The sequence below is a fragment of the Moritella sp. PE36 genome (assembly GCF_000170855.1).
Taxonomy (GTDB): domain Bacteria; phylum Pseudomonadota; class Gammaproteobacteria; order Enterobacterales; family Moritellaceae; genus Moritella.
Genome location: NZ_ABCQ01000017.1, coordinates 1 through 57,671, shown reverse-complemented (window position 1 = coordinate 57,671; position 57,671 = coordinate 1). Strand labels below are relative to the sequence as shown.

Here is a 57,671-nt window from a genome sequence, read left to right as displayed (position 1 = left end):
AAATATTGGCTAATAAAGCTCTCGTCTTTAAAGTTTTGCATTGCAAAATGTAATGTGTCTAACCAATCACTACCCGCGATATCAGGGAACCAAGCCTTGTCTTCTTCGGTTGGGTGCTCGCATATACGCCGGATATCAATAAACATCGAAAAACCAAGAGCATAGGGGTTCATACCTGAGTAATGAGGACTATTATAGGCCGGTTGTGCGATAACGTTAGTATGATTATGTAAAATCTCTAACATAAACTTATCGGACACTATCCCTTCGTCATACATATGGTTAGTCATCGTATAATGCCAAAATGTTGCCCAACCTTCATTCATTACTTGAGTTTGTTTTTGTGGATAAAAATACTGGCTTATTTTACGGACAATACGAATTATTTCTCGTTGCCATGATTGTAACAGTGGTGCGTTTTTCTCAACAAAATAAAGAATGTTCTCTTGTGGTTCGGCGGGATAATTAGGCTCAACAGGTTCTTCTTTTTGGTTGTATTGGGGCAGGGTACGCCACAATTCGTTCACCTGAGTTTGTAAATAATCAGTACGCTCTTGCTGACGGCGCTTTTCTTCACTTAACGACGGCTCACTAGGGCGCTTATATCGATCAACACCATAATTCATTAATGCATGACAAGAATCGACGATATTCTCAACGGCATCAATACCATATTTTTGTTCACAATCAGCAATATAGTTCTTTGAAAATACCAGGTAATCAATAATGGAATCAGCATCTGTCCATGTTTTAAATAGGTAATTATTTTTAAAAAAAGAATTATGGCCATAGCAGGCATGCGCGATAACTAAGGCCTGCATTGGGATGGTATTTTCTTCCATCAGGTAGGCGATACAAGGATTTGAGTTAATCACAATTTCATAGGCTAACCCCATTTGACCACGTTTATAGCTCTGCTCTGTTTGAATAAATTTCTTACCAAAGCTCCAATGGTTATAACCAATCGGCATCCCGACAGAAGAATAAGCATCCATCATTTGCTCGGTGGTGATGACTTCAATTTGATTGGGGTAAGTATCAAGTCGATAGTATTCAGCAATACGTTTGATTTCGACATGGTATTCTTCAAGTAATGGAAAGTTCCAATCAGGACCATCGTCGAGCTGCTTCACTTTATCTCTTAACATATAGACTCCCTAAGCGACCTGTTTCTTAAATAATTCACGGAATACAGGATAAATATCTTCGAGTTGGCGGATATGTTGTAAGGCAAATTGTGAGTATTCTTCCGCTACTTTTTCATATTCTCGCCATAATGTTTGATGTGCACGACTCGTTATTTCTATATAACTGAAATAACGTACTCGCGGCATGATTTTATCAAGTAAAATCTTACGACATAAAGGAGAATCATCAGCCCAATTATCGCCATCAGAAGCTTGTGCAGCGTAAATATTCCATTCGTTAGCCGGAAATTTATCGGTGACAATTTTATCCATCAACTTTAATGCCGACGATACAATCGTGCCGCCTGTTTCTTGCGAGTAAAAGAATTCATGTTCATCGACTTCTTTTGCTTGTGTATGGTGGCGTATATAAACCACCTCAATCGTTTTATAAGTACGTGTTAAAAATAAATACAGTAAGATATAGAAACGCTTAGCCATGTCTTTGGTTGGCTGGTCCATAGAACCTGATACATCCATGAGACAGAACATGACGGCTTGGCTATTCGGTACCGCATATTGCTCAAAATTGTTATAGCGTAAATCAAATGTATCGATGAACGGAACTTTACTGATCCGCTCTTTAAGCGCTGCAATTTCATTTTTTAATTCGTCAACAAACTGGCCTTCAATTTCCCCCTGATTAGTTAACTCATCAACTTGCTGTTGCAATGCTTTTACTTTTCTTTTTTTACTCCCCGTTAAAGCGGTACGTCTTGCTAACGAGTTTTTCAATGATTTCACAAGCGCGATGTTACCTGGGGTACCACTTGATGTATAACCTGCGCGATGGGTTTTCATTTCAACAATACTGTTAAGTTGATTTTCTTGTAAGTTAGGCAATTCTAGGTCTTCAAATAACAAATCAAGATATTCGTCTTTTGAAATCTGAAAACTAAAATCATCATTACCTTCACCGCTGTCACTGGCTTCACCATCTCCGGCACCAGAACCGCTTCCGGGAGGTGGACGTTTGATTTTATCACCAGTAATAAACTGGTCGTTACCTGGATGTACTATGGTACGTTCACCGCCTTTACCTTGATGGAATATAGGCTCGGAGATGTCACGAGTTGGAATGCTGACACTTTCTCCAGATGTAATATCCTGGATACTGCGATTATTTACAGCATCAGATACCGCCTTTTTTATTTGTGAGTTATAGCGACGCATAAAGCGTTGCCGATTAACGGTACTTTTATTTTTTCCGTTTAATCTGCGATCAATAAAGTGTGCCATCTCATCCCCTTAAACGAATACCGTTATGATGATTTACGTACACGTAAATACCATTCTGACAACAATCTCACTTGTTTTTTGGTGTAGCCCTTCTCCATCATGCGGTCAACAAAGTTTTCATGTTTTTGCTGTTCGTCAGTGGATGTCTTACCGTTAAATGAAATAACAGGTAACAACTCTTCGGTATTGGAGAACATTTTCTTTTCGATCACAACACGGAGTTTTTCATAACTAACCCAAGCAGGGTTTTTACCGCTGTTATTGGCTCTGGCACGCAAAACGAAGTTAACGATTTCATTACGGAAATCTTTAGGGTTGCTTATGCCCGCTGGTTTTTCTATTTTTTCTAGATCATTATTTAATGCTTCGCGATCAAATAATTGGCCTGTTTCAGGGTCTCGATATTCCTGGTCTTGGATCCAGAAATCGGCATATATCACATAGCGGTCGAAAATGTTTTGGCCATATTCAGAATAAGATTCTAAGTAAGCTGTTTGAATTTCTTTGCCGATAAACTCAACATATTTCGGGATTAAATAACCTTTCAAGAACTCTAAATATCGATCTGCAATATCTTGCGGGAATTGTTCACGTTCAATCTGCTGTTCGAGTACATAAAAAAGGTGTACAGGGTTAGCGGCAACTTCCACATGATCAAAGTTGAATACTTTAGATAAGATCTTATAAGCAAAACGGGTAGAAAGGCCTGACATACCTTCGTCTACACCAGCGTAATCCCGGTATTCTTGATATGACTTGGCTTTCGGATCGGTATCTTTTAAGGTCTCGCCATCGTAAACGCGCATTTTCGAGTAGATTGATGAGTTTTCAGGGTCTTTAAGTCGAGATAGCACGGTGAATTGAGCAAGCGCATCGAGAGTCCCAGGCGCACATTTGGCGTTATGTAATGCACTGTTTTCGAGTAATTTACGATAAATAGATTGTTCTTCACTGATACGTAAACAGTAAGGGACTTTAACTATGTATACCCGATCTAAAAAGGCTTCGTTATTTTTGTTATTACGGAATGTTTGCCACTCGGATTCATTAGAGTGAGCAAGAATAATGCCTTCGAAAGGCAGCGCTGATAGACCTTCGGTACTGTTATAGTTACCTTCTTGCGTTGCCGTAAGTAGGGGGTGCAGCACTTTAATCGGTGCTTTAAACATCTCTACGAACTCCATAATGCCTTGATTCGCTTTACACAATGCCCCTGAATAGCTGTAAGCATCCGGATCATCTTGTGAGAAATGTTCTAACTGACGAATATCAACTTTACCGACTAACGATGATATATCTTGGTTATTTTCATCCCCTGGTTCTGTTTTAGCAATGGCAATCTGGTGAAGTATAGATGGGTGTACTTTTTCAACTTTAAACTTGCTGATATCACCACAAAATTCTTTTAAACGTTTAGCGGCCCAAGGAGACATCACATGACCAAGGCAGCGGGTTGGGATACCGTATTCATTACGTAAGATATTGGCATCTTCATTGACATCAAACAAGCTAAATGGATGGTCGTTTACGGGGGATCCTTTTATGCGGTAAATGGGGATATTCTGCATTAAGTCTTTCAATTTTTCGGCTAGGGATGATTTACCACCACCGACAGGGCCGAGTAAATATAAGATCTGTTTCTTTTCTTCTAAACCTTGCGCTGAGTGTTTTAGATACGCAACAATCTGCTCGATAGCATCTTCCATGCCGTAAAAGTCTGCAAAAGCAGGGTAGCGTGCCACAACTCTGTTGGAAAATAATCGGCTTAGGCGAGAATCGGTCGCGGTATCAACCATTTCAGGTTCACCGATTGCGTTTAATAATCGTTCAGCTGCAGATGCATATACGCTTTTGTCGTCACGACATAAATTCAAGAATTCTTGAATTGTATATTCTTCTTCACGACTTTCTTCGTATCTTTGCTGATAATGTTCAAAAATACCCATTAGTAACCCCCAAATGTAATTACTTGCATCCGCAAACATTAGCATCTACAAGTCTGAACTATTTCTCATTGCTAGTTTAAATTTAGACTTTGATTTTAAAATTGCGCAATTAAATTGCGGTTTTATAAGCGTTTTATTATTTTATAATTGTGGTGGTAATATTATATTTTAATGATAAGTGTGCGTGCGTCAGTGAATGCGGAGTAATTAGAGTTGTTTTGTGGGTCTTTGTATTGTTAAATGTTGATTTTTCGATATATAAATAAAGTATAGCCTAATCGAAATGTGAATAAACATTATTTAGGATTGATATTTGTTAATGGTGGTATTGCTATGTATTTATCATGGCATTGCGATATTGGATATGACTTTAGTAGAAGATTTACGCTAAATGGATTTTAACGTAAATCTATATGGATGAGGTTTTATGCTGTTATTTTTTCATGTAGCAATTTATTTAACATTCTCATTGTGGCTTGCACACCTGCAAATACTTGGTTAGAGCTAACGCCACGGGTGCGGAAGGTTTTATTATCTTGCTGCCAAGTGATAAAGCTTTCTGTTAATGCACTGGTTTTACCACCTGGTGGAATACGCACTTGGTAGTTTTCTAAGCTAGGGTAGTCAAAGCCAACCTTTTGCATAATCGCTTGTATCGCCATACTGAAGGCATCAAATCCGCCATTACCTGAGCCAGCAGATTTATACATTTCATCACCAATGCGAGCACGGATACTTGCCGTTGAGTCAACATTTAACCCTGATGTTATCGAACAGTCGAGCAGTTCAATGTGCGAGTAATCTTTGCTTTCCAAGAGGTCTGCAATAATAAAGGGCAAATCCTCTGGTGTGATAGTGGATTTTTGATCGCCGAGTGTCACAATTCGTTGGAGTAACTTGGTTTTTTGTTCCGCACTCAAATCAATGTTTAAATCTTCTAAATTCTTCTCAAGCGATGCTTTGCCACTCATTTTACCGAGTGCGTAGGTACGTGTACGTTCAAATCGTTCAGGGCCTAATACCGTTTGATATAATCCGCCTTTGTTATCGCCATCAGCATGAATACCACTGGTTTGTGTAAACACGTCAGCACCGATGATTGGCGCGTTTGCCGATGTGATCTTACCTGAGAAGTTTTCAATCATTTGGCTAATCTGATGAATGCGTTGTTCATTGATTGATGATTCGATACCGAGTTTATCTTTCAATACCACCGCAACTTCGGCCAGAGACGCATTACCAGCGCGTTCACCTAAGCAGTTTACTGTGCAATGGATAGCGCTAATGCCGACTTTGGCAGCGGTAAGCGCATTCGCTGTTGCCAAGCCATAATCATTGTGTGGATGAAAATCAAATTTCAGCTGGGGGAAACGCCTGATCATGTCAGATAGGCTAGTGTGAACCTCGTCTGGAGACATAATCCCAAGCGTATCAGGCAGCATGTAATGTTGGATAGGTAAATCCGATAGCTCACTGACCATGTTATAAACGTATTCAGGGTTATCACTGTAACCGTTAGACCAATCTTCAAGGTAAATATTTACCGATAATCCTTGTTCTATTGCGTAATAAATCGTTTCCCTGACATCGGCAATATGTTGAGAAGGGGTTTTTCTGAGCTGTTCGGTACAGTGTTTTTCACTGCCTTTGGTGAGTAAGTTTATCACTTTGGCACCGCTGGATGTTATCCAGTCAACGCTTTTGGTATGATCGACAAAACCCAGTATCTCGATTCGGTCTGCAACTTGTTCTTGTTCTGCCCACTGCATTAATGAGGATACGGCCTGTTTTTCGCCAAGAGAAACGCGTGCAGATGCAACTTCAATTCGGTCAACATTAAGGGATTGGAGTAGGGCTTTGGCAATACTAACTTTTTCGTCGGGGGTGAAGGAGACCCCTTGGGTTTGCTCTCCATCACGAAGAGTTGTGTCCATTAATTGGACTTGAGGGCGCATGATTTCCATATTTGCTACCTGCTTCAAATTGTAGGGAAGGAGCGGATAGAAGATGACTACCCGCTTTTAAACTGTATCTTAGTGTACTTTGCGATAGCGTTTTGTATTGCTACCACAGAGCTTCGATTTATTGAGATTGAGCTATACCGAAAAGTTAGCTTGCTTCCGTCCATAACCATGGAAACTGTTGCTTATTTTTAGTTTCGAATTCAGTGATTTTAGCTTCATGTTTCAATGTCCATGAAATATCATCAGCGCCTTCAATAAGGCTTTGCTTACGGAATTCGTCCACTTCAATGTTAATAACAATACCACCCGGTGTTGTTACTGTTTGTGCAGGTAGGTCAACAGTAAACTCGATACCTTCATTTGCCTCAATTTCAGACATTAACGCTGCGAGTTCTGCTTTGCTTACACGGATTGGTAAAATACCGTTTTTAAAGCAATTTGAGTAAAAAATATCAGCATAGCTAGTTGAAATAATGGTATTGAAACCAAAATCTTCAATTGCCCACGGCGCATGCTCACGTGATGAACCACAGCCGAAGTTATCGCCAGCAACTAAAATTTTAGCGCCTTTGAATGCCGGTTTGTTTAATTCAAATTTAGGATTTTCTGAACCATCATCAAGAAAACGCCAATCATGAAATAAGTGAATACCAAAGCCGGTACGTTCAACTTTTTTCAAGAATTGTTTTGGGATGATTTGATCTGTATCTACGTTACTACGATTCATTAATGCAGCAACACTAGTATGATTTTTATATGCTTTCATTTTAATTCCTTGATCACTAATGTGCTAAATTTTATGCCCAGTTACGGATGTCAACAAAATGGCCTTCAATCGCTGCCGCTGCAGCCATTGCTGGTGATACTAGATGAGTACGTCCACCTTTACCTTGACGACCTTCGAAGTTACGGTTTGACGTAGATGCACTACGTTGACCTTCACCTAGTTGATCACCATTCATTGCTAGACACATAGAACAACCTGGTTCACGCCATTCCCAACCCGCAGCAACTAAGATCTTATCTAGACCTTCTTTTTCTGCTTGTTCTTTCACTAAATATGAACCAGGAACTGCGATAGCTTGTACTGAAGCGCTTACCTTTTTACCTGCTGTTAATTCAGCTATGGCACGGAAATCTTCAATACGACCGTTAGTACAAGAACCAACGAACACAAGATCAATATTAATATCTGTGATTGCGGCACCGGCTTCAATGTCCATGTAGGCAAGGGCACCTTTACATGCCGACGCTTTAATTTCATCACTGAAATCACTTGGTGAAGGTACCGTTGCGTTAACTGCTACAACTTGCTCTGGTGAAGTACCCCAAGTAACTTGTGGTGCAATATCTTCCGCTTTAAGCTCGACGATAGTATCAAATACAGCGCCGTCATCAGTTGGCAGTGATTTCCAGTATGCGAGTGCAGCAGGCCAGTGATCACCTTTTGGTGCGAATTCTTTACCTTCAAGGTAAGCATATGTCGTTTCATCTGGTGCAATAAGGCCAGCACGTGCGCCACCTTCAATCGCCATATTACATAAGGTCATACGACCTTCCATTGTCAGGTCTCGGATGGCAGAACCTGCAAATTCGATGACATGGCCAGTACCGCCAGCAGTACCAATTTTACCGATAACAGCAAGGGCAATATCTTTTGCTGTTGAATATTTAGATAATTTACCTTCTACACTTATTAGCATAGTTTTTGATTTTTGTTGTTGTAGCGTCTGAGTTGCCATGACATGTTCAACTTCAGAAGTACCGATACCGAATGCTAACGCACCGAATGCACCGTGTGTTGCTGTATGTGAATCACCACACACTGCTGTCATACCTGGGTGAATGAAACCATGTTCAGGTACAACAATATGAATAACGCCGTTATTAACGCTCTGCATATCGTAAATAAGCAGGTCGTGTTCACTACAGTTATTTGCCATCGTATCAATTTGTTTCGCGGCAATTGGATCTTTAATCGGTAAATGACGGTCAACAGTCGGTACACAGTGATCCATTGTTGCCAAGATACTATGACGATTACGGATCGGACGGTGTTGAACTCTTAAGCCTTCAAATGCTTGTGGACTTGTTACTTCATGCATCAAGTGACGATCGATGTAGAGTAGCGGGGTGCCATTCTTAGGTTCGTGAACTAAGTGTGAATCCCAAATTTTTTCATACATTGTCTTTTTCATTGCTTCCCTTCCCATCAAGCGAGATATTTATACTTTCTTATCCTTCGATACTATGACAATTATGCGATCGTCTTCAAGAACATAATTTCATTAACCGTTGTAATTACAAATCTTGAGGGTTGTGTAATCCCGTCGATTGTCATTGTGTAGGGTTATAATACTACCTAATTAAAATTAACTGGTTTTATATGTTGTTAATTTTGGTTTTTATGGAGTTATTTGTTTTTTACATTATGTTTTGTTTTTTTACTTTTCAGCTTTTCAATGCTGGAAATAAAGTAATTTTAGCCATTTTAAGGTCTTGATGGTAGAAATAACCATATAACCTATGCTTAAGAGAAGTCATAGCCATGTATTATTTTAGATAGATCAACGTATTAAAGGGGTGAGGGAATGAATTCTTTAAAAGTATCTGATTATATGCAGTTACGGCCAATTAAGTTAACCGCAGATATGCCGGTGGCCACCGCTGTAGACCGATTACTAAAATCAGGTCATATCGGTGCTCCTGTGGTAGATGATAGTGATACGCTTATTGGCTGGATATCTGAGCAGGATTGCTTAGCATCATTACTGGAATCGAGTTATTACTGTGAAGAGGTCGCGATAGTTGAAGATCTGATGAGATCGGATGTACTCACGGTTCGGGTTGAAGACGGTATTATTGAATTAGCACAACAAATGTTAGAAGTTAAACCTAAGGTATATCCAGTGATTGACGAAGAGGGTTTATTAGTGGGGATCATTTCTCGTCGAGATGTACTTAAAGCAATGGATAAACAACAACAAGCTTGTTATAAAAATGCCGCTAATATTTAGTTAATTTCAATGTTAAAAAAGGCTACAAGATTTGTAGCCTTTAAACTAGTTACCAACAATATGAACTAACTATGCAATAGCTGCATCGTTTGTTTTGTTCTCGTGGAATCGTTTTTCACCGAAATACGCGTAAGTTAAGCAAATGATAGACGCGAAGCAAGAGGCGACGAGTACCATGAAACCGCCATCCCAACCGAAATGGTCCACGGTATAACCCAGCACTGCGTTTGCAGCTACCGCACCACCTAGGTAGCCGAATAGACCTGTTAGGCCCGCTGCTGTGCCTGCAGCTTTTTTAGGTGCAAGCTCGAGTGCATATAGACCAATTAACATGACAGGGCCGTAAATTAGGAATCCAATCGCAATGAGTGCGGCCATATCAATGGCAGGGTTTCCTGGTGGGTTAAACCAGTAAACAAGCACCGCAATAGTGACTAGAGCCATAAATAGTATTCCCGCTGGCGCACGACGTCCTTTAAATAATTTATCTGAGATCCAACCACAAAGTAGGGTGCCTGGAATACCCGCCCATTCATACAAGAAATAAGCCCAAGAAGAACCATCGACAGTGAAACCTTTTGCTTCTTTTAGATAAACAGGGGCCCAATCTAAAACACCGTAACGGATCAAGTAAACAAAGGCGTTAGCAATCGCGATAGACCATAACAGTTTATTATTAAGAACATATTTGAAGAAAATCTCTTTTGCCGTCATTTCTTGTTCATGATCTTTGCTGTAATCATCTGGGTAATCATCTTTATATTCTTCGATTGGTGGTAACCCACAAGATTGCGGCGTATCACGCACCGTGAACCAGACAAAGATGGCCACGAGTACAGCAAAGAAAGCTGGAACATAAAATGCCGAATGCCAATCGTCATTAAATGCCCATAAGCCAAGCAAGAACATAGGGCCGATTAAACCACCACCGACGTTATGCGCAACATTCCAAACGGAAACTAATTCACCCCGTTCTTTTTTAGACCACCAGTGAACCATGGTTCTGCCACAAGCTGGCCAGCCCATACCTTGAAACCAACCATTTAAAAATAGTAAAACGAACATCGCAGTAATACTGCTGGTGGCCCAAGGCATATAGCCAAAAGTAAACATGATCGCGGCGGACATTAATAACCCAGCGGTTAAGAAATAGCGTGGATTAGAGCGATCGGAAACACTACCCATCAGGAACTTAGATAGGCCGTACGAAATAGAGACTGCAGAGAGAGCAACACCAAGATCGCCACGGCTAAAACCTTGTTCAATCAAGTATGGCATGGCCAAACTGAAATTTTTACGAACTAGGTAATAACCTGCGTAGCCAACGAAAATACCAAAGAATAACTGCCATCTTAAATATTTATAGGTGGAGTCAACCTGGTCTGCGGGTAAACGAGCAATGTGCTCTTTCGGTTTGAAAATACCAAACATTTATAACCTCGAGTTTTAACGTGTTAATGGTTTTAAATAACCATTTTATAGGGTGTGATGTTCGTTCGAGCGAAAATCGAGTGAATTCTATTTTCTTTCGCGTATTATTTATGTGATTCAGATCGAATAAATATCTGTTAAAAATCAATCAGCTAAGATATGTGAATAAACATATATAAATTAGTTAATCGGCATTGCGTCTGTAAATAAATCGTGACAGCGTGTAAAGCCATGTGGTGGCTACTCACTTGGTGGTATTTCAATGGTTGAAAGGTATTGTCATGTCAAATAGTGTAAATAATTTGTTCCATGTGTAATTAAATTTATATTTGCTTGGTGTCGAGCTAATAGCCTAAAAAATGTGCCATAACGATTACCAATGGGGGTTATAGTGATGTGACTGATGTGCTTTTCATTTGAAATTAAATAATCATTTGAAATTCCCCAAAGACTGGCATAGTATTTCGCCTTTAAACTAGAGTTAATGGGCGCTTTCTAACTATTATGCAGAGTATCTTCAAATCCCTGACCGCTGAATTATCTAATTGTATGCATTTCGATCGTTTTCGTTTTAAACGTCGTTTGCAAGCTGCACAAAAATTACCGTCTGAAAAACAACAAAAAACAGTTGAAAAAATACAGCTAGATATTGCTGCATCTTCGAATCTGCGTCAGTCGCGTATTGATAATTTACCGGTTGTTTCATATCCAGAATCTCTGCCTATTAGTCAAAAACGTGACGATATCGCTAACGCTATTTTAAATAACCAAGTGGTTATTATTGCGGGTGAAACGGGCTCAGGTAAAACCACTCAGATCCCTAAAATATGTCTCGAGCTTGGCTTAGGCATTGATGGCATGATTGGCCATACTCAGCCAAGACGACTTGCCGCACGTACCGTGGCGAACCGTATTGCCGAAGAGCTAGATTCAGAGCTTGGTGAGCACGTTGGTTATAAGATCCGTTTTAACGATAATGTCAGTAAGAACAGTTACATTAAATTGATGACGGACGGTATTTTACTGGCGGAGATCCAACAAGATCGCTTCTTAAGTAAATATGACGTGATCATTATTGATGAAGCCCATGAACGTAGTTTAAATATTGATTTCATTCTCGGTTATTTAAAGCAGCTACTTAACCGTCGCCCTGATTTAAAAGTGATTATTACTTCTGCGACAATCGATCCAGAACGTTTCTCTAAGCACTTTAATAACGCGCCAATGATTGAAGTGTCTGGTCGTACTTATCCTGTTGAAGTGCGCTACAACGCGTTAGCAGAACAAGAAGACGGGCATGAGCGTGATCAAATTCAAGGCATTGTTGATGCGGTCGATGAACTGCAGAGCGAAGGCCTTGGGGATATTCTGGTATTCCTTAACGGTGAGCGTGAGATCCGTGATACTGCGGATGCGTTAAACAAATTAAAACTTCGAGATACCGAAGTGCTACCTCTGTATGCACGTTTGACCAATGCTGAGCAAAACCGTATTTTTCAAAGTCATGTTGGTCGTCGTATTGTGTTATCGACTAACGTAGCGGAAACGTCATTAACGGTACCAGGTATCAAATATGTCATTGATCCGGGCACTGCACGTATCAGTCGCTATAGTTTCCGTACTAAGGTGCAACGCCTGCCAATTGAGGCGATATCACAAGCCAGTGCAAATCAGCGTATGGGCCGTTGTGGCCGTGTTAGCGCAGGTATTTGTATTCGACTCTATAGTGAAGATGATTTTAATAATCGTCCCGAATTCACGGATCCTGAAATTACCCGTACTAACCTCGCCTCGGTTATTTTAAAAATGCATGCATTGGGGTTAGGGGATGTTGCTAACTTCCCCTTTGTACAGCCGCCAGATAGCCGTAACATTACCGACGGCTTAAAACTGCTCGAAGAACTCGGTGCGATTGATACCAGTAACGCTGACCATAATAAACGCCTCACATCTGTCGGTGTATCATTGGCGAAGTTGCCGATTGATCCACGTCTGGCGCGTATGGTCATGGAAGCAAATACCAATGGTTGTTTGAATGAAGTAATGGTGATTACTGCAGCACTGTCGATTCAAGATCCACGTGAACGACCAATAGAAAAACAGCAAGCGGCTGATGAACAGCATCGTCGTTTTTACGATAAAGAATCAGACTTTATTACGTTTGTTAATTTATGGAATTACGTCAAGCAACAACAAGATGAGTTATCGTCATCGCAGTTCCGTCGTTTATGTAAGAAAGATTATCTTGCGTATATGCGAGTACGTGAATGGCAGGATATTTACAGTCAATTATCACAAGTAGTGAAAGAGTTAGGTTTTACCGTAAACCCTGTCGCAGTGAATGAAGAGGGTGAAGTAAGTAACAGCGATAATATTCATAAAGCCTTATTATCAGGCATGTTAAGCCACATTGGCTTTAAAGATAAAGACCAAGATTATTTAGGTGCGCGTAACAGTAAATTTAATATCTTCCCAGGTTCTGGCTTATTTAAGAAACAGCCTAAATGGGTGATGGTTGCAGAACTGGTGGAAACATCACGTTTATTTGGCCGTATTGCGGCGAAGATCCAACCAGAATGGATTGAACCGCTTGCGACACATTTAAACAAATCAAGTTACAGTGAACCGCATTGGGAAAAACGCCGAGCTGCGGTTGTTGCTGCAGAAAAAGTAACCTTATATGGTTTAGTCATTGTTGCTAAACGCATGGTGAACTACAGTCAAATTGACCCTGCATTATGTCGTGAAATATTTATTCGTAGTGGGTTAGTTGAAGGTGAGTTTAATACTAAACATGCGTTCTTTAAGCACAATATGGCGGAAGTAGAGCGTATTCATGCATTAGAACATAAATCTCGTCGTCGTGATATTTTGGTTAGTGACGATGATTTATTTGGTTTTTATGCTGATATTATTCCTGAACACGTTTGCTCTGGTCGTCACTTTGATAGCTGGTGGAAGAACGAGATCAAGCAAACACCGGATTTGTTAACGCTCACCCAAGCTCGTTTGATGAAGCATAATGCCGAAGCAATTACTGCACATAGCTATCCAGAATTTTGGAGTCAAAACAGCTTTAAATTTAAATTGGAATACAATTTTGAACCGGGTACCGTTGAAGATGGTATCACGGTGATTATTCCATTAGCGATCCTCAATCAAGTTAATGAACAAGGCTTTGATTGGCTGATCCCTGCTTTACGTGAAGAATTAATCATTACCATGATTAAGGCGTTGCCAAAAACACTACGCCGTAATTTTGTACCTGCGCCAAATTATGCAGGCGCAGCACTGGAGAATATGGACCCTAGCCAAGGTGAATTAGCCGCAAGTCTGAATAAACAGTTATTGCGCATGACGGGTGTCCGTTTAGAGCAAGATGTATGGGAGCTCTTAACGCTACCAACTCACCTTAAAATGCATTTCAAGATTGTAGATGAAAATCTAAAACAAATTTGTGTTGGTGATGATCTCGGTGCGTTAAAGCAAAAACTACAAGGTAATATCCAAAAAACGTTAGTCAAAGTAGCCGATAAAGGCATTGAGAAAAAGGACCTTATTACCTGGGATTTCGGCAACTTACCCACTGAATTCAAGCAAAAACATGGTGGTTATGAAGTTAAAGCTTATCCGGCATTAGTTGATAACAAAAATTCGGTTGAAATTAAGTTGTTCGATCATCAAGAAGATGCAGCTGTCGCTGCAAAAGCTGGTTTGCGTCGTTTGATTTTACTTAATGTACCGTCACCGATTAAATACCTTGAACAGAAACTACCAAACAAAGCGAAACTTGGACTGTATTTCAACCCGTTTGGTAAAGTAACTGACTTGATCCACGATTGTATTTCTTGTGCTGTTGATAACATAATCGAAAAACAGCCTGCACCGAGTGATGCTGACAGCTTTGAAGTATTAAAAGAATTGGTTCGTGCCAATATTGCTGATGAAACGGTTGAAGTCGCTAAGCAGGTTGAGAAGATACTCACTGCTGCGCATCAAGTGCATAAGCAGATTAAAGGTAAAGTTTCTCTTGATATGATCGTGGCGAATGGTGATATCAAAGCGCAACTAGGAAAGCTTATTTACAGTGGTTTTGTGACCAATACAGGTGTTAAGAAATTAGCGGATGTACAACGTTACATTGCAGCGATTGAGCATAGATTGAATAAACTAAAGATTGATCCTATCCGTGATCGTGGTCATTCGGTTGAAGTGCAACCGTTATTGGAAAAGTATGTTCAGTTAACAAAGATGCCACGATTAACACTTGCGCAGCAAAGTGAGTTATTAAAACTGCGTTGGATGTTGGAAGAGTTGCGAGTATCGTTATTTGCTCAACAATTAGGGACCAGTTATCCGGTGTCGATTAAACGCGTTAAGATCGCATTTGCAGAGTTTAAAGCGAGTTTGTAGTCTGACTTAATGCTATTTAGTACCGGTAAGTTATAACAAAAAAGGGAAGCCATATCGGCTTCCCTTTTTCGTTATATTACCCACTGATCTCGCCCGTTATGTTTGGCTTGGTATAGTTTCTCGTCTGCTTCGAGCATTAAACTTTTTACGGTGACGTTTCTGTCTGGAATCATACTTACCACACCAAAACTCATTGTGACAATGGCATGTTTGTGCAGCCCTGCATGGTGAATCTCTAATGAACGAACTGCATTAACAAGTTTATCAGCAACTAACTTAGCACCTGCTGTGTCGGTATTGGGTAATACCATACAAAATTCTTCGCCGCCATAGCGTGCAGCCAGCTCTGCAGGCCGACGCAAAGAATTATCAAGTGTGGATGCAACTGCTTTCAAGCATTCATCGCCTTGGATATGGCCGTAGTGATCGTTGTACTTTTTAAAGAAATCTATATCTGCAATGATGAAGGTAAGTGGTTGTGCATGGCGTTGTGCGCGTGCGAGTTCTTTGGCTATGGTGATGTCTAAATGTCGGCGGTTGGCAATACCGGTTAAGCCATCAAGAGTTGCCAGACGGCCTAACTCTTCATTGGCTAACTCTAAATCGTTTTTGGTTTTTAATAGTTGTGTACGCATTACTGCAATACGTTCCATCGCTGTCATTTTAGCAATCAGGATTGTTTTTTGAATTGGTTTTGGTAAGTAATCATCACCACCGGCTTCAATACCAATCATGATATCTTCAGGGGCGGTTTTGCCACTAAGAAAAATAATAGGCACCCAATCGGTGAATTCTTGTCTGATTTTTCTCGCAACTTCGTAGCCGTTAATTCCATTCATGACAACACCTAATAACACAATATCAGGGTTGCATTCTGCAAATAAAGTAATACCGGTTTCACCGTTCCCAGCGTCGAAGACTTCGTGATTGAGATGCTGTAGATAAGAGCGAATAATTACACGTTCAATTTTAGAGTCATCAATTATGAGGATCTTCATCGGCAGTCCTTGCTCTTTTAGTCGTTATCCAATATAAGGATCTAATAACTAAATATAGCAAGTATTTGTTTAATTAGTGTAATTTCTTGTTGCTCTGTATCACACACTCAGTGTTATAGGCTTTCATGGTGGCTTTAACTTGGAATATTTCATCCGTGGTTAACTCGTCATCCCAAGTTACGATTGTTGAAATAGTTGGGCTCTGGGCTGCTTTTAGCAATGTATGAAATTTATTATTGATCTTAGCTTTGTGGATGATTAATGCACTATCGGCACTAATTCCATGTTGTGATAACAGTGCCGCTGTGATTGTCATCGGTGGTGCAATAATTGCGGTCCATTGACCATGGTTGTCTTCTACTATTTCTTTATTTACATCCATAACATCAGAGTCGTGTGTAGTTGTGTTTGCGTTATACATAATAGATTTAGTTTGCATGGTCATTTGCCTGTTTGCATATCCAGTGGTTATACATACAGTAGTATTTTAAAGAGATGTTTGCAAGTATTTATTACTTTTTAAATTATAAAATATAAGGTGTTGGTTATTTTTTTTGTTAATTATCAGAGTGTTATTTTTTATTTTTGTGGTTTGATGATCTGTCGAGTGTAGAGGCTTTGTATCATAAAAGTAACGATTTTGTCTTTAGTCGTGGGATATACAGTATTTATTTGCCCAGTACCTTGTTTTAATAAATGATAATTCCGAGTTCACAGTTTAGATTTTTATATAAGTTGCTGCTCACAGTGTTTTAAATAAATTTATAATAAGACAAGAAAAATCTTGGATAACTTGGTCCTGTAAACAATATCCGTTAGCGTAAATAATGAATTAGCCCAGTTGTTAATGGGAACGAATAGTGTCGGTTATGTTGTACGTGCTAATACATTATAAGTGATTGCAAGGAGCACATTATGCCAGATAGCATTAAAGATACCGTGGTAAAGCAGGAAAATTTAGATCCACAAATATCAAAAATTATAGATTCAGTATTGAAAATTAATGAGCCAACTGAGTATAACGATTATGAAATTGTCGCTAAGGTGCTATTTCAAGCGTTGAATTTCTTTCCTCCTCTCTATACCCAATCTATATTTGGACCAATTCGAACTTGGATCCCACCACATAAAAAAGACTCAGAGTTTAACATTATTGATTTTTGGCGACCGATAAGGACAGCTAACTACTTAGTCGATACCTTGGTTCCGGCGTTCTCGCATGCCCCTGGACCTTGGGCTCGTACCTTACTGCCACCCGTTGTTCAGAATTTATTTTGGCGTCCAAGTAATTATTTTCAGCAAGCCGACCCGCTAGTGAGCGTCACCTCATTTATTAATGAGCAGTGGATCTATGTCAATGGTATCGCCACCAATGAAGATGTCGCGATGATGAATTCTGAGTTACTGAGTCAGCTATTCAAACGACCGTTAACTGTGGTGCATAACCAAACTGATTCGACTATTTTAGACCTGATGCAGTGTGTGACGGGTAAAGTATTTAAAACCAACCCGAACCTAAATGACGAGCAGTCGATGACGGAACCAGCGGTTAAGGCCACTGTTGCGGTGTTGGACGCGCTGAAAGATCCAACTAAAGATAGAGTTGTGCTGTTATGTCATTCTCAAGGCACTATTATTACCGCCAACGTATTACGGGCGCTACAGAAAAGTGTTAGTCAAATTAAAGCAGTGCATCAAGCTCCAGAACTAAAATTAACACTGCAGCTAAACCATTTGGAGCGCTTGGCATTTGAGCTCTTTTGGATGGAAGCCATTGTTACTTTTAGCGATGCTGAACTGGATTCTTATTTGGTTAGTATGATGAAAAAACTGGAGGTTTACACTTTTGCTAATTGTGCCGACAAGATGAATTATGTTTGCCATTCCACCAATAATAAAGGCGAGCTGATTGGTTTACCCTACATTGAAAACTTCGCTAATCAATTCGACTTGGTTGCGAGATTAGGGGTGCTATCACCATTGCGAGAGGAGGGTAACATTATTGAGATTGATGGTGCCGTATACGAAAAACAAGGCGGACATGCGTGGGGGCATTTACTCAATCAGCATTACTTATTTGGTATGGCTGAATACCTTCAAGATAGTGACAAAATAACGAATCCTTATGCGCTGCAAGCAGGAGAAACGGCCGCTGTATTGCCTCGATTGTATCGTTATTATGACGGTGCGCGCCCCGATGCCTATTATGAGTGACACCAATCACTTATTTAATGCAATTGGTATAACAGGCGAGACCTGTATCATTAATATCGATTCATGATAATAAGTTATGGAGCCCTGTCGATATAGGGCTTCATTGTTTTCGTTATTTGTAATTGTGTTGTAATTTAATTTTCTCGGCAACAATTTCAGCCCAGCGTTGGTAAATGATGGGCCCCGGGTGAAAACCATCTTTAGCCATATCTTTAGCATTTAATTCAGAATTGAAATCAATTAATTGGCAATCACTTTGGCTTTCAATTAGGGTCGCTAGTTTACGATTAAACTGAGCTGCTCTTGCGCCTAAATAACGTCGTAATGGTTGTGGTAGTGCTGAGAATTGTCCCATTGGTGGAACTTGTGTGATAAGAATTTGTTGGCAATTAAATTGTTTACGTAATAGCGTTATTAAATTTTGTTGTTGTGTTAGCCAAGTGGCGGCCGGTAACGACCCTGTCACATCATTAACGCCTAATGAGGTGACGATAATATCGAAAGTTTGTTTAGGTTGCTCTGATATCATTTGCAGACTGTCTAATGTGGTATAACCTGATTTCGCCAATAATTGCCATTCAACTTGGTAACAGTCAGCTAATGCAGAAACTAAGTTTCCCGTTAACGCTTGTGCTTGATTATCGACGCCAACGCCCGCTGCAGCAGAATCTCCAACAATGAGTAGTCTTATTTTTTGTCCTTCGCCTGTTTTCCCAGAGCGTTCTCCGGCAGCCTCTGGCAGTTTTGGTGTGACTTTTTTTACATAGCGCCCTTGTGCAATGATGATCGGTGCATACACAGCTTTAGTAAATAATTTATTTAATGACTTGAACATGTAACCTCCTTGTTTTTATTAGTATAGCAATACTGAAATGATGAATTTGAGCGCTTATACCCAAAGCCATAAATAACCCTAAATTAGTAATACTGATATAAAAGATAAATACCGAGCTATATTTACACTTAGGTTGTTTTATGATTAATTGGAGTGAGTTATGTCAAATCATCATACGTACAAAAAAATTGAAATGGTTGGTTCATCGAAAACAAGTATTGAAGAAGCGATTCAGAATGCGCTTGCAGAGTGTAATAAAACGGTAAAAAATATGGATTGGTTTGAAGTGATTGAAACGCGCGGACACATTGTTGATGGTGCGGTTGGACACTTTCAAGTGACACTGAAAATAGGTTTCCGTATCGGAGAGAGTTAAATTATAAGGAAGTAAACGATGAAGAAAATAACTGGGGGCTGCTTATGTGGCTCGGTGACATTTGAAGTGAGCAATGATTTTAGCCAATTTCATTTGTGTCATTGTCAGCAGTGCCAAAAGATCACCGGCTCTGCGCATGCATCTAATTTATTCTGCAAATCCAGCCACATTACGTGGTTGGCAGGCACAGATAAAACCAAGCGTTTTGATTATCCTGACCGTCATTTCGCGCGCGTGTTTTGCACCGAATGTGGCACTGGATTACCGTATTTAGTCAATAAAGGTAAAACCTTAATCGTCCCTGCGGGTTCATTGGATCTAGACGAAGAGACGGTGCTTAACGTTGCACCGCAAGACAATATATTTTGGCATGAACGGGCGGCTTGGTATGATGCGGCTTTAGCTGCTCCGACGTTTGCAGGATTTCCAAAGTAAGAATTAACAAGTTATAACCGATAAATTATCCGTTATAACTTGTTACTTACCTATTTATTATCTATCTAGCCAGAAGCCTGATCACTTAGTGTTAATATCTGTATTCACTTCAACATTATCAACAACATGGTTATCACCTAAGTCCTGTGGTAATACTAAATTAAGAATAATAGCCACAATACCGCATAGACTCACACCTTGAAGGCTGAAATCGCCGATACCAAATGCCATACCACCAATACCGAATACTAATGTCACCGCAACAATGATTAAGTTACGAGATTTGTGTAGATCGACACGATTAGTAATAAGGGTATTAAGGCCTACGGTTGCGATTGTACCGAACAGTAAGATCATGATGCCACCCATCACTGGTACTGGGAAGGTTTGCAGTAACGCCCCGAGTTTACCCACAAAAGCCAACACAATGGCGATCACGGCTGCCCATGTCATGATGGCAGGGTTGAATGCTTTGGTTAGTATCACTGCACCTGTTACTTCACTGTAGGTGGTATTGGGTGGCGCACCAAACATAGACGCAGCCATTGTCGCCATTCCATCACCAGCAAGGGTACGATGTAAACCTGGTTTTTTAAGGTAGTCTTTACCTGTCGCATTAGAGATAGCGAGAATGTCACCAACATGTTCAATCGCAGGGGCTAACGCAACTGGGATCATAAACAATATCGCATTGATGTTAAATTCTGGGTAAGTAAAGTTTGGCAGTGCTAACCAGCTTGCTTGAGCAACAGGCGTAAAATCAATAATGCCATAAGCTAAACTTGCTATGTAGCCAGCCACAATACCGGCCATAATTGGCATAAGTTTAAGCAAACCTTTACCAAAAACACTTACCGCAATAGTGGTGAATAATGAGATAGCCGCAATGATAATGGCAACTTCATTATCAATTAATTGTATTGATCCGTCGCCGGTTTTGCCCATTGCCATATTCACTGCAACAGGGGATAAGCCTAGACCAATTACCATGATCACAGGGCCGACAACGACTGGTGGCAGTAATTTATGAATGATACTAACACCGCGGAATTTAATCACGACTGACAATAATACATAAGTAAAACCGGCCGCCATTAAACCACCCATCGTGCTGGCAATACCCCAAGTTTGCACGCCGAACATGATCGGGGCAATAAAAGCAAAAGAGGAAGCAAGAAAGACAGGGACAGAACGTTTAGTAATAATTTGAAAAACCAAGGTACCAAGACCAGCACCGAAAAGAGCGACATTTGGATCCAAGCCAGTAAGCAGTGGAACCAGTACGAGGGCACCAAATGCGACAAAAAGCATTTGTAGACCGAGCAAAACTTGCATTGTTTTTTCTCCATTTTTGAACAAACCGCTGGAAGGTAGCACAAAAGGTTTAATATTAATATTAAAAATAGATAAACCTCTACTTTTTAGGTAGTAAGTCAAATTAGACATTGTTACGTGATTGGTTATCGCTATAGGTGTGCTTGTTTAAAACCAAAATCGTGGCATTATATTGATTCGTATCATTTGTTTAACGCTATGTTCCATATATGCTGATAATATTCGTATTTAAAGGTCTAACCCCATGATCACCGACAGTCATATCATTGATATAGTATCAACTCATCACTTGTTTTCGGCACTCACTGACGCTGAATTTAAGCAATTATTTGCTACAGCAAAAACATTTAAAGTTGAGCCACTAGAGAACGTATTTCACCAAGGTGATGAAGCCAATCGATTTTACCTCGTGCTACGCGGACACCTTAAACTCTACCGTACTAGCCCAAGTGGCCAAGAGAAAGTGGTTGAAGTAATGCGCCAAGGTAATACCTTTGCGGAAGCATTAATGTTTAACAATAAGCCGTTTTACCCGGTTGCAGCACAGGCTGTATCGGAAAGTGAACTGATTTCGATTGATAATGAAACATACTTAAAGATACTCAAAATTAATCCTGAAGCTGGCATCGCAATTATGGCGAATATGAGTATTCGTTTACACCATGATTTGAATGAAATTGAGATGCTGTCGGTTGAAAATGCTAAAAACCGCTTGCTATTATTCCTATTAAAAAACCTACAAGATAACAACGGTAATGAAGGTATTATTGAGCTGGATATACCAAAACGTACGCTCGCATCGTTATTGTCCATTCAACCCGAAACGTTCTCTCGTTTGCTTAAAAAAATGACCAAAGAAGGTTTAATAGAAGAGCGAAAAGGGCTTATTCGCATTATGGATATTGACGCGTTATATGCGGCGTCGGATATACCGGTACAATCAGTGACGGGTAATATTCCTACGCAATTCGTACCGGGTGAGTAAGTTGTGAGTAATACTGTACAGGTGATCTCGTTTAGCCATTTAGCGTTTGCATTTATTCCAGTGTTAGTGGCGTTGGCGATCTTACTGCAATGGCGATTACCGATTAAAAATGGTTTGTATGCCTTATCTCGTATGTTGATCCAGCTGTTATTAATCGGTTATTTTTTATCTTATATCTTTGAGTCACATAGTGCAGGCATTGTCGTTGGTGTACTGTTAATTATGGTGATTGCTTCCAGTTGGATTGCCTTAGGTGCGGTGCCTGACCAGCGCTGGAAAATGTATAAATATGCGTTAGCCGCGGTGATCTCAGGCGGTGGTTTTACCTTGTTTATTATGAGCGCGGGTGTACTTGGTTTAGACCCTTGGTATAACCCCCAATATATGGTGCCACTCGCGGGAATGGCATTTGCGAATGCAATGAACAGTGTCAGCTTATCCGCAGAGCGTTTACATGCCGAAATGCGGCGAGGTGAAGATTATCTTATCGCACGTCGTATTGCGCTAAGAGCATCGTTAATTCCGATCATCAATGCATTGTTTGCTGTCGGGTTAGTGTCTTTGCCTGGCATGATGACGGGGCAGATCCTCTCTGGGGTGTCGCCGTTTATTGCTGTGCGTTATCAGATAATGATCATGTGCATGATGTTCGGTTCATCGGTGATATCCGCTGCATTTTTCTTGTCGTTGATAAAACCTTTGATGTTGACTAAACCTGTTATGCTGAATAAAGATTAAGTTGTACAATACTTACCATTAATGATTATAACCACGTTGTAAAATACAGTAGAGGCTTCAATGAAAATAGTTAAATTATGGTATGTACTTTCTATGCTTATTTTCGGAGTGGTTAATAGCGTGCATGCGACATCATCGGTATGGAAGGTGAGTAACGGCAAATCAAGTTTATATCTGGGTGGGACTGTGCATGTCTTAATGGCCGATGATTATCCGTTACCAGCCGAGTTTGACCAAGCATATGCATTGGCTGATACCTTGGTATTTGAAACTGATATGGCTAAATTAGAAAGCCCTCAATTCCAGCAAACTATGCTACGCCAGCTTAGTTATTCTGAAGGCCAAAATTTAACGCAACACTTAACGCCTGAAACATATAAACTTTTAACTGCATATTGTGAGTCTCGCGGTATTGGTATGCAGGTTATTAATAACTTTAAACCGAGCATGATCTCGTTAATGCTAACCATGATTGAATTACAGCGTCTCAATTTCACTGGTATGGGTGTTGATAAGTACTATAACGATAAGGCCATCGCAGATGCTAAATCCTTAGGTAAGTTAGAAACCGTTGAGGAACAGCTGGCGTTTATTGCCAGTATGGGTAAAGGCAAAGAGGATGCCTTGATCCGCTACAGTTTAGAAGATTTGAAAACACTGCCAACATTTATGCAAGAAATGAAAGTGGCATGGCGTAATGGTGATCCGCAAGCATTGGTTGATCTTGCTATCACGCCTTTGGTTAAAGATTTCCCCGACATCTATCAATCACTATTAGTACAACGTAATAATAACTGGCTACCCCAAATTGAAGCGATGTTTAGTAATCAGCAGACGGAATTAATCCTGGTTGGAACGCTACATTTGGTTGGTAAAGATGGTTTGTTACAGCGACTAGAAGCGGCTGGGTATAAGATCTCGCAGTTATAATCGATAAAAATCTCGGTGAAAGCCAAAAATTGGCATTGGTTTTTAGGAAGGTGTAGATAGTTAGGATATGATACTTGTTAACTCATTATTATGTTTGAAGACAATCTATGCTGAATATTTTTCGTTCTAAACCGCTCATTGACGACGCCAGTTGTGAGTGGATGTTTGACACTTTTGAGTGGGCGTTAACACATTTCGACCAACAAGAATTTTTTCAGCGCAGTCAGTTGATCCAACCAACGAATGATTTCTTTCCCGGTAATATCGACAGCCGTCACGGCATGGCAGAAACCATTTTTAATCACGTAGTTAAATATGCAGGATTAAGCCATTGGCCGCTACAGTTGCAAGCACCGCAGAATTTCAGTAGTCAGCCGCCTGCATTGCTCGATTTATCTGCCATTCAACGAAATTCATCTGTGTCCAACACTTTGCCTGCATTAATCGCACCTCAGCCTTTAGCCATGACTTACAATCCACAGCAGGCATCAAAACCGGGTGATCTAGCCTCGAGTTATGCGCATCATTTAGCCCAACATATCGTGGCCCAATTACAACAATTACCACCAGGTGGTGCTGATTATTTTAATGCAAGCACCGAGATAGTAGCTGTTTTTATGGGTTTTGGGGTAATGATGGCAAACTCAGCTTATACTTTTAGGGGCGGTTGTGGCAGTTGTTATAATGCGCAAGCCAATCGACAAGCCAGTTTGTCAGAAGACAATGTTGTCTTTGCATTAGCCTTATTTTGCCGACTAAAAGGGATTTCAACAGGCGACGCAACCCGTAATTTGAAAGGTTATTTAAGACGTGATTTTAAACAGGCATTAAAGCAAATTGAGCGAGAACCTGCGCGCTTACAACAGTTATTAGCGTTAAAGTAGTGAACGACACCGTAAGTTCGATAGAAACGAGAGGGCGAATGATCAAACCTGAGCGAGTTAAAGCTAGATTACAGACGACATTAAGAGATAAATCTAAAATGATGTCGAAATGGATCTCGACTTGTGTGATGGCTGTATTGCTAACCGCATGTGTAAGCGATGGTCGATATGATAATACCGATAGTGAGGCTGTATCACCAGATAAAGCGGTTGAGCAAGTTATTCCACCTTCCTCAAAACCGACGAGAAGGCTCGGTCCTGAGCCAACGCCTGGATTTAAACGTCAGATGCTAGCCGCGGTGAATGCTGCTCGTGTCGGCGGTTATACTTGCGGTAATCGCAAGATGCCAGCAGTTGCCCCTGTGGTATGGAATGAGCAATTGCAGCAATCAGCTTATGCTCATTCGCAAAATATGGCAGCTGGTGATTATTTTAATCATCGAGATAAACAAGGCAATCGAGTCGGGGAGCGGACTTATGCCGCTGGGTATAATTGGCGTGCTGCGGGTGAGAATATTGCTGCCGGTCAGCTCGAGGCTAGCGTTGTCATCCAGGGTTGGTTAGGCAGTAAAGGGCATTGCTTGAATATTATGGATGCGGAGTATTCGCAGATGGGCATGGCGTCTTATACCAATAAAGGCTCATATTATGGCATTTATTGGACACAAGTATTAGCGACCCCGTTATAGCAAAAGACCCTACTTATATAAGTAAGGCCTTAATTTAAAGAGTCAGTATTATTAACTACTCTGAATCTTGTTCTGTTTCTTCAACTTTTTTAGTTTCTTCTAGATCTTGTCCGCCGCAGCCACCACAACAACTCATAATAATATCCTCTTTGTTCGATCAATTTAGTGTTAAGAAAAATACCCAGTCACTATAACCAAGTGTATTGCCCAAGTAATTGACTAATGTCATGTCGGTTAATAAAGAGGTCGTTTATTAGCTATATCAGTATGTACAAGGATGCATGTATTAAGTGGTATTAAATGGTATAAAGGGGCTGGGACTCATCATTTCAGTATGCACTGAGTTATTAGGGGACCCACTGTAATTATATTGCTTTAAAATCATAAAGCATTGAACTGGTGTCAGCCGTTTTAAAGGAGTTTTTGATGATTGTATGCGAGACTGAAAAGTTAATTGTTCGACATTTCACTTTGGCGGACGCTGAATTTATTGTTGAGTTGTTGAATGAAGAGTCCTTCATCCGTTATATTGCAGATAAGCAGGTCCGTAATATAGCTGACGCAGAAAATTATCTCACCGTAGGTCCAATGGCGAGTTATGACAAATTCGGCTTTGGTTTGAATTTAGTCATGTTGAAAGGAACTAATACGCCAATCGGTATGTGTGGCTTGCTTAAACGCGATGAACTGCAGGATCCAGATTTAGGGTATGCATTCTTACCAAGTCATTGTGGTCAAGGTTATGCACTTGAGGCGGCTAATTCGGTGCTAAAAAAGGGCATGAAGGCTCATTGTTTAGAGCTGGTATTAGCGGTGACGCTGCCGGATAACTTGAATTCCAATCGGTTATTACAACGTGCTGGTTTTACGAAAAATGGCGTGGTTAACTTGTATGGCTCTGAAAATAATTTATATGAGTACAGATCAATGAAACACGCTTAGTAGTCGGTGTTTTCTGTACCATGCTAGCGTTTTTTAACCGCATAGCATGGCGTTAAATCGTGACGTTCAGCTTTGCCTTAACCTTGAGGGTTAAGCTAATTTACCACGTAGTGCGATATCCCAAACATCGACAACAATGTCGTTTTCAATCACATAGAATTTATCATGCAGATTAATGGTTGGATCGCAGTGCGGCACAATCATTTCAATGACGTCACCTATCTCAGGTAAACTCTCGCCAGTTACTTTACCGTGCTCATCACCAAAATAATGCCACTCATAACTAAGACTGTCATGGCTGATAATTTGTGGATGAGTCGCTTCTTTGTACAATGCTTTGGTACCTGCATCTACAGTGACGTGAGATGCGTGATTCGCACTGATAACACTGGTTAGTAATGTCATCGCAGGTTGGAAGTGACCTGCGCTATATTCAATATCGAAGTATTCCTTATCCATCACAGTGTATGAACCCGGTTGTATTTCGGTGACAGACGCAATATTACTGTCTATTTCATAGGTACCAGTACCTGAGCCTGTTTGGATCAGATTAACTAAGCCTGTTGCGCTTTCTATGTCTTGCTTTAGCTTTCCTGCTTTATTTAATAGTGTGGCAGATGCTTGTTTTCTTTCTTCGTTATCAAGAATATGTTGGAAATGCCCGGCATAACACTGAATACCTTTAAGGGTCGTGTTGGCATTCCTGTGTACCGACAATGCTAAATCAAACGCAGTTTCAAATGATGCGCCAGTTCTACCGATACCGGCGTCAATATCAACAACCAGGTTAATACGTTGGTTAAGCTCGCTGCCTAATTGGTTTAACTGCGTGAGATTAGTCTCAGAATCCACGACGATCATGGTCTCTGGGGCAAGCTTGATAATTTTAGCTAAAGTTGCCAGTTTATGCTTAGTGACAATCGGGGAGGTGATTAGCAGATGGCGAATATGGGCTTTGGCAAGTTCATACGCTTCTGACGGTTTAGTAATTGATATACCTATGCTACCAGCATCAAGTTGTAGCTGACAGATCTCGACACATTTGTGGGTCTTAGCATGCGGGCGAACATGCTTCGATTTTGCTGCTGCAAACTTTTGCATCGTTTCAATGTTATGCATCAGTTTACGCTTATCAATAACCAGACATGGCGTATCTAATTCTAATTTATGTTTTCCAATCACTGTTTATCCCTTTAAATCACGGTTTTAGCTTTTCCCGCATTCTACTATGAAAGTGATCGAGGTTAATTATTATTTCAGAATAACGCGGACAAAAAATCTAGGATTGTTCCTTCCGCTTCTGGTAATTCTACATTTGGAATAACAGGATGGGCAGTACATCCAAAAAACGAGCCCAAGATGTAGCAAAAGAGTGGAATAGCATACTGCCAATGCCGATAATAAATAATAGACCGATGAGACCTGTGATGTGTTTATTTGGCGTTGATAGTTGTTTTAATAACAGGACTGCGGCTAGCAAAAACGCTATATTGGTAAATAAATTGATAGGTTCAGCGAGCAGCTCAGGCCCTAGTCTTTCGCAATAAATATTGATGTTGCTCATGTGCCACCTCTCCTACACTATGATTAAGCAGTTTCAGCTACTTCATCTAAAATTAACTATGAACCTTTTTTTGTTTTAACGCCACAGGGTAGGGCTTAGCACCCCCTAAGCATCGTGGTCGGGATGATATGTATGAGACGGCAAACTTATGATGTAATGGATCTGAAAGCGTTACGTTGTTTTTACGTAATGATTCAACAAGAAAGCGTTTCGCAAGCAAGTATTGAGTTAGGAATATCGCCATCTGCTGTATCCCAGCAAATAAAATTATTAGAGGTTTATTTACAGACTAAGTTATACGAAAACCGCGGAGGGCATATTCGTATCACGCCTGCGGGAGAGCGAGTATTTACTTTTGCAATGTCGGTCTTTGATGAACTAGATACGTTCGAGCAGGCATTGAAAGAAGGGGAGAGTGCTGGGGAAATATGTTTGTCAGCACATGATTCAGTACTGCGTTATTTACTGCCTGATAAAGTAAAAATATTCTGCCAAGAATGTCCGCTTGTTCGACTCCGTTTATTATCTCGACCCGTTGAGGAAACGTTACGACTTGTGCGTTCTAATGAACTTGATTTAGGCATTGTTGCACAGCGGGAATTACCGAAAGAGTTACGTTTCCAAGCAATTAAAACTTATCCGTCTTGTCTTATCATGGCTAAAGGCCATCATCTTACCGATGCCGCGAATGCTGATATTTACTCTGTATTAACCAAAGAGGCATTAGATAAATACCCACTGATTTTCCAAGATAGTCAGCAAGAGGGATTCCGTTTAACGCAAGTATTAGCTAATCTTGACTTGCAGCGGAGTGCCAGTTTAGAAATCGGTACAGTCAATGCGTTAAAACATTATGTGTCTTTAGGTTTAGGGATTGCAGTTATAAGCACATTGTCAATTAACGCGGAGGATAAGGTTAATTTGGAAGTCATTGAACTACCAACTAACCTCGATTTAGGGAGCTGTTATGGTATTGTTACTCGACATGATAAGCGCAAAGATGTACTTCTATCGCGTTTTATTGAGTTGTTGCTGAGCTAGTGGACACATCGACGTTGTCCTTATTGATTGATGTAGAAACTTATTATAAAGCGGGAATACCGGCGCTATCTTAGATTAAGAATCCTAGTCACAGCGGGGATACATGCCTTGCCTGCGTTTTTGTTCCCTTCGACTAAAGCTGAAACAATCGCCCCTTCTTTAAGCATAAAAATCATGTCCGTAAGCGAGTTTACGTCTTCTGGATTATCTCTAAATAAACTAATTTTGTTCTTTATTAATGCTCTGATTGTTTGTTTATGTGAACGACAGTACTGACGTACCGGAGAGTCGGTTACGCTGTATTCGGCGGCGGTATTGATAAAAAAACAACCTCTAAATGGGCTAAGTTCTGGCACCTTGTTATTAAACCAATCGTCTAAACCATAAAATAGTGCAAGTATGGATTTTTCGCCTAACTCTTCACTATCAATAATATCCTTAAACCATTGATTAAAAATACCATCTCGATATTTAAGAGTCGCTAATACAAGATCATCTTTACTAGAAAAATGATTATATAGCGTTTTCTTCGCGATACCTGACTGCTTCAATATTTCATTAATACCAACAGAGTTAACGCCTTTGCTATAAAAAAGATGTAAGGCTGTTTGAATTAATACTAGTTTCTTTTCATTCATGAATAACCCCTTGTTATGAAATATGTTGACACATGTAGACCACTCTGTCTACTATTGCAGGTAGACAGAGTGGTCTACATTGAGGAGAGGTTATATGAAAAAATTTGTTTTTCCGATTATTGCGGGCACTTTTGCAACGCTAACTATCGGTATTTTGGCTTATTTAGGCAGTATTACAAATTCTGTACTGTGGTTAATGGCGCCCTTTGGCGCGACTGTTGTCTTGGTATTTGGCGTACCTAAAAGTCCGCTTGCTCAACCTAAGAATGTTATTGTTGGGCATTTATTAACAGCGTTTATCGGTGTGTTATTTGTTGAATATGTTGGCGTTGCACCTTGGTCGCTGGCTATTGCAACGGGGTTAGCGGTTACTATTATGCTACTGACAAACACAACGCACCCACCCGCTGGGGCAAACCCTATGGTTATCATGCTCGCAGGTCAAAGTTGGGCATTCTTATTTAATCCTGTGCTGATCGGAGCATGTGTGATTGTTGGTTTAGGGTTAATATTAAATAAATTGAGAACATCGTATTTTGAAAGTAATGAATGAATAAAATGTTTACTCTTTGATTGTGACGGAACTTTGGTTGAGAGTGAAAGGCGATGTAATCAGGGATTTGTCGTTAAATTTTACGAGCTAGGAATAAAGTTGTGCTGACCAGCTTATGCTTAAATACCAAGGCTGATCAATGCTAGCTAGTGATCACGGTAACAATCATTTTTATTGCTAACAAGCTCAGTAATAATTTGATGGTAAACAGCAATTGATTGTTGTCAGCAAGGCTACGTAATTTAGTCCCGACGAATGAACCTATGATTGAGCCCAGTATCATATATATGAGCAAGCTAATATGTTCAATAAATGCAAAACCAATGAAGCCAAAAACGAAAATTTTAGCCACATGGCTGATGCTCATAAACATAGAACTGGTGGCTATTATCTGATTTTTACAGGTTAACTCTTTGGTTAATACACTGATGGCGATTGGCCCTGTCGCGCCGACGATAAGCCCTAAACCGGTCTGTAATAAACCAATAATATAATAGTTTTCATATTTTTTGATGAAGATTGTAAACCGAGCACTCCATAAATTGAGCAGGATATAGGATCCAATGGCGATGGGGATATAGGCACTGGAAATATTCGCCAGCAACACCCCAAACAAAACCATGCCAACTAAGGATCCGAGCAGGAATTTAGGTAGTAGCGACCATTGCACATCCTTTATGGAAAATAGCATGCGAGACGAGTTACTGGCTAACTGGGTTATGCCATGAATAGGAATGATAGTACTAGGATGTAAATATAACGGCAGGAGGGCAATGAGCAGCATTCCGCCACCAAAGCCAAGTACACCTGCCACCACAGAGGTAAGGAATGAGGCAAACCCTAAAATGTATTCAATTGGCAAAACGTGTTGTCCTTACACTAAAATGAGGGAATCCTAACACCCGTAAAATTGGTGTTGTTATTATGGTACTAAGCGCTTCATTATCGGTATTTTAACTAACAACATGGTACATAATAATGACAGAACCATAGTCAATAATGTAATAATGGGTATCGCTAACCAGTTACTGCCAAAGGCACTGTAAAACCCGTTATCTAGCTGTCTGACAGGAATTAATAGTAGCGGATGAAGTAAATAAATACCCAAGCTATATTTTGAAATAATGAGCACAAACGCTCTTAACTTACCTTGGATCTTATCGGCATAAGTCTGTGCTAACACAAACAGCATGCCACCAATCAAAACCGTATTAAGGGTTTTATAACCCATGAATAAGCTACTGTATTTACCCGTGTCTATCGCTAACTGCCAAGTGCCAAAGAAGTTAAAAATAAGCATGCAACTACCCGCCATCACCCAGTAGTTTAATTGCGGGGCATTATCTCGATTAAATAGATACCAGCCGAGAATTAAGTAACCTGTATACAAAATTAAATTTTCTTGTAAAAAGCTATCTACTTTTAACCATTTCATTGCAAACAGTACCATCCAAGCGACAATTACCAGTTTGATTAACTCAGGTGACGCCTTTTTTAATAACGGTATAAGAAAAGGGATAACAAAATACAAGGGAATAAAGTCGTAAAAAAACCAGAGGTGATACCACACGGGATCATTTGGCGCGTTAGAAATAATGCTCATGGTTTCGTTCGCAGACCAAGTGCCAGTGATTAAGTCATTAACAAAAAAACCACCGACGACAGCATAAATCAATGTCCAACCGACAAAAGGAACCGCTACTTTTGATAGGCGTTTAACTAAGTAATCTTCACAACTGAAAGCGCGTTCTGTGGATAATAACAACGCGCCGGTGATCATGATGAACACCGGTACGGCCCAGCGAGTCACACTATTAATGCCACTTGCGGCTAGCCAGTCAGAGTTAGGTATATCCCCATATAAGAAGCGAAAAGGACCCAGTACATGAATGGCTATCACCGCAAATACGGCTATAAATCGCAGGAAGTCGATATAAAAAATAGAAGGGCGTTCTTGATTCATAAGTCATATCCTTTTGATTTATTTTAGATCGCGTAACCAGTTCACTGGTGGTTAGTCGGGTATTAACGGTACATTAGGCCAGTTGATTAACTATTTCGTTGATAACAGGCAATACAGATAACACCAGTAAAGATGCCATGACAAAGTTGAAATACCGTCGATATTTGTCGTTCTTCAATAACGTCTTGAGCATTGAGCCAAATAACAGCCAAATGCCAACGCATGGAAATGAAATAATAAAGAAAGTTAACGCTATGGTTAAGTTTTGACTATAGAAACCTGCTCCCACGGTTGTAAACGCGGCGATAGCGCCAGTGGCAACCACCCAAGCTTTTGCATTAACCCATTGGAATAACGCACCTTTCATGAATGTAAGCGGTTGGACTTGAGTATTAGATGTGAGTGTATCGGTGGATGTGGCAATTAACCAAGCTAAATACAGTAGATATAAGGTGCCGACACATTTAATGACTAAATGTAGACCAGGTAATAACTCAAATATTTGACCGAAACCTATCCCAATAAGTAACAGCATCACGGTAAATCCAACACAAATCCCAGTCAGTAATGGCAGGCTTTTCTTTACCCCAAAATTAACGCCAGATGTCATGATCATAATATTATTAGGGCCGGGGGTAACCGATGATGATATTGCAAAAAGTATAACCGCGAAAAAATAGTCCATTGAAGTATCCTTACTCTTGTATCTAGCCTCCAATCCTTGGGCTAACAGTAAAAAGATTAACATCAAATTCGAAATACGTGAAGGTGTAAAAGTAATAACTACAATTAAGTAAGTACGACTAAGGATACTTATCTCAGCACCAGCTATTATTTATAGACATAAACAACATATACAACAATAGCAGGGGATATCTCATGTCAGCAATCAAACTATACCGCCATCCATTATCTGGGCATGCCCACAGAGTCGAATTGCTGTTATCGTTACTTGGATTAGAAACCGAACTTATTGATGTCGACTTGCTGAAAGGTGAGCACAAACAGCCTGAATTTTTGAAAAAAAATAATGCCGGGCAAGTGCCTGTTATTGAAGACGGTGATGTGACCTTGTCAGACTCCAATGCTATTTTGATTTACCTCGCCAGTAAATACGATGATGCGCATATTTGGTTGCCAATTGATCCCGTACTTGCCGCTCAAGTACAAGGTTTTCTTACCATTGCTGCGAGTAGTGTTGATTATGGCCCCGCGACGGCGCGTTTAATTAACATCTTTCACGCGAAACTTGATCACCAAAAAGCCTTAGATATCGCACATGCGATGTTAAAACAATTAGACCCGCATTTAGAACACCACCCTTGGTTAGTGGGACATAAACCCACCATTGCAGATATTGCCAATTACACCTATATCGCACACGCGCCGGAAGGAGGGGTATCGTTACAAGACTACCCGCATGTTAGGCGTTGGTTATCTCGCGTTGAGGAACTTAAAGGCTTTGTGCCCATGCAAGCTACTGCGGCTGGGCTCATTGTCTAAGGTAAATGAGTGACTGTGTACTCATAACGCTAAGGATGCATATGCGTAAAAATATTGAAGAATGCGTGAATATACTCACTGGATTAATTAGTGACTTGAGTGTCGCGGTTGAAGTAATTAAAGACTATGAAAAGCAGCCTTCATTTCACCTTGAGTCTAAAAAGGCGTTTCGCCAGAGTGTTTACCGTCTGTGCTTTTCTTCGATTGTGATTAATTGCCGTAAATATGTTGAATTTACGGCAAAATATGGACAAATACTTAACGCTATTATTCCTGAATATCAAGAACAGAAAAACAAATACATCGCATTAATCAATAACAACACCGCCATCAAAGCGTTACGTAATGATTATATTGCCCATGTGCAATCGAGCAGTACTAAGAAAGCCCTCACAGAATTAGAGGTGCAAAACAGCATTGTCGAGATGATCGGTGGCGAACATAACGCGTTACCGTTTCTTAATAGTATATCGCCAGATAACATAGAATCGACGGATTTAGAAGATAGTCTTGTTGGCACAATTCAGTTATTACGAGATGCGCTGGTGGATAAACTTGAGTGTTGCTAGCGGAGGTAAATTACTCGGTGTCTGGCGCTTAGACGCGAGAAATAAGGACCCGAAGGCCCTTAAACTCGAGGTTAGATATTGATAACGTTGGAATCAGTGTCTGAATTTACATTATTTTTATCTTCAGTAATCAATTTTTCAGTTGGCGAAACGAGTGCTTCATCTCTGATAATCAAATCGCTGTAATGGCAAGATTGATTTCGACCACGCTCTTTTGCTTCGTATAAAGCAATATCCGAAAGCTTGGTTAATTCATCCTTCTGCATACCATTGATAGGATAAGTCGAAATACCGATTGATACACTTAACTTACCTAATGATAAATCTTTCATTGCGAGGTGTAATTCATTGATTGATTTACACAAGCCATTAGCAATTTGTCTGGCCGCTTCAATACCCGTGCCCGGTAACACAATGATGAACTCTTCACCACCAAGACGACAAATTGTATCTTCGCCGCGCATTGATTCAAGCAGCAGCGAACCAATTGTTTTAAGCACGTAATCACCCGCATCATGACCATAGTTATCATTAAATCGTTTGAAGTGATCCAAATCTAACATTAACAGTGACAGCTCTTGTTTATGACGTTTTGCTCTCATTAATTCTTGGTTAATTGTTTCTTCATAATAACGACGGTTATAGAGACCCGTCAGTGGATCGCTAATAGCTTGTTCACGTAATTTTTCTTGGATGTTTAAGTTAGCAAGGGCCAGGCCTAAATGCTCAGCCACGGTAAATGCCAGTTGCTGAGTTTCGTGGCTTAAATCTTGATCACCCGAGTACAGGTGCATCATGCCAATGGTATTACCGTGTGCAACGAGTGGAATACATAATGTCTGATTTTCCTCTGGGTTTTCAGTTTGAGCTTCCGCCATATGCGAGCAAGGTAATGTTGTATATTTATCATTAGCCAGATGGAATTTACCTTTACGCAGCGCCCAACATTCTTCAGGCGCATAAGTTTTACTACCAGGCCAAACGCCGCCCCAGTCCAGTTTTACCAGTAGTTGATTTCGAGATGAACGAATCAGTGACACAACACCGTTCACATCACCCAATATACGCGGAATGATATCTTCGACAATCATTTGCGCTTCATCAATCGAGTTACAAGCTGCCAGCATATTAGTAAGACGACGTAACAACTCAATCTCTAGGGTACGCTGTTCAATCAAGCTTTCTTGTCGGTCTTTTTCATGTTGTACTTGCTGGTTCATTAATTTGCTACTAAGCAGTGTTGATGCTGTCACTAAGCCTAAACTAATGGTCATTAGCAGAGCTAAAATAGTCATTAATTCATTCGCCATCACTTCAATACGTGTCAGAGGTGTGGCAACGCGAAGGATGTAGTTTTTCCCTTGGTAGGAAAATGATTTTGCTGAATAAAGTAAATTTTTAAAACGACTGGTACTAAAACGGGTAGTGGTACCGTGCCCAGTGTTTTTAGCATCAACAATTTCTTTTCTGTTTAGATGATTTTCAATGTTCAGTACTTCAAGCAAAGAGATGTCACTGTCTGCCAATACCGTACCATCAAATGCCACCAAGGTTATGTGATTCTGACGATTTAACTCTATGTCTGTTTTGATGTAAACATCGAGCTTTTCAAGATCGCTAAACGATAAATTGGAAGCTTGTAGTTTATGAGTAATTCGGGTGATTTCAGTCGCTAAACCCGCTTCTATTTTCTCTTCTATCCAATTTGACAGGGTTAAATTGAAGATAAATAACCCGATGATTGTAGAAATCAGCATGCTGACAATTGGGAAGTACATCCATTTTTTACTTATTACATTTCTTTTCATTGTATAACCTAGAAGAGCGAGTCGATTTTATCTATTATTCGAACTGGTCATAGCACTTTAAGTTATTATATTCACTATGTAAATGGCAATTCATAGTCAGTTTCACAGGTTAAATCCAATCATAAAGAGTTATATATATAATATAATAAACGTAACTTTAGAAATTCTAATGCTGTCGTAAATCGTAAGTATATTAATGAGATGAGTGATGTTAAAATATAAAAGCACCCATTTATGGGTATTTGATTGTTGTTGCTATTTTTTATAAATTACTTTGTCTCATTTATAAAGTGTATTGTCATTGTGTCAATCTGAGGAACTGTTAAACATGGATAATCATACTTGGTTAGAAGAAACCAAACTTGTTGGTAGTAAAGTCACGTTAATGCCATTACAACGAAAGCATGCCTCGGCGTTAGTGGAAGCGGCTTCAGACGGCAACTTGTGGGAGTTATGGTTTACCAGCGTGCCGTCTGCAGAAACGATCGATGCGTATATCGAGAAAGCCCTCAATGATCATTCACTAGGGCAAGCCCTACCTTTCGTTATTGTCGATAACAACACAGGTGGTATTATTGGTTCGACCCGCTTATGTAACATTACGCCAGAGAATGACCGTGTTGAAATTGGCTATACTTGGTATGCAAAACGTCATCAAAAAACAGGTGTTAATACAGAATGTAAGTACTTGTTATTACAGCATGCTTTTGAACAGTTAAATGTGATTGCGACTGAGTTCAGAACGCATTGGCATAACCATGTTTCACGTGCTGCAATCGCGCGTTTAGGCGCGAAACAGGATGGGGTACTACGTAATCATCAAAAAGACAAAGATGGCCACTACCGCGATACGGTGGTGTTTTCAATTATTGATCACGAATGGCCGATGGTGAAACACAGTTTAAATTATAAGATGGATCGGTAAGTGCATAATTAACCAAGGAGCTGGTTTGGAAAACATTGAGAAGGTATTAAATTTTATTGTCGAAATAGAAAAACTAAAAGATGTATTACGTAAGACAAAACCTGTCGGCCTAGATCGTTACGAAAATTCCGCTGAGCATAGTTGGCATGTGTGTATATCTGCATTGATGTTAAAAGACTATGCGGATGATGAGATTAATATTGATCGTGTTATTAAAATGCTGTTGCTGCATGATCTTGGTGAAATAGATGCCGGTGACACAATTGTTTATGCTGCGGAAACACCAGAGAACAAGGCTAAAGAAACTGCAGGTATTAATCGGCTTTTCAGTTTATTACCAACCGAACAAGCAAAGGAGTATATCGAGCTTTGGCATGAGTTTGAGCTTGGTGTTACACCTGATTCGGTCTACGCCAAAGCCATCGATCGCGTGCCACCGTTATTGCATAACATTCATGGTGAAGGGCACAGTTGGAAAGCGCATAATATCTCGAAAGAACAAGTATTCTCGGTTAACAGTAGGATTGCTAAAGGCAGCAAGCAACTGTGGACTTCGTTGGAGCAGAAGCTGGAAAAGGCAGTGAGCCAAGGTATGCTTAAATAGATATTTGTTTAGTAATACAATAAAGTCGTTAAAAATGGTGAAGAAGTCGGCGCTTCCTTGTTGCAGTGCTTGGTCTGATTTAGCCTTTATGCTATTTTCTATACACAATTTATTATAGGGAATACCTAAAATGCCAAAGGCAAGTGACGTTAAAAAGAATACCGCTGTTGAATATAATAACGGCGTATACATCATCCGTGATATCGAGCGCTCAGTACCACAAGGCCGTGCCGGTGGCAGCATCTACCGCATGCGCTTGTACGATGTCGTTACAGGGTCAAAAATTGATGTAGTATTTAAAGACAGCGACAACCTTAACCTTGCTGATCTTACACGTAGCCAAGTTATATTCTCTTACTCTGACGGTGACGAATATGTATTCATGGATACAGAAGACTACACACCTTACAGCCTAGATAAAGCAACAATTGCTGATGAGTTATTATTCATCACAGAAGACACGCAAGGCCTTCAAGTACTTATTGTTGACGGCAAGCCTGTATCTATCGAGCTACCTTCTGCAGTTGAAATGGTGATTGTAGAAACTGACCCGTCAATTAAAGGTGCGTCGGCAAGTGCGCGAACTAAACCAGCGATCCTTTCTACTGGCCTTACGGTACAAGTACCTGAATACATCGCTAGCGGCGAAAAAATCAAGATCAATACGACGGACCACAAGTTCATGAGTCGTGCAGATAAATAATAGCTTAGTCTATTAGCGAAAAACCCGTTATCTAAAGCAGATAACGGGTTTTTTTATTTCAGTCACTATTTTTCTGTATCTATTTCTGTTTCTGATCAAATAAGGTATCAAGCGACGTGAGATTTTCTGTTGCTTCTTTATCGGATTGTATTTTAATTTCAATCAGTGATAGTTCGAAATTTGCTTTATTTAATAAAGTCGTCATTTGATTAAATTGATCAGTGAGATATTCATCTTTAATCTCAATTGATTCCAGTAAGGCAAGGTTGTCGGTTAGCAACTTCTCGGTGATGCTATATTTCCCTTGCTTAAAGAATTGTGTTGCTTTTATTAGGCAGTTGCTAAGACGCAGTTTTAAACGTATCTGTTCTAGTTTTTTTTCTTCTGCTAGACAATCTTGTAAAGTGATATTTTTCTGTGTTACTTCATCACGTAATATGCTCTTAAGGCGAGAGATACTTCGAGCCAAGTCAATGGCAATTCGTTCATCTGTAGGCTCCACGAAAGTACCTGAAAGAGATGTTATTTTTGCTGTTGATATATGGCTGTTATGTTGGTTTATACTCAGTTTTACATTTTCATGTTTAGGTTCAACGGCTAAAATAGCTTTCAGCGATGAAACAATACGTTCATGTAATAAAACAATAAGCCGAGTATTGAAAGAAAGCAACGCAGCATATTTCAATACCGTTTCTGTTTCTGTGATGCGTTTGTAGTGCTTAGATAAAATTTGACGATTTTTGGTTGATATCATTTTTTTTGTTTGTCTGATAATTGCATAAACAATCATTGAAAATACAAACAGTAGAATTCCCATTTCCATGAACATTAAATTCAAACTTTTCTATCCTTTATTCAATCTGTATAAGCGCTGATATACGATCCCTAATACCCTGCGTATTATAGGCTTATTTAGCGTTATTTACAAATATTTACATTAGCACTTTGATCTAGAACTGTGGAAATTTTAGACCAATAACAGGCGCGATTACGGCTATTTTTTTGTGTTAATAGGTTAATTTATGCAGATGGTTATGTTGATTAATTGTTTTTCATTTTGGGGTGGCAGGTTAAAAAATAACAATAACCTTGTAAAATGTGAGTGAACTCTCTTTATTGAATATTCCTGTTATTTTACCCCTGATTATTAGCCTTAATAATATCTATTTTATTATAGGATATATAAAAGTAACCCTATGGGAGTACTTGCGCGTAAATGTAATCACGAGAATGGAGCTCACATGAATAAAAATGAAAGTCTACCGCTACCCACCAATACAATGGAGTGGCTGACAAATAAAAACAGCGTTATTGTTATTCTAGATGTTATTTTATTTGCCTTATTATATAATTTTTTGCCCTTTGAAAAGGACGTAGTATTAGGGCTTAGTATTCTGAGTTTTGTCGCTATTTTGTGGTTAACCGAAGCGCTGCATGTCAGTATTACCGCTATATTAGTGCCTGTGCTGGCAGTCGTTTTTGGGGTGTTTGATACACAAACGGCGTTAAATAACTTTTCTAATCCAATCATCTTTTTGTTCCTTGGTGGTTTTGCGCTGGCAGCGGCTTTGCACAGACAAGAGTTAGATAAAGCGATTGCAGATAAAGTTTTAGTACTGGCGAAAGGCAGAATGGATGTTGCAGTATTTATGTTATTTGGTGTAACAGCTGGTTTGTCTATGTGGATCAGTAACACCGCAACAACTGCGATGATGCTACCTCTGGTGCTCGGTGTATTAAATAAAGTAAATACAAAAACCGGTCACAATACGTATGTATTTGTCCTGCTTGGTATTGCTTATTGTGCGAGTATCGGTGGTATTGCCACAATTGTCGGTAGTCCACCCAATGCGATTGCCGCGGCACAACTTGATTTGAGCTTTACGGAGTGGATGTCATACGGTGTACCAATTTCCTTGATATTATTGCCTGTGACGGTTGGTGTGCTGTACATGCTGCTTAAGCCAAATCTTAATGAAGTATTCGAATTAGACCACAAACCAATTGAGTGGGATAAAGGTAAAATTGTTACTCTCGCTATCTTTGCATTAACGGTATTTTTATGGATATTCAGTAAGCCCGTTAATGCGATGCTGGGTGGTTTTTCTAAGTTTGATACGTTAGTAGCATTAATGGCAATTGTATTAGTCGGCGTCGCGCGCGTGGTTCACTGGAAAGATATTGAGAAAACCACAGATTGGGGTGTATTACTGTTATTTGGTGGTGGTATTTGTTTAAGTAATATTTTAAAAGCCACGGGTGCCAGTGTATTCTTAGCTGAAAGCTTGAGTGATGTGCTTTCACAAGCGGGTATGGTCATTATTATCTTAACCATTGTTGCGTTTGTGGTGATGTTAACTGAGTTTGCCAGTAATACCGGTGTTTGCTGGGGTTGCGGAGGCGCTTGGTATGTCACCGGTTATTCTTTCTGTCTTGATCGCAATTGCGGCATCCTGTGCCTTTATGTTACCTGTGGCAACGCCGCCTAATGCTATTGTATTTAGTACTGGACATATTAAGCAATCAGAAATGATGCGTGTAGGTATCTACCTCAACTTAATTTGTATCTTTGTATTGTCGATAGTGGCGTGGTTATTCTGGTCATAGGTCGACAAGTCCTGAACTAATATGCTCCCCACCTATAAATGAGAAGGTTGCTTGATGTGGCCTTTTTTGTTTAATAAATCATTACCTTATGATTAGTTTTTATTCTTAATTTGTGTTGGCGATGTGATAACAGACGTTAGATTATGCTTTAATTTTATGTTTTTGCGTAACATAATGTTCTAATTACTTATTAATACTATATTGTATATAGTCATTAAGATGTAATCGGTATATCATCCTTAGCCCAAATTATACGAAGAACAGGTGTATCTTGAAATATAGAGTTGTTACTTACTTAGTTGTTATTATCAGTGTCATTCTTATTTATCAGATCAACCGTTCTGAGAGCAAACAGTTAGATAAATTTCAACAATCATTTCAAGTGGTAGAGGGGCGTTTAGGTGAACTTTTCTATCAACTTCAAGCTATCCAATATGGCATGTCACAACTGAGCAGTTTAAGTGATCCATTAGCGAATAAGGCAAACTTGAACTTTAAGCGTACCGAAGATAATACCTGTCAAATATCAAAAAATCCGAGTCGTGAGCAAATGTACGACTTTGAAACCAATTTTTTAGTGGTAAGTGATGGTTCCGGTTGTGAGCCAAATTCGGTATTACACGATAAGATCACTGAGACTATTAAGATCGCACCAATGATGACATTTTTGGCAGGCCGCGCAGAAGATGTGATTAGTCTTTATTTTATCTCTATGGATAAATTTGTGATCACCTCACCAAAATATAATGCGTTGGTAATCAAGCCCAGTGAATTTGAAAGTAAACTATTTACACGACCTTATATGCAAAAGGTATTCAGTGTGGGTATTGAAAATCTGGGCAACAATATTTTCATTTCGGGTCCTTATGCAGATTTTAGTTTAAATAAAGACGTTATTACTTTCTCCATTGCTATTTTTATGAATAAAAAGTTCTACGGTGTGCTTAATATGGACATTTTATGGGAGGATCTGGTTGCAGGAATAGACTCAGACTTCCACATTATTAATGATCCGAAGCCGATACCTGGTGATTCACTACTTAGTGATCCGCTCAGCTTTGATGGTTTAGCCAGCGATTTACGTTTAGTTATGCCTAATTCAGTGAGTGATCAACTTACCTATTTAATTAAAAACAGCCTTGTTGATATCGCTTTCTATTTCATTGCTATTGTACTGGCTGGCTGGGTGCTATATACCTTGAATTTACGTACGGTATCGCAAAAATTAGCGACTGAATCACATCATGATCCGCTAACGGGCTTATTAAATCGCCGTGGTTTTATGGCGGCACTGAAAAGTGTAGAACGTCATCAATATTATTCTTTTATGATCATTGATTTAGATAATTTTAAGCACGTTAACGATACGTATGGTCACCCGGTTGGTGATGACGTATTGATCCGAGTTGCAACCGTTATTCAGCAACAAATCCGTGAAAAGGACATATTATTACGTCTCGGTGGTGAAGAATTTGGTTTGCTGATCGCTTATAACAAAGATAATAAACAAATTAATATATTTGAACGCATCTGTGAAGCGGTAGCGAACTTACCACATTACAGTGAAGATATTGAGTTTCACGTGACCATGTCTGGTGGGGCTGTGACAACGTCATCAATTGATCAGATTAAATTAATCGAAAGTATCATGAAGCAAGCCGATGCACTCTTGTATGAAGCCAAGATCGCGGGCAAAAATCGTGTGTTATATGGCGACTTTAATGGCAGTAACTCACTGGAACCCTAATGCCCCCATAAAAGTTGGATCGGTTCAATTTAACGGATGCTAATTAAAAGTGCGATATCGAAATCAAGTGCTCATGTTTAAATTCCTCAGTAGCCGCTATAATTACAATCATTATTACAACAATACCTATTGAACCTTGCTTCGATTCAATAGGTATCCCTTTTATTTTTCATTTTTCTCATGAGTTTATAATTAAAAACTAACTTGGCACTAGGGTTAAGCGTTTATCACTAAGTTAGAGTGAATGCCATCCATCGCGAACAAAAATATCACTAAAGTAATAGGTATGTTAAGCGAATGTATTATACCTAACGAGTGAGTGTCTACAACCTGGTCAAACCAGCTCGATACTGAGTATTTTGTAAGTAAATTTGATTCAGCATGTCTCATTTGAGCGTATTTTTGTGCTCGAACGCTCATTTTTATTCTTTATTTGTTTTAATTATGTATTAAAAGTGTAAATTCAAATCCACACGAACATTGTGTACACCCTACATAAAATAAAACAAAGGAATGAATCATGGCTAACAATAAACAACGTACTCTGATGGGCGAATGCCTAGCTGAGTTTATTGGTACTGGACTGTTAATATTTTTTGGTGTCGGCTGTGTAGCGGCATTAGTATTAACAGGCGCTAGTTTTGGTCAATGGGAAATCAGTATTATCTGGGGTATGGGTGTAGCAATTGCTATTTACTGTACCGCTGGTGTTTCTGGTGCTCACATTAACCCAGCTGTGACGATTGCTTTAGCAGCTTTTCACGGATTTGATAAAAGCAAAGTATTACCTTATATTTTCGCGCAACTATCCGGTGCTTTCTGCTCAGCAGCTTTAGTATACGGCTTATATAGCAACTTATTTACTGACTACGAAATCGCAAACGGTTTCCTACGTAGCAGTGAAGCGGCATTATCGACAGCAGGTATTTTCTCAACTTACCCACATCCATCATTAACATTCATTGGTGCATTTGCGGTTGAGTTCGTGATCACTGCGGTATTGATGTTTGCTATTTTAGCATTGGGTGATGAAAGTAACGGTGAACCACGCGGCGCAATGAACCCAGTACTTATCGGTGTACTAATTGCAGTTATCGGTGGTTCTTTAGGTCCACTAACTGGTTTTGCAATGAACCCTGCACGTGACTTTGGTCCTAAACTATTCGCTTATTTCGCAGGTTGGGACTACGCACTAACAGGTGCTAAAGATATTCCTTACTTCATCGTACCAATCTTAGGCCCAATTGTAGGTGCATGTTTCGGTGGCTGGTTATATCCAAAAGTGATTGGTCAATTTCTACCATCAGCAGGTCACGGTTGTACTATCCCAAACCAGTGTGATGATGAATCCGCTGAAGGTGAAGTTGCTAAAGTATAATCTGGCAACGATGAATCATTGTTTAATAAATGTTGAATAATACCTAATCGACTTTGAATACGATATTGTTTACCACGAATAAGTAAAATAAGACCTATTACTTTAAACACTAAGTATAAAGTACTCTACCAAATGAAATTAAAAGGACTTCATAATGACTGAGAAAAAATACATTATTGCTTTAGACCAAGGTACAACTAGTTCTCGTGCCGTTATTCTTGACCACGATGCAAATATTGTCAGCGTTTCTCAACGTGAATTTACGCAAATCTATCCGCAAGCCGGTTGGGTTGAACATGATCCACTTGAAATTTATGCAACTCAGAGTTCAGTGTTAGTTGAAGTATTAGCGAAAACAGGTATCACCAGCGATGAAATCGCCGCTATCGGTATTACCAACCAACGTGAAACGACTATTGTTTGGAATAAAGAAACAGGCAAGCCAGTTTATAATGCAATCGTATGGCAGTGTCGTCGTACCGCGGATATGTGCGATAAATTAAAAGCACAAGATGCAGGTTTTGAAGAGTATGTTCGTGAAAATACAGGCCTTGTTGTTGACCCGTACTTCTCAGGTACAAAAATTAAATGGATCCTTGATAATGTAGAGGGTGCACGTGAAGACGCTGAAGCCGGTAAACTATTGTTCGGTACCGTTGATACTTGGTTAGTTTGGAAAATGACCCAAGGACGCGTTCATGTAACAGACCACACGAATGCATCACGTACAATGCTGTTTAATATCAATACACTACAGTGGGATGAAAAACTACTTAAGATCCTTGATATTCCACTATCAATGATGGCAGAAGTGAAATCTTCTTCAGAAGTGTATGGTCAAATGAACATCGGTGGTAAGGGCGGTACGCGTATCCCTCTTGCTGGTATTGCTGGTGATCAACAAGCTGCACTTTACGGTCAAATGTGTGTAGAGCAAGGTCAAGCGAAAAACACGTATGGTACTGGTTGTTTCTTATTAATGAATACGGGTAAAGAAAAAGTAACATCGCAAAATGGTCTATTAACTACCTTAGCATGTGGTCCACGCGGTGAAGTTGCCTATGCACTTGAAGGCGCAGTATTCATGGGTGGAGCTTCTATCCAATGGTTACGTGACGAAATGAAATTACTTGCCGATGCGAAAGATTCTGAATATTTTGCCACCAAAGTAGACTCATCAAACGGTGTTTATGTTGTTCCTGCATTTACTGGTTTAGGCGCTCCGTACTGGGATGCATATGCACGTGGTACGATCGTTGGTCTAACACGTGGTGTGGGTGCAAACCACATTATCCGTGCAACACTAGAAAGTATTGCCTATCAAACACGTGATGTACTTGATGCAATGCAAGCAGATTCAGGTATCAAATTAGCTGAATTACGTGTAGATGGCGGTGCAGTAGCAAATAACTTCCTAATGCAATTCCAAGCTGATGTACTAAATACAACGGTATTACGTCCGGCTGTAACAGAAGTAACTGCGCTAGGTGCTGCATACCTTGCTGGTCTGGCTGTTGGTTTCTGGGATGGTCTCGATGAACTTTCTGATAAAGCTGTTATCGAAAAATCATTTGTACCACACGATGATGAAGTGAAACGTCAACGTCGTTACCGTGGTTGGAAACGTGCTGTTAAAGCGGCACAGTCATGGTCTGAAGGTCATGACGAAGAAGACGATTTACTGTAATCGTGTTTGAGTTTGATTGCCAATAGGTCGTCATCCTAGTCTAAATAGAAAGAGTGCCGGTTATATAAATAGAAAGTGTTTATATAGTGGCGCTCTTTTTTTTGATTTTTTATGTGTTTTGGCATTATTTGGTCTATGTTTGTCATCATGTTGACATGGTTTTAATGTTTAATCGTCATTCGAGCATTCACAGTCGGCTAAACCCAAAGTTAAATGTTCGAAATGTAAAAATAAATGCGCGCATTCGAAAGTAAGTGGTGATTTTAATAGAAAAATGTTCTATATTAGTTGCAGATGTTCGATAGCGGTCGTTCGCTCAAACAAGAATGTATTAAAGTGAGTTTAGTATGGATAATGGAAATCAGAAAGTAATGACCAATGACGTGAACAATAGAGTGTTAGATCTGATCGTTGTAGGCGGCGGTATTAATGGTGCAGGTATTGCTGCAGATGCTGCTGGCCGAGGCCTCACTGTTGGTTTATATGAAGCAGCCGATTTTGCTTCAGCAACGTCATCAGCAAGCTCTAAGCTAATTCATGGCGGTTTACGTTATCTTGAACATTACGAATTTCGTCTGGTATCTGAAGCACTAGCAGAACGTGAAGTATTACTTAAGAAAGCGCCACACATTGTTAAACCAATGCGTTTCCGTTTACCACATCGTCCTTTCTTACGCCCTGCAATACTGATTCGTGCAGGTTTGTTCTTGTATGACAACTTGGGTAAACGTACGACGTTAAAAGGCAGTAAACAAGTAAATTTAGCGAAATCAGGCTTACTTAAAAAAGAAATTACCAAAGGTTTTGAATATTCAGATTGCTGGGTTGATGATGCGCGTTTAGTGATCCTAAATGCCATGGCTGCACAACGTAACGGCGCCGAAGTTGAAAACTATTGCCGTGTAGAAAAAGCCGTTCGTAAAGATGGTTTATGGCAAGTAACTATGTTAAACGAACAAACTAATGTTCGTTTTGAGCGTACTGCTCGTGCATTAGTGAACGCAGCGGGCCCTTGGGTTAAACAATTCTTCGATGACAGCATGGAAGAAAACTCTCCACGTAACATTCGTTTAGTGAAAGGTTCACACATCGTTGTCCCGCGTATCCATGACGAAGAGCAAGCTTACATTCTCCAAAATAAAGATAACCGTATTGTTTTTGTTATTCCTTACATGGAAGACTTCTCAATTATCGGTACGACAGATGTTGAATATGTTGGCGACCCACGTAAAGTCGCGATCTCTGATGATGAGGTTGATTACCTGATTGACGTGGTAAACGAACATTTTGTTAAGCAACTTAACCCAAGTGATGTGGTTTGGACTTACAGCGGCGTGCGCCCATTGTGTGATGACGAATCTTCATCACCACAAGCAATCACCCGTGATTACACACTGGAAATTGAGCAAGAAGGCACACAAGCGCCATTGCTATCTATCTTCGGTGGCAAGTTAACGACTTACCGTAAACTAGCGGAGTCGGCAATGAAACTAATTTCACCGTACTTTGATAAAATGGGTGATTCATGGACAGCTGATACAGCGCTTCCTGGTGGTGATTTTAACTACCCACGTGCGCAGTTAGTTGAAAACATCTGTTCACAGCATTTATGGTTAAACCCTGAAACAGCGACGCGTTATGTTAATCAGTTTGGTACCGATTCTTGGGACTTATTTGCGGGATGTACATCTGAAGCTGATTTCGGTATTCACTTTGGCCACGGTGTTTACAGTCGTGAAATTGATTACTTAATTGAAACTGAATTTGCCAAGAAAGCGGAAGACGTATTATGGCGTCGTACCAAGCTTGGTTTGTACTTAAGCAAAGAACAACAAGCGGCGGTTGCTGACTACGTCAATGCAAAAGTAGTAAAGCTAAAGCCGGTAAAGCTAGATAAAGTTGGTTAATTGCGTAACTCACTGCGCTAATTAAACAGCTTAACCTTAAAGCACAACTAATCACTGATTAGTTGTGCTTTTTTACATCTGAATTTTATGAATATAAGGGTAAGGCCATAAGGGCGGTGTTCATTACATGCCGGAATAGTTAGGTCCGCTGCCGCCTTCCGGTGGTGTCCACACGATGTTTTGTGACGGATCTTTTATGTCGCAAGCTTTACAGTGGATGCAGTTTTCAGCATTGATTTGGAACTTTACTTCTTTATCTATCGTGACTATTTCATAAACTGCAGCAGGGCAATAACGTTGCGCAGGCTCTGCAAAGAGGGGTAGGTTAGTACACATAGGTATACTGGAGTCGGTAAGTTTAAGGTGGCATGGCTGATCGGCATCATGTTGTATATTAGCTAAAAACACCGAACTGAGGCGGTCAAAGGTTAAAAGGTTATCTGGTTTAGGGTAAGTGATTGCTGACGATCGAGTGACTTTTTGTAATTGGCTATGGTCTGGTTTTGAATCGTGCAGGGTAAAGGGTAAGCTTTTATGCAGTATGTTCTGTTCAAACCAAGTCACGCCTAGCATGGCATTACATCTGTGGGTAATGGGGGCAAAATTACGGGATTGGTATAACTCTTGATATACCCATGACGATTTATACAATAAGGTGAAATGTTCGAGGCTGTTACCAGTATCGATCTCTTCATTCAATTTTTCATCCTTGTTTAACGCTTTATTTAAGTCTTGTTCTTGCTCTTGTTTTTCGTTGGCTTTATAGCGATTTAACGCCATTGCTGCAAACACCGATTCAGCACCTATCATGCCCGTTTTCATTGCGGTATGCGTGCCCTTTAATTTAGCTACATTCAAAGTCCCCGCATCACAACCCAGTAATAGGCCGCCGGGGAACACCATCTTAGGGAGGCAGTTATAACCACCCTTGGTGATGGTTCTGGCGCCGTAAGCAAGGCGTTTTCCACCTTTTAGATAGCGGCTGAACGAGGGATGTAATTTAAGGCGTTGAAATTCTTCGAAAGGACTGAGGTAGGGATTTTGGTAGTTTAAATCGGTGATGAGACCGACATAAACCTGATCTTTGCCAACGTGATAGAGAAACCCACCACCAGTGGCTCCGTGTTCAGCTAGTGGCCAGCCGATGCTGTGCATGACTAATCCCGGATGATGAAGGGCTGGATCTATTTGCCACAGTTCTTTAATGCCCAGCCCGTAATGCTGTGGATCAGCGTCTTTATCTAACTGGTATTTTTCGATTAATTGTTTGCCTAAATGACCGCGTGATCCTTCGGTGACTAAAGTATATTTACCAATGAGTTCCATGCCCGGCATAAAATTGTCTCTTTCATTACCGTGTTTGTCTCGACCCATGTCACCCGTGATCACCCCTTTGACGCTGCCATCGTTATCAAATGTTAATTCATTAGCGGCAAAACCAGTGAATATTTCAACACCCAAATCTTCAGCTTGCTTGGCTAACCAAATACATAAATCGCCAAGACTGATGATATAGTTATGTTTGTTGTCTAAGCTTGATGGCACTAACATACTAGGGACGCGGCGTGCTGTGGTTGCATTTTTGAGTAACCAGGTATCATCTTGTTTGACTGTGTTAGTCACTGGTGTGTTTAAGTTTTTCCAGTCGGGGAAAAGTTCGTCTAATGCGTGGGTTTCAAAGATCGTACCTGCAAGGATATGGCCACCGATATCGGCCGCTTTTTCGAGTACGCAAACGCTGAGTTCGGTGTCTGATTCAAGTGCAAGTTGACGCAAGCGACAGGCCGCAGACAACCCCGCGGGACCAGCACCGACAATGACAACATCAAATTCCATTGATTCACGTTTCACGCTTGGCATCCTTATCCACTCATTTATATTAAGTATTGTGTATGTTTGAATAAGCGCCAATCATATTATCGTTTGCAGCTAACTTTTTGAATTTGACTGTTTAATTAACATATTTTAGTGAAAATGAAGGTTTAGTGGAAAATAATGAGTACAATATCGTAAGGTATACCCAAGTTACTTCAAGATGCTATATCAGAGACGAGCAGGGATAACAGCACAAGGCGCAATATGTAGATAATGGCTATTCCATTTTCAAATATTGTAACGCTGTGCTGTTATTCTTGCTCGTCTCCCGTAGGGCAAGCCGAACGAAGGCATCTTCGGCGTTATGAAGTCTTGATTTAGAATAACTAAATCCTCGACTTCATGCCTTGAATATACTCTTCTTTCGGTTTGCTGATTGTGCATTTTGAAGTAGCTTGGGCATATATCAATCAATATACCTAGTTTAATTTGAGGTTTTATTATGTTTAAAAAAGCGCCTTTAGCAATGCTGTTAACCATGGCATCTTTTAGTTCGTTTGCCGCAGAGAATACGTTCGCAGCTGAGTGTGGTTCAGTGACTATTGCAGATATGAATTTGGGTAGTGCAACCTTAGTCGCCAATATTGATGCTTTTATTTTAGAGCATGGCTATGATTGTGATGTTGAAATAGTACCGGGCAATTCGACAATAACAGCGACGTCAATGATTGAAAAAAACACCCCGGATATTGCGCCCGAATTCTGGACAAACCAGATCCGAGCGACATTAGCTAAAGGTGGTGAAGAAGGGCGTATTGTTGTTGCCGGTGATTTACTGTCTGACGGTGCGGTTTCTGGTTTTTGGGTTCCTGCCTATATGGTCGAGAAGGATCCATCTTTGGCTACGCTAGCTGGTATTAAGGCTAATGCTAAATTATTCAAACACCCCGAAGACCCAAGTCGTTCTGCTTTCATGGCTTGCCCTGCGGGCTGGACTTGTCAGATCTCAACCACCAACTTATTCAACGCGATGGATCTGGCTGATTATGGCTTTGACTTAGTTGATCCGGGTTCCGGTGCTGGATTAGCGGGTTCTATGGTTAAAGCGTACGAAAATAAAGAAGCATGGTTTGGCTATTATTGGTCGCCAACCGCGATCATGGATAAATACGATATGGTACGTGTTGATTTTGGCACTGGTTTTAATCGTGAAGAATTTGAAAACTGTACTATCATCGAAGATTGTGAAAACCCGAAAGTGACGGATTATCCTGCCGCGCCTGTACAGACTATTGTCACAACCAGTTTTTCGAAAAGAGAGCCTGGGGTGATGCAGTACCTGTCTAAGCGTTCATTTACTAATATGCAAATGAATCAGCAGTTGGCCTGGATACAAGAAGAGCAAGCTGATGGTGACTATGCCGCAGAACACTTCTTATTGAATAATAAAGTGATGTGGAGTCAGTGGGTGCCGAAGAACGTGGCTAAAAAAGTTGAAACTGCATTAGCTGATTTATAATCAATAAACGTCTTGCTCATGTATAACTACTTGTTTTTTAATAAAGTATTGATTAGTAATGTATTGGCTAGTAATGGTTGAGACATGAATAATCAAAGGAAGCTGAAATGCTTCCTTTTTAACGACTACTTTTGTTAAAGGTTACATTTTTGTAGCTAAGAGTATGTTTCTTGCAGTGCAGATAATAGCGCTTGGTAAATCGGATCACAGAACTCAGCGACTTCTTTGCTATTCGTTGACTCGAAACTTGAACGCCATTCAACGAAAGTGCCGTTATGTGTCTGCGATAATTTAACGCTGCCAATATAGTTGTCTACCGCATCTTTAGCGATTGGACCCGGCCCATCATCAATGCTGTATGAAAAACTATGCTGCGCTGCATCTAACTCGGTTAAGGTTTCATGAAAAGCGTCGTTTAATACCCGTCTCGCCCCTATTTCGTCACCTTGCTTCGCACCGACGATACGCAAAGAAGTGATCACACCTTCAGCCCATGATAAATCGTGGAAGTTACTGATGGTTTCCCAAACTTTTTCGATAGGTGCGTTGATATTTATCGTGTTGTAACAATGTCCCATTCATTTTTCCTTATATGTGGGCGTACACATTCAGTTTAGTTAGTTTTTTGGGTATCTCAAGCAAGGCGGGGATTCGGGAATAGAGTGGGGGGAGGACGACAAAGTCGCTTGGTAGTTATGGTACGACAGAGTCCCTTGGTGTTCACAAGGCTTAGAGCGATAACCCTAAGCCATTGATGGACATAAGCGTGTTAGACCATTAGTTCTAATTCGCAGTTTCAAGGTTAGTTTAAGTATCTCAAATATAGCCTTGAACCTCCGATATAATGGCCAATTTTATTAGACAACTACAATGCTAAGCGTAATAAAAATAGTTTATAATGAATAACCAATTTACTTCGTTTGTAGGCAATGATCTTTGAAACATCCTTTATTGATAGACATTCAATGTAATGATATTGAAAGCCCAAGTCATGGGCATGATTTTCATCAACTAATACTGCCGATTAGTGGTGATTTAGTATTAGAAATAGAAGGTGATCAAGCTAAGGTCAATAACGATGTTATTGCTTTTGTTTCTGCTAGTAACAAACATTCATTTATTGCTGAACAAGAAAATAGATTTATTCTCGCCAATGTTCCTTTAGCGTGGAGAGACACATTAAGGGAATTACCACCATTTTTAAAATTGACGCCAACAGTAAAAAGTTATATTTATTTCATTAGTTGCCAACTGCAAGACCTCGCTGTATCAGCATTAAATCAAGAACAAATTTTAATAATGTTACTAGACTTAATTTCCAAACCATTAATTAATAACGAGAAAATAGATAAACGTATTTTGTTGGCCAAAACATTCTTAGATGATCATGTCGCAACTAGCGTTTCGCTAGAACAGGTCGCTATGGCAGCGCATTTAAGTGTGCGGCAGCTATCAACTCTTTTTAAAGAGCAATTAGGCTTTACCCCGCTAAATTATATAAGAGAACAAAGAATGAAAGAGGCGCAAATCTTACTTATTCAATCAACATTGCCAATAACAACTATTGCAGAGTCTGTAGGTTATCAAAATCTGTCTGCGTTTAGTGACAGGTTTAAAAAGCACTTTGGCCGAAGTCCCAGAATTTATCGCCAGTTTGACAAACAATAACACCTGTAAAGCAAAGATATTCCAAATTTTTTCATTTATAGTAATCGTATAATAATTCATTAAATAGCATTAATACAACAGTATGTACGGAAACTAACTTAGCAGTAATTTATCGTCAATATAAATACAAAGCCTAAAATAAAGAGAATAGCCAACGTGATAGAAACCAATAGATTAATTTTAAAACCTTTAACTTATCAGCAAATGTTGAAATACATTAAAAACGATCATTCTTTAGAAGCCGAATTAAAGCTAAATAACTCATCAATGGTGATCACCCCCTTATTAAAAGACGCGTTAGAGCAATCAATATTACCTAGTTTGAAAGACGAGAATAAAAATTACCTTTTTTCTACTTTATGGACAGTTATTGATAAAGATGAACATAGATCAGTGGCTGATGTTTGCTTTCAAGGTGAGCCCAATGATAAGGGTGAAATTGAAATTGGCTACGGAACATATGAACAGTTTCAGGGAAAAGGGTATATGACCGAAGCCGTACAAGGCATAATTAATTGGGCTGCAAAGCAAGCAAAAGTTAAGGCGGTAATAGCTTCGACAGATAAAACGAATGTAGCCTCTTATACGGTTCTTGAAAAAAATAATTTTAAGAAAGAGAGTGAGTCGGAGGAACAATTTAATTGGCATTTTTCTGTTAGTTAAAAGTTTGCGGCACTCGACGGTTTAAAGATTTAAGTTGTTAGTTTAATTTGAATTAGTTGACCACAACAATGTGAATGCTGTATTGGTTCGTTGAATTTTACCTCCTAGTTGGAGGCTTTCTTGATTGTGAGATGTAATCGTCCTATTAGTGTCTTACTTCTTACAGTTAAACCCTTGAAATATCTAATGTATCACCAAGATTATTTTGGTGAACACCCCCTCAGCATGATACCGACCTAGTTAAATACTGGATCCCAATTATGCTCGCAATAGGTTCGCGTGAGCAGTTGAGATATGATAAATCAATCCCATTCCTCACATGAGTAAATGTATGGAAAACCGATATGAGCATATTGTGAGTGAGTAACGGAACTAACAAAGAAAGGGGCAATTTCGGCTTAGAGCGATCACCCTAAGCCATTGATGGACAAAACCTTGTTAGAGTCATTGTTCTACCTGATGGTAATACTCATTAGATATTGTGGGAGAAGTGAAGGTACCCAACTGATGCCCTGACTCCCCTTAAACTACTTTAGTGATTACAACTCGAATTTTTTATAATATCTTCCACTACATCTAAAACACAATCAAATGAACAGCGGTAATTTGCTTTATCATAAGTACCAGTCTCTCCAACGAAAATCGATATTTTCGAATTATCTAACATGTCAAAGTCGTTGTAGTCGTTACCTATTGCCAAAGTGTTCTCGAATTCGACGCCGAGTTTATTAAGGGCTTCTGCTTTGTTCGTTTTAATGGGTGTTAAGTCAAAAATATTGTCATGAGTATGTGAATGAAGACTACATTTCAGATTGTTAGACAGAATAAACTGCTCGATATTTTTTTTTACTTTTGAGCAGAGAATTAAGATCTTAGTAATGCCATGCGTAATGATTTCTTCCTCAGATACTCTAAAATTTGATAGTGATTCAATATAACTGTGGAAGTCGTGTTTCTTTTGTGAAAAAGAATATTTCCAATCACCATCAATAACATAGGGGATCGATTTAGTTTTTAAAAGGGCAATTATAGGTCCTATTTCTTCATAGGAAAATTGGTTTGAGAAAATCATATCCCCATGTTTCCATGCTTGCCCACCATTACAACCGATAAATGTAGCACCTCTCAATTCTTCTGGTATTAACGGTAACATATCTCTAATCGGTCTGGCTGATGCAAAAAACAAATTATAACCCGATGTAAGCCTTACTATATCTTTAGCCTTTTGGCTATCTAACGGCTTCCCGTGTTTAATTATGGTTCCGTCCAAATCGAAAACAATATTTAGATTTTCATTACCCATGCTAGTTACCTTAATAAATTAAAAATATGTACGAGAGTTAAAATGTAAAAAATTGGCTATTCATTTTCTTACCTAGTTCTTAACTTTAACAACTACCCATGGTACTTTTAGTGGTTTAAGCTCGTCTTCGAGAGGTTTTAGTCCAAATGGCAAATATCAAGTTAACTCGTTTTCCACCGAACCGTTCGATCCGAGTTCATCATTTAAAAAATAGTTCTCCAATGTTTGAATTCCATGCTCATGACAGTTATGAATTAATAATGTTAACTAATTGTAATGGTAAGCGTTATATCGGTGATTCAGTATCTAGAACAAAGGAGAGTGAGTTGCTTCTCATTCCACCATATGTACGACATACTTGGGATTGCGAAAGTAAGGCTCAAGATATCGTGGTGGTGTTATTTGGAAATGAGCTGCTCGACACTGCCATCCCTGAGCTTCAACCTGTTATGCATTGGCTAAAGACTATTAATCAGGTGGTTACTTTAACACTGGATACAAAATGTAAAGAAACTCTATATAAAGCACCTATGTTAGAAATGAAGCGGTCTAATTCAGTCGAACAAGTAACCAAAGTGATTAGTATTCTTGATTCCCTACGCACCAGTTGTGATAAAAATGAGTCGTATATAACAGCCACTCCACAAGTCTGGCTACCTAAACTTATAGAGTATATTAGTGCTGATGAAATTCGGTCTTTTACTGATTGTGTCTCGAAATTGAATATGAGTGAGTCATCTTTGAAGAGATTGTTAAAGAAAGAACTAGATACTAACTTTACCGAGTTATATAGGCATATCAGGATTAAGAAAGCTCAGAGGTTATTGGCGAGAACATCCACTCCGATTTCGATTATTGCGGAACAAAGTAATTTCAATTCCGTTCGCTCATTTAATGAAGCGTTTAAATTATATAGCTCGTTAACACCTAAACAGTTTAGAATTGAACATCAGTGGCGTTTAAACTGGTAGCTACCTATTTTCCATTTATTGTATGGCTAAGTGATACATTTCGCTGTTTCGGCTCACTTCTATACATTATGTGAAATGAGAAACGGACCCGATTCTCTGCATTAGTAAATGTAAAGAAAATTGATATGTTAACATTCTGATTGAGTTAAAACTCTAACACAGAATGGGGCAGTTTCGGCTTAGAGCGATCACACGGCTTAGAGCGATCACCCTAAGCCATTGATGGACATAAATGGCTTAGTGCTCGAGCTTTAAAGGATGTAGTTCACATTACATAAAGTATAATAAAATTAGGATTAACGCCCTGTCATACGCACTATTTATTACTACTTAAAGCTATTTTAGCACTTAAACCAATTAAGATAGTTCCAGATACACCTTCAAGTACCCTTGAGTATTTCTGTGCTTTAGGACTACTGAATAAAATACTGCCTAAACTTGCATAGAACAAGTTACAACCTGTTGCTAACGCACTAAATAACAAACCTAAGGTCAGTAACTCACTTGTAGCATTAAGTGCAGTAGGGTCAATAAACTGCGGTAGAAATGCTAAAAAGAACATTGCAACCTTAGGGTTTAATACACTAACAATAACGCCTTGCTTGAAAATATTACTTTGTTTTTCATTTGTATTTTCAACACAAATTTTAGATTCATTTCGATAGCAATTAATAAGCGATTGCACACCTAGGTAAAGCAAGTAGATTGCGCCTAAATATTTGATGATTGTAAATAAAAATGAAGAACTCAAAATTAATGCAGAAAGACCTAAAACAGCAGCTAAAGTATGAATCAAATAGCCAACACCTAAACCCAATGAAGCTTTGATACCAGACTTCATTTTTCCTTTCATGGTATTTGTCACAATGTAGATCACGTCAGGACCGGGAATCAGGTTTATAGATAGTGCAGCAATTACAAACAGTATTAATGTATTCATTTCCATTATTACAATACTCCAAGGGGCATATAACCGTTAGTTATACGGAATTCCGTATAACGCGAATCCAATTCCAATTTAATTACCCTCAATAATATCAAATTAATAAGTAATTACAAATGGTTAATAAAAAAATAGCAAATATCTATCAAATAAAATAAATACAGTTATAGCTGTATATAAAACTAGGTTTGCGATTGATCAATAGAACTTATCCATAATAAAATATATGGCAAATCGGTATGCTCATATCATGACAGAGTAAGGACTCTAAGCCGAAATGGGGCAGAAATGGCTTAACATTATTGCTCTAAGCTGCAAGTGTACGAGCTAAAATTAGCCGTGAAACTCACTCCGGACGCTGTCGATGTGGCTCAGGTTTCACATTGTCGCCTTTAACGTGGCCATTGCGCTTGCATTAACCGTGAACTAGGCCTTGAACTCACGGCTCAACATGACTGGCGGGTGATAGCCTGTTGCCATTAGTTCAACACCATAGAATCCATCGTGTTCTATATCGACATAGCATTCACATCGATTCGAAGAAATCATCCTTGTGCTTTAAAGACCTTTAATGGCACACTCATTACCAATACGATAAGGATTTAGCATAGGCCAAATAGCCAATAAGGGTTTTGGCCAAAGGTGACACAAGGAATTAATATGAAATTATACGGAAGCTACACTTCGCCATTTGTTCGTCATTGCCGCATTGCATTATTGGAAGGTCAACTAAACGGCGGTTTAGAATGTGAATTCATCGAAACGGATGCTGATAGCAGCGCAAAACTTTCTCCGACGAAAAAAGTGCCTTTTCTACAAGACCAGCAAGCTGGTAAAGATATTGGTTTAACAGATTCTGCTAGTATTTTAATGTATTTACGCGAGCAGTCAGGCAAGGGATTTTTAACTGATGCTCAAGACTTTAATTTATTTTGTAATGTAAATACGGTATTGGATGCTGCGGTAAACCTATTTTTTCTTGAAAAATTTGATCAAATTACACCAGAGCAAAGTAGCTATTTAACCCGCCATAA

50 protein-coding genes and 3 pseudogenes (1 of these 53 running past the window's edge) are annotated in these 57,671 nt (G+C 39.6%); 28 read left to right on the top strand and 25 right to left on the bottom strand.

The annotated features are described in order from the left end of the window. From PE36_RS11690 to leuC, 6 genes are all read right to left on the bottom strand, one after another. A protein-coding gene (locus tag PE36_RS11690; RefSeq protein WP_006032245.1) for a SpoVR family protein crosses the window boundary here: on the bottom strand, positions 1 to 1,148 show its 5' portion. The gene continues 364 nt to the left of window position 1, outside the view; only the first 1,148 of its 1,512 coding nucleotides appear in the window; its start codon is at positions 1,146 to 1,148; its stop codon lies off the left edge, out of view. A 9-nt stretch (positions 1,149 to 1,157) separates the two neighbouring features. After that, a complete protein-coding gene (locus PE36_RS11685; protein WP_006032244.1) occupies positions 1,158 to 2,426 on the bottom strand; it encodes a YeaH/YhbH family protein in 1,269 nt (422 codons plus the stop codon). A 23-nt stretch (positions 2,427 to 2,449) separates the two neighbouring features. Continuing rightward, positions 2,450 to 4,372 carry a PrkA family serine protein kinase gene (locus tag PE36_RS11680; RefSeq protein ID WP_043994466.1) on the bottom strand — a complete coding sequence of 641 codons (1,923 nt, stop codon included), beginning with the start codon at positions 4,370 to 4,372 and terminating at the stop codon, positions 2,450 to 2,452. Positions 4,373 to 4,797: 425 nt separating this feature from the next. Further along, positions 4,798 to 6,327: an alpha-isopropylmalate synthase regulatory domain-containing protein gene (locus PE36_RS11675; protein WP_232286575.1), complete on the bottom strand. Its 1,530-nt coding sequence runs from the start codon at positions 6,325 to 6,327 to the stop codon at positions 4,798 to 4,800. Between the two features lie 154 nt (positions 6,328 to 6,481). After that, positions 6,482 to 7,102: a 3-isopropylmalate dehydratase small subunit gene (leuD, locus tag PE36_RS11670; protein ID WP_006032241.1), complete on the bottom strand. Its 621-nt coding sequence runs from the start codon at positions 7,100 to 7,102 to the stop codon at positions 6,482 to 6,484. Between the two features lie 31 nt (positions 7,103 to 7,133). Next, positions 7,134 to 8,534, bottom strand: a complete 1,401-nt coding sequence (gene leuC, locus PE36_RS11665) for a 3-isopropylmalate dehydratase large subunit (RefSeq protein ID WP_006032240.1) — start codon at positions 8,532 to 8,534, stop codon at positions 7,134 to 7,136. Positions 8,535 to 8,927: 393 nt separating this feature from the next. Here leuC and PE36_RS11660 point away from each other — a divergent pair, with 393 nt between their 5' ends. Next, positions 8,928 to 9,353: a CBS domain-containing protein gene (locus tag PE36_RS11660; RefSeq protein WP_006032239.1), complete on the top strand. Its 426-nt coding sequence runs from the start codon at positions 8,928 to 8,930 to the stop codon at positions 9,351 to 9,353. 69 nt (positions 9,354 to 9,422) lie between these two features. Here PE36_RS11660 and glpT read toward each other — a convergent pair whose 3' ends face one another. Then, complete coding sequence (gene glpT / locus PE36_RS11655; RefSeq protein ID WP_006032238.1) at positions 9,423 to 10,784, bottom strand: glycerol-3-phosphate transporter; 1,362 nt, start codon at positions 10,782 to 10,784, stop codon at positions 9,423 to 9,425. Between the two features lie 504 nt (positions 10,785 to 11,288). Between glpT and hrpA the strand changes: the two genes are divergently transcribed. After that, positions 11,289 to 15,197: an ATP-dependent RNA helicase HrpA gene (gene hrpA / locus PE36_RS11650; protein WP_006032237.1), complete on the top strand. Its 3,909-nt coding sequence runs from the start codon at positions 11,289 to 11,291 to the stop codon at positions 15,195 to 15,197. A 71-nt stretch (positions 15,198 to 15,268) separates the two neighbouring features. On the opposite strand, the gene PE36_RS11645 is transcribed toward hrpA, so the two are convergent. Then, positions 15,269 to 16,195, bottom strand: coding sequence for a diguanylate cyclase domain-containing protein (locus PE36_RS11645; protein ID WP_006032236.1), 927 nt, complete (start codon positions 16,193 to 16,195; stop codon positions 15,269 to 15,271). 73 nt (positions 16,196 to 16,268) lie between these two features. After that, entirely contained in the window at positions 16,269 to 16,634 is a 366-nt protein-coding gene (locus PE36_RS11640) for a hypothetical protein (RefSeq protein ID WP_043994463.1), read from the bottom strand. Positions 16,635 to 17,110: 476 nt separating this feature from the next. On the opposite strand from PE36_RS11640, the gene PE36_RS11635 reads away from it, so the two are divergent. Beyond that, the gene (locus PE36_RS11635; RefSeq protein ID WP_006032234.1) at positions 17,111 to 18,409 is read left to right on the top strand and encodes a hypothetical protein; all 1,299 of its coding nucleotides are present in this window, start codon (positions 17,111 to 17,113) and stop codon (positions 18,407 to 18,409) included. A gap of 112 nt (positions 18,410 to 18,521) precedes the next feature. On the opposite strand, the gene PE36_RS11630 is transcribed toward PE36_RS11635, so the two are convergent. After that, positions 18,522 to 19,244: an SGNH/GDSL hydrolase family protein gene (locus PE36_RS11630; RefSeq protein WP_006032233.1), complete on the bottom strand. Its 723-nt coding sequence runs from the start codon at positions 19,242 to 19,244 to the stop codon at positions 18,522 to 18,524. A gap of 160 nt (positions 19,245 to 19,404) precedes the next feature. On the opposite strand from PE36_RS11630, the gene PE36_RS11625 reads away from it, so the two are divergent. Both PE36_RS11625 and PE36_RS11620 read left to right on the top strand, forming a co-directional pair. Further along, positions 19,405 to 19,620 carry a dodecin gene (locus PE36_RS11625; RefSeq protein ID WP_006032232.1) on the top strand — a complete coding sequence of 72 codons (216 nt, stop codon included), beginning with the start codon at positions 19,405 to 19,407 and terminating at the stop codon, positions 19,618 to 19,620. 18 nt (positions 19,621 to 19,638) lie between these two features. After that, positions 19,639 to 20,055, top strand: a complete 417-nt coding sequence (locus PE36_RS11620; RefSeq protein ID WP_006032231.1) for a GFA family protein — start codon at positions 19,639 to 19,641, stop codon at positions 20,053 to 20,055. An 81-nt stretch (positions 20,056 to 20,136) separates the two neighbouring features. On the opposite strand, the gene PE36_RS11615 is transcribed toward PE36_RS11620, so the two are convergent. Beyond that, positions 20,137 to 21,390 carry a uracil-xanthine permease family protein gene (locus tag PE36_RS11615; RefSeq protein WP_043994462.1) on the bottom strand — a complete coding sequence of 418 codons (1,254 nt, stop codon included), beginning with the start codon at positions 21,388 to 21,390 and terminating at the stop codon, positions 20,137 to 20,139. A 244-nt stretch (positions 21,391 to 21,634) separates the two neighbouring features. Here PE36_RS11615 and PE36_RS11610 point away from each other — a divergent pair, with 244 nt between their 5' ends. From PE36_RS11610 to PE36_RS11585, 6 genes are all read left to right on the top strand, one after another. Continuing rightward, positions 21,635 to 22,375 carry a Crp/Fnr family transcriptional regulator gene (locus tag PE36_RS11610; protein WP_006032229.1) on the top strand — a complete coding sequence of 247 codons (741 nt, stop codon included), beginning with the start codon at positions 21,635 to 21,637 and terminating at the stop codon, positions 22,373 to 22,375. 3 nt (positions 22,376 to 22,378) lie between these two features. Continuing rightward, entirely contained in the window at positions 22,379 to 23,113 is a 735-nt protein-coding gene (locus PE36_RS11605) for an ABC transporter permease (RefSeq protein WP_006032228.1), read from the top strand. 60 nt (positions 23,114 to 23,173) lie between these two features. Continuing rightward, complete coding sequence (locus tag PE36_RS11600) at positions 23,174 to 24,043, top strand: TraB/GumN family protein (protein ID WP_043994461.1); 870 nt, start codon at positions 23,174 to 23,176, stop codon at positions 24,041 to 24,043. A gap of 107 nt (positions 24,044 to 24,150) precedes the next feature. Next, positions 24,151 to 24,927 carry a hypothetical protein gene (locus PE36_RS11595; RefSeq protein ID WP_006032226.1) on the top strand — a complete coding sequence of 259 codons (777 nt, stop codon included), beginning with the start codon at positions 24,151 to 24,153 and terminating at the stop codon, positions 24,925 to 24,927. A gap of 38 nt (positions 24,928 to 24,965) precedes the next feature. Next, entirely contained in the window at positions 24,966 to 25,616 is a 651-nt protein-coding gene (locus tag PE36_RS11590) for a CAP domain-containing protein (RefSeq protein WP_006032225.1), read from the top strand. A 426-nt stretch (positions 25,617 to 26,042) separates the two neighbouring features. Continuing rightward, positions 26,043 to 26,558: a GNAT family N-acetyltransferase gene (locus PE36_RS11585; RefSeq protein WP_006032223.1), complete on the top strand. Its 516-nt coding sequence runs from the start codon at positions 26,043 to 26,045 to the stop codon at positions 26,556 to 26,558. Between the two features lie 90 nt (positions 26,559 to 26,648). Here the strand turns inward: PE36_RS11585 and PE36_RS11580 are convergent, their stop codons facing one another. Beyond that, complete coding sequence (locus PE36_RS11580; RefSeq protein WP_006032222.1) at positions 26,649 to 27,740, bottom strand: DSD1 family PLP-dependent enzyme; 1,092 nt, start codon at positions 27,738 to 27,740, stop codon at positions 26,649 to 26,651. A gap of 127 nt (positions 27,741 to 27,867) precedes the next feature. Further along, positions 27,868 to 28,122: a ceramidase domain-containing protein gene (locus tag PE36_RS11575; protein ID WP_006032221.1), complete on the bottom strand. Its 255-nt coding sequence runs from the start codon at positions 28,120 to 28,122 to the stop codon at positions 27,868 to 27,870. Between the two features lie 132 nt (positions 28,123 to 28,254). On the opposite strand from PE36_RS11575, the gene PE36_RS11570 reads away from it, so the two are divergent. Beyond that, a complete protein-coding gene (locus tag PE36_RS11570; protein WP_043994460.1) occupies positions 28,255 to 29,163 on the top strand; it encodes a LysR family transcriptional regulator in 909 nt (302 codons plus the stop codon). Between the two features lie 65 nt (positions 29,164 to 29,228). On the opposite strand, the gene PE36_RS11565 is transcribed toward PE36_RS11570, so the two are convergent. Beyond that, a complete protein-coding gene (locus PE36_RS11565; RefSeq protein WP_006032219.1) occupies positions 29,229 to 29,801 on the bottom strand; it encodes a TetR/AcrR family transcriptional regulator in 573 nt (190 codons plus the stop codon). A 94-nt stretch (positions 29,802 to 29,895) separates the two neighbouring features. On the opposite strand from PE36_RS11565, the gene PE36_RS11560 reads away from it, so the two are divergent. Further along, positions 29,896 to 30,354: an HPP family protein gene (locus PE36_RS11560; RefSeq protein ID WP_006032218.1), complete on the top strand. Its 459-nt coding sequence runs from the start codon at positions 29,896 to 29,898 to the stop codon at positions 30,352 to 30,354. A 142-nt stretch (positions 30,355 to 30,496) separates the two neighbouring features. Here the strand turns inward: PE36_RS11560 and PE36_RS11555 are convergent, their stop codons facing one another. From PE36_RS11555 to PE36_RS11545, 3 genes are all read right to left on the bottom strand, one after another. Further along, positions 30,497 to 31,216: a sulfite exporter TauE/SafE family protein gene (locus PE36_RS11555; protein ID WP_043994459.1), complete on the bottom strand. Its 720-nt coding sequence runs from the start codon at positions 31,214 to 31,216 to the stop codon at positions 30,497 to 30,499. Between the two features lie 60 nt (positions 31,217 to 31,276). Continuing rightward, a complete protein-coding gene (locus tag PE36_RS11550; protein WP_006032216.1) occupies positions 31,277 to 32,317 on the bottom strand; it encodes an acyltransferase in 1,041 nt (346 codons plus the stop codon). 73 nt (positions 32,318 to 32,390) lie between these two features. Further along, on the bottom strand, positions 32,391 to 33,002 hold the full coding sequence (locus PE36_RS11545; RefSeq protein WP_006032215.1) for a LysE family translocator: 612 nt from the start codon (positions 33,000 to 33,002) through the stop codon (positions 32,391 to 32,393). 194 nt (positions 33,003 to 33,196) lie between these two features. On the opposite strand from PE36_RS11545, the gene PE36_RS11540 reads away from it, so the two are divergent. After that, positions 33,197 to 33,820, top strand: coding sequence for a glutathione S-transferase family protein (locus PE36_RS11540; protein ID WP_006032214.1), 624 nt, complete (start codon positions 33,197 to 33,199; stop codon positions 33,818 to 33,820). A 41-nt stretch (positions 33,821 to 33,861) separates the two neighbouring features. Beyond that, entirely contained in the window at positions 33,862 to 34,389 is a 528-nt protein-coding gene (locus tag PE36_RS11535; protein WP_043994458.1) for a hypothetical protein, read from the top strand. A 71-nt stretch (positions 34,390 to 34,460) separates the two neighbouring features. On the opposite strand, the gene PE36_RS11530 is transcribed toward PE36_RS11535, so the two are convergent. Further along, a complete protein-coding gene (locus tag PE36_RS11530) occupies positions 34,461 to 36,197 on the bottom strand; it encodes a sensor domain-containing diguanylate cyclase (RefSeq protein WP_232286574.1) in 1,737 nt (578 codons plus the stop codon). A 328-nt stretch (positions 36,198 to 36,525) separates the two neighbouring features. Between PE36_RS11530 and PE36_RS11525 the strand changes: the two genes are divergently transcribed. From PE36_RS11525 to yeiP, 3 genes are all read left to right on the top strand, one after another. Further along, entirely contained in the window at positions 36,526 to 37,122 is a 597-nt protein-coding gene (locus PE36_RS11525) for a GNAT family N-acetyltransferase (RefSeq protein WP_006032211.1), read from the top strand. A 25-nt stretch (positions 37,123 to 37,147) separates the two neighbouring features. Further along, a complete protein-coding gene (locus PE36_RS11520) occupies positions 37,148 to 37,726 on the top strand; it encodes an HD domain-containing protein (protein ID WP_006032210.1) in 579 nt (192 codons plus the stop codon). Between the two features lie 130 nt (positions 37,727 to 37,856). Next, a complete protein-coding gene (gene yeiP / locus PE36_RS11515; RefSeq protein WP_006032209.1) occupies positions 37,857 to 38,429 on the top strand; it encodes an elongation factor P-like protein YeiP in 573 nt (190 codons plus the stop codon). A 79-nt stretch (positions 38,430 to 38,508) separates the two neighbouring features. On the opposite strand, the gene PE36_RS11510 is transcribed toward yeiP, so the two are convergent. Next, complete coding sequence (locus tag PE36_RS11510) at positions 38,509 to 39,258, bottom strand: hypothetical protein (RefSeq protein WP_043994457.1); 750 nt, start codon at positions 39,256 to 39,258, stop codon at positions 38,509 to 38,511. Positions 39,259 to 39,670: 412 nt separating this feature from the next. Here PE36_RS11510 and PE36_RS11505 point away from each other — a divergent pair. From PE36_RS11505 to glpD, 5 genes and pseudogenes are all read left to right on the top strand, one after another. Further along, a pseudogene (locus PE36_RS11505) lies at positions 39,671 to 41,036 on the top strand (DASS family sodium-coupled anion symporter). Between the two features lie 271 nt (positions 41,037 to 41,307). Further along, positions 41,308 to 42,783, top strand: a complete 1,476-nt coding sequence (locus tag PE36_RS11500) for a diguanylate cyclase domain-containing protein (protein WP_006032205.1) — start codon at positions 41,308 to 41,310, stop codon at positions 42,781 to 42,783. A gap of 520 nt (positions 42,784 to 43,303) precedes the next feature. Continuing rightward, positions 43,304 to 44,161 carry an MIP/aquaporin family protein gene (locus PE36_RS11495; protein ID WP_006032204.1) on the top strand — a complete coding sequence of 286 codons (858 nt, stop codon included), beginning with the start codon at positions 43,304 to 43,306 and terminating at the stop codon, positions 44,159 to 44,161. Between the two features lie 154 nt (positions 44,162 to 44,315). Beyond that, entirely contained in the window at positions 44,316 to 45,848 is a 1,533-nt protein-coding gene (gene glpK, locus PE36_RS11490) for a glycerol kinase GlpK (protein ID WP_006032203.1), read from the top strand. 347 nt (positions 45,849 to 46,195) lie between these two features. Further along, on the top strand, positions 46,196 to 47,755 hold the full coding sequence (gene glpD, locus PE36_RS11485) for a glycerol-3-phosphate dehydrogenase (RefSeq protein WP_006032202.1): 1,560 nt from the start codon (positions 46,196 to 46,198) through the stop codon (positions 47,753 to 47,755). Between the two features lie 123 nt (positions 47,756 to 47,878). On the opposite strand, the pseudogene PE36_RS25010 reads toward glpD, so the two are convergent. The 3 genes and pseudogenes from PE36_RS25010 to PE36_RS25000 all read right to left on the bottom strand — a co-directional run. Next, positions 47,879 to 48,178: pseudogene (locus tag PE36_RS25010) on the bottom strand (4Fe-4S dicluster domain-containing protein); the annotation flags it as partial. 5 nt (positions 48,179 to 48,183) lie between these two features. Further along, on the bottom strand, positions 48,184 to 48,309 hold the full coding sequence (locus tag PE36_RS25005; protein WP_366816498.1) for a DUF536 domain-containing protein: 126 nt from the start codon (positions 48,307 to 48,309) through the stop codon (positions 48,184 to 48,186). Between the two features lie 391 nt (positions 48,310 to 48,700). Then, positions 48,701 to 49,591: pseudogene (locus PE36_RS25000) on the bottom strand (NAD(P)/FAD-dependent oxidoreductase); the annotation flags it as partial. Between the two features lie 481 nt (positions 49,592 to 50,072). Here PE36_RS25000 and PE36_RS11475 point away from each other — a divergent pair. Next, the gene (locus tag PE36_RS11475) at positions 50,073 to 51,089 is read left to right on the top strand and encodes an ABC transporter substrate-binding protein (protein ID WP_006032200.1); all 1,017 of its coding nucleotides are present in this window, start codon (positions 50,073 to 50,075) and stop codon (positions 51,087 to 51,089) included. 155 nt (positions 51,090 to 51,244) lie between these two features. On the opposite strand, the gene PE36_RS11470 is transcribed toward PE36_RS11475, so the two are convergent. Beyond that, complete coding sequence (locus PE36_RS11470; RefSeq protein WP_006032199.1) at positions 51,245 to 51,667, bottom strand: SRPBCC family protein; 423 nt, start codon at positions 51,665 to 51,667, stop codon at positions 51,245 to 51,247. Positions 51,668 to 52,025: 358 nt separating this feature from the next. On the opposite strand from PE36_RS11470, the gene PE36_RS11465 reads away from it, so the two are divergent. Further along, positions 52,026 to 52,757, top strand: a complete 732-nt coding sequence (locus PE36_RS11465) for an AraC family transcriptional regulator (RefSeq protein WP_006032198.1) — start codon at positions 52,026 to 52,028, stop codon at positions 52,755 to 52,757. Between the two features lie 156 nt (positions 52,758 to 52,913). Further along, positions 52,914 to 53,420 (top strand): GNAT family N-acetyltransferase, encoded by a 507-nt coding sequence (locus PE36_RS11460; RefSeq protein ID WP_043994455.1) that lies wholly within the window; start codon positions 52,914 to 52,916, stop codon positions 53,418 to 53,420. A gap of 532 nt (positions 53,421 to 53,952) precedes the next feature. Here the strand turns inward: PE36_RS11460 and PE36_RS11455 are convergent. Next, positions 53,953 to 54,723: an HAD-IIB family hydrolase gene (locus PE36_RS11455; RefSeq protein ID WP_006032196.1), complete on the bottom strand. Its 771-nt coding sequence runs from the start codon at positions 54,721 to 54,723 to the stop codon at positions 53,953 to 53,955. A gap of 146 nt (positions 54,724 to 54,869) precedes the next feature. Between PE36_RS11455 and PE36_RS11450 the strand changes: the two genes are divergently transcribed. Next, the gene (locus PE36_RS11450) at positions 54,870 to 55,694 is read left to right on the top strand and encodes an AraC family transcriptional regulator (RefSeq protein ID WP_157517783.1); all 825 of its coding nucleotides are present in this window, start codon (positions 54,870 to 54,872) and stop codon (positions 55,692 to 55,694) included. A 316-nt stretch (positions 55,695 to 56,010) separates the two neighbouring features. On the opposite strand, the gene PE36_RS11445 is transcribed toward PE36_RS11450, so the two are convergent. Next, on the bottom strand, positions 56,011 to 56,640 hold the full coding sequence (locus PE36_RS11445; RefSeq protein WP_006032194.1) for a LysE family translocator: 630 nt from the start codon (positions 56,638 to 56,640) through the stop codon (positions 56,011 to 56,013). 657 nt (positions 56,641 to 57,297) lie between these two features. On the opposite strand from PE36_RS11445, the gene PE36_RS11440 reads away from it, so the two are divergent. Continuing rightward, a partial coding sequence (locus tag PE36_RS11440; RefSeq protein WP_006032193.1) for a glutathione S-transferase N-terminal domain-containing protein occupies positions 57,298 to 57,671 on the top strand: 374 nt, incomplete at its 3' end.

Excerpts from the sequence above, each read along its gene's own strand:
- PE36_RS11685 (WP_006032244.1), bottom strand. The coding sequence starts at position 2,426 with ATGGCACACTTTATTGATCGCAGATTAAACGGAAAAAATAAAAGTACC.
- PE36_RS11680 (WP_043994466.1), bottom strand. The coding sequence starts at position 4,372 with ATGGGTATTTTTGAACATTATCAGCAAAGATACGAAGAAAGTCGTGAA.
- PE36_RS11675 (WP_232286575.1), bottom strand. The coding sequence starts at position 6,327 with ATGCGCCCTCAAGTCCAATTAATGGACACAACTCTTCGTGATGGAGAG.
- leuD (WP_006032241.1), bottom strand. The coding sequence starts at position 7,102 with ATGAAAGCATATAAAAATCATACTAGTGTTGCTGCATTAATGAATCGT.
- leuC (WP_006032240.1), bottom strand. The coding sequence starts at position 8,534 with ATGAAAAAGACAATGTATGAAAAAATTTGGGATTCACACTTAGTTCAC.
- PE36_RS11660 (WP_006032239.1), top strand. The coding sequence starts at position 8,928 with ATGAATTCTTTAAAAGTATCTGATTATATGCAGTTACGGCCAATTAAG.
- glpT (WP_006032238.1), bottom strand. The coding sequence starts at position 10,784 with ATGTTTGGTATTTTCAAACCGAAAGAGCACATTGCTCGTTTACCCGCA.
- hrpA (WP_006032237.1), top strand. The coding sequence starts at position 11,289 with ATGCAGAGTATCTTCAAATCCCTGACCGCTGAATTATCTAATTGTATG.
- PE36_RS11645 (WP_006032236.1), bottom strand. The coding sequence starts at position 16,195 with ATGAAGATCCTCATAATTGATGACTCTAAAATTGAACGTGTAATTATT.
- PE36_RS11640 (WP_043994463.1), bottom strand. The coding sequence starts at position 16,634 with ATGCAAACTAAATCTATTATGTATAACGCAAACACAACTACACACGAC.
- PE36_RS11635 (WP_006032234.1), top strand. The coding sequence starts at position 17,111 with ATGCCAGATAGCATTAAAGATACCGTGGTAAAGCAGGAAAATTTAGAT.
- PE36_RS11630 (WP_006032233.1), bottom strand. The coding sequence starts at position 19,244 with ATGTTCAAGTCATTAAATAAATTATTTACTAAAGCTGTGTATGCACCG.
- PE36_RS11625 (WP_006032232.1), top strand. The coding sequence starts at position 19,405 with ATGTCAAATCATCATACGTACAAAAAAATTGAAATGGTTGGTTCATCG.
- PE36_RS11620 (WP_006032231.1), top strand. The coding sequence starts at position 19,639 with ATGAAGAAAATAACTGGGGGCTGCTTATGTGGCTCGGTGACATTTGAA.
- PE36_RS11615 (WP_043994462.1), bottom strand. The coding sequence starts at position 21,390 with ATGCAAGTTTTGCTCGGTCTACAAATGCTTTTTGTCGCATTTGGTGCC.
- PE36_RS11610 (WP_006032229.1), top strand. The coding sequence starts at position 21,635 with ATGATCACCGACAGTCATATCATTGATATAGTATCAACTCATCACTTG.
- PE36_RS11600 (WP_043994461.1), top strand. The coding sequence starts at position 23,174 with ATGAAAATAGTTAAATTATGGTATGTACTTTCTATGCTTATTTTCGGA.
- PE36_RS11595 (WP_006032226.1), top strand. The coding sequence starts at position 24,151 with ATGCTGAATATTTTTCGTTCTAAACCGCTCATTGACGACGCCAGTTGT.
- PE36_RS11590 (WP_006032225.1), top strand. The coding sequence starts at position 24,966 with ATGATCAAACCTGAGCGAGTTAAAGCTAGATTACAGACGACATTAAGA.
- PE36_RS11585 (WP_006032223.1), top strand. The coding sequence starts at position 26,043 with ATGATTGTATGCGAGACTGAAAAGTTAATTGTTCGACATTTCACTTTG.
- PE36_RS11575 (WP_006032221.1), bottom strand. The coding sequence starts at position 28,122 with ATGAGCAACATCAATATTTATTGCGAAAGACTAGGGCCTGAGCTGCTC.
- PE36_RS11570 (WP_043994460.1), top strand. The coding sequence starts at position 28,255 with ATGAGACGGCAAACTTATGATGTAATGGATCTGAAAGCGTTACGTTGT.
- PE36_RS11565 (WP_006032219.1), bottom strand. The coding sequence starts at position 29,801 with ATGAATGAAAAGAAACTAGTATTAATTCAAACAGCCTTACATCTTTTT.
- PE36_RS11560 (WP_006032218.1), top strand. The coding sequence starts at position 29,896 with ATGAAAAAATTTGTTTTTCCGATTATTGCGGGCACTTTTGCAACGCTA.
- PE36_RS11550 (WP_006032216.1), bottom strand. The coding sequence starts at position 32,317 with ATGAATCAAGAACGCCCTTCTATTTTTTATATCGACTTCCTGCGATTT.
- PE36_RS11545 (WP_006032215.1), bottom strand. The coding sequence starts at position 33,002 with ATGGACTATTTTTTCGCGGTTATACTTTTTGCAATATCATCATCGGTT.
- PE36_RS11540 (WP_006032214.1), top strand. The coding sequence starts at position 33,197 with ATGTCAGCAATCAAACTATACCGCCATCCATTATCTGGGCATGCCCAC.
- PE36_RS11535 (WP_043994458.1), top strand. The coding sequence starts at position 33,862 with ATGCGTAAAAATATTGAAGAATGCGTGAATATACTCACTGGATTAATT.
- PE36_RS11530 (WP_232286574.1), bottom strand. The coding sequence starts at position 36,197 with ATGAAAAGAAATGTAATAAGTAAAAAATGGATGTACTTCCCAATTGTC.
- PE36_RS11525 (WP_006032211.1), top strand. The coding sequence starts at position 36,526 with ATGGATAATCATACTTGGTTAGAAGAAACCAAACTTGTTGGTAGTAAA.
- yeiP (WP_006032209.1), top strand. The coding sequence starts at position 37,857 with ATGCCAAAGGCAAGTGACGTTAAAAAGAATACCGCTGTTGAATATAAT.
- PE36_RS11510 (WP_043994457.1), bottom strand. The coding sequence starts at position 39,258 with ATGTTCATGGAAATGGGAATTCTACTGTTTGTATTTTCAATGATTGTT.
- PE36_RS11495 (WP_006032204.1), top strand. The coding sequence starts at position 43,304 with ATGGCTAACAATAAACAACGTACTCTGATGGGCGAATGCCTAGCTGAG.
- glpK (WP_006032203.1), top strand. The coding sequence starts at position 44,316 with ATGACTGAGAAAAAATACATTATTGCTTTAGACCAAGGTACAACTAGT.
- glpD (WP_006032202.1), top strand. The coding sequence starts at position 46,196 with ATGGATAATGGAAATCAGAAAGTAATGACCAATGACGTGAACAATAGA.
- PE36_RS11475 (WP_006032200.1), top strand. The coding sequence starts at position 50,073 with ATGTTTAAAAAAGCGCCTTTAGCAATGCTGTTAACCATGGCATCTTTT.
- PE36_RS11470 (WP_006032199.1), bottom strand. The coding sequence starts at position 51,667 with ATGGGACATTGTTACAACACGATAAATATCAACGCACCTATCGAAAAA.
- PE36_RS11455 (WP_006032196.1), bottom strand. The coding sequence starts at position 54,723 with ATGGGTAATGAAAATCTAAATATTGTTTTCGATTTGGACGGAACCATA.
- PE36_RS11450 (WP_157517783.1), top strand. The coding sequence starts at position 54,870 with ATGGCAAATATCAAGTTAACTCGTTTTCCACCGAACCGTTCGATCCGA.
- PE36_RS11445 (WP_006032194.1), bottom strand. The coding sequence starts at position 56,640 with ATGGAAATGAATACATTAATACTGTTTGTAATTGCTGCACTATCTATA.